The 57,671-nt window shown below is 70.8% G+C and carries 44 protein-coding genes, 2 tRNA genes and 2 pseudogenes (1 of these 48 running past the window's edge); 29 read left to right on the top strand and 19 right to left on the bottom strand.

All coding sequences use genetic code 11. The features are described 5' to 3' along the window. The 3 genes from pepN to AB0912_RS14310 all read left to right on the top strand — a co-directional run. On the top strand, positions 1-1,501 hold the 3' portion of the coding sequence (gene pepN / locus AB0912_RS14320; RefSeq protein WP_366699279.1) for an aminopeptidase N. 992 nt of this gene lie to the left of the window's left edge; only the last 1,501 of its 2,493 coding nucleotides appear in the window; its start codon lies off the left edge, out of view; it ends in the stop codon at positions 1,499-1,501. Positions 1,502-1,706: 205 nt separating this feature from the next. Further along, a complete protein-coding gene (locus tag AB0912_RS14315) occupies positions 1,707-3,071 on the top strand; it encodes an aminotransferase class V-fold PLP-dependent enzyme (RefSeq protein WP_366699277.1) in 1,365 nt (454 codons plus the stop codon). Beyond that, entirely contained in the window at positions 3,068-4,489 is a 1,422-nt protein-coding gene (locus AB0912_RS14310; protein WP_366699275.1) for a SidA/IucD/PvdA family monooxygenase, read from the top strand. Before AB0912_RS14315 ends, AB0912_RS14310 begins: the two co-directional genes overlap by 4 nt. A gap of 607 nt (positions 4,490-5,096) precedes the next feature. On the opposite strand, the gene AB0912_RS14305 is transcribed toward AB0912_RS14310, so the two are convergent. Continuing rightward, positions 5,097-5,504, bottom strand: a complete 408-nt coding sequence (locus AB0912_RS14305; protein WP_366699273.1) for a helix-turn-helix domain-containing protein — start codon at positions 5,502-5,504, stop codon at positions 5,097-5,099. 42 nt (positions 5,505-5,546) lie between these two features. On the opposite strand from AB0912_RS14305, the gene AB0912_RS14300 reads away from it, so the two are divergent. Then, positions 5,547-6,398 (top strand): enoyl-CoA hydratase/isomerase family protein, encoded by an 852-nt coding sequence (locus AB0912_RS14300; protein ID WP_366699270.1) that lies wholly within the window; start codon positions 5,547-5,549, stop codon positions 6,396-6,398. Between the two features lie 343 nt (positions 6,399-6,741). Here the strand turns inward: AB0912_RS14300 and AB0912_RS14295 are convergent, their stop codons facing one another. Continuing rightward, positions 6,742-8,547, bottom strand: a complete 1,806-nt coding sequence (locus AB0912_RS14295) for a 5'-nucleotidase C-terminal domain-containing protein (protein ID WP_366699268.1) — start codon at positions 8,545-8,547, stop codon at positions 6,742-6,744. A 138-nt stretch (positions 8,548-8,685) separates the two neighbouring features. On the opposite strand from AB0912_RS14295, the gene AB0912_RS14290 reads away from it, so the two are divergent. After that, positions 8,686-9,387 (top strand): SIMPL domain-containing protein, encoded by a 702-nt coding sequence (locus AB0912_RS14290; RefSeq protein ID WP_366699266.1) that lies wholly within the window; start codon positions 8,686-8,688, stop codon positions 9,385-9,387. A gap of 242 nt (positions 9,388-9,629) precedes the next feature. Continuing rightward, positions 9,630-11,066 (top strand): pyruvate kinase, encoded by a 1,437-nt coding sequence (gene pyk, locus AB0912_RS14285; RefSeq protein ID WP_366699264.1) that lies wholly within the window; start codon positions 9,630-9,632, stop codon positions 11,064-11,066. Between the two features lie 60 nt (positions 11,067-11,126). Here the strand turns inward: pyk and AB0912_RS14280 are convergent, their stop codons facing one another. Together AB0912_RS14280 and AB0912_RS14275 are read right to left on the bottom strand one after the other, a co-directional pair. Continuing rightward, positions 11,127-11,891, bottom strand: a complete 765-nt coding sequence (locus tag AB0912_RS14280) for a helix-turn-helix domain-containing protein (protein WP_366699262.1) — start codon at positions 11,889-11,891, stop codon at positions 11,127-11,129. Between the two features lie 107 nt (positions 11,892-11,998). Then, positions 11,999-12,071: transfer RNA gene (locus tag AB0912_RS14275), tRNA-Leu, on the bottom strand. A 99-nt stretch (positions 12,072-12,170) separates the two neighbouring features. Here AB0912_RS14275 and AB0912_RS14270 point away from each other — a divergent pair. After that, entirely contained in the window at positions 12,171-12,827 is a 657-nt protein-coding gene (locus AB0912_RS14270) for a response regulator (protein ID WP_366699260.1), read from the top strand. A gap of 89 nt (positions 12,828-12,916) precedes the next feature. On the opposite strand, the gene AB0912_RS14265 is transcribed toward AB0912_RS14270, so the two are convergent. From AB0912_RS14265 to AB0912_RS14235, 7 genes are all read right to left on the bottom strand, one after another. Then, positions 12,917-13,633 (bottom strand): ABC transporter ATP-binding protein, encoded by a 717-nt coding sequence (locus AB0912_RS14265; protein ID WP_366699258.1) that lies wholly within the window; start codon positions 13,631-13,633, stop codon positions 12,917-12,919. Then, a complete protein-coding gene (locus AB0912_RS14260; RefSeq protein ID WP_366699256.1) occupies positions 13,630-14,640 on the bottom strand; it encodes an ABC transporter ATP-binding protein in 1,011 nt (336 codons plus the stop codon). Before AB0912_RS14260 ends, AB0912_RS14265 begins: the two co-directional genes overlap by 4 nt. Positions 14,641-14,645: 5 nt before the next feature. Further along, the gene (locus tag AB0912_RS14255) at positions 14,646-16,415 is read right to left on the bottom strand and encodes a branched-chain amino acid ABC transporter permease (RefSeq protein ID WP_366699349.1); all 1,770 of its coding nucleotides are present in this window, start codon (positions 16,413-16,415) and stop codon (positions 14,646-14,648) included. A 5-nt stretch (positions 16,416-16,420) separates the two neighbouring features. Continuing rightward, complete coding sequence (locus tag AB0912_RS14250) at positions 16,421-17,353, bottom strand: branched-chain amino acid ABC transporter permease (RefSeq protein ID WP_366699254.1); 933 nt, start codon at positions 17,351-17,353, stop codon at positions 16,421-16,423. 195 nt (positions 17,354-17,548) lie between these two features. Next, the gene (locus AB0912_RS14245; protein ID WP_366699347.1) at positions 17,549-18,757 is read right to left on the bottom strand and encodes a branched-chain amino acid ABC transporter substrate-binding protein; all 1,209 of its coding nucleotides are present in this window, start codon (positions 18,755-18,757) and stop codon (positions 17,549-17,551) included. 1,007 nt (positions 18,758-19,764) lie between these two features. Continuing rightward, positions 19,765-20,226, bottom strand: a complete 462-nt coding sequence (locus AB0912_RS14240) for a hotdog fold thioesterase (protein ID WP_366699251.1) — start codon at positions 20,224-20,226, stop codon at positions 19,765-19,767. 60 nt (positions 20,227-20,286) lie between these two features. Further along, on the bottom strand, positions 20,287-22,566 hold the full coding sequence (locus AB0912_RS14235) for an FdhF/YdeP family oxidoreductase (RefSeq protein ID WP_366699249.1): 2,280 nt from the start codon (positions 22,564-22,566) through the stop codon (positions 20,287-20,289). A 204-nt stretch (positions 22,567-22,770) separates the two neighbouring features. Here AB0912_RS14235 and polA point away from each other — a divergent pair, with 204 nt between their 5' ends. Then, positions 22,771-25,497 (top strand): DNA polymerase I, encoded by a 2,727-nt coding sequence (polA, locus tag AB0912_RS14230; RefSeq protein ID WP_366699247.1) that lies wholly within the window; start codon positions 22,771-22,773, stop codon positions 25,495-25,497. A 253-nt stretch (positions 25,498-25,750) separates the two neighbouring features. On the opposite strand, the gene AB0912_RS14225 is transcribed toward polA, so the two are convergent. Further along, positions 25,751-26,758: a DUF4184 family protein gene (locus AB0912_RS14225; RefSeq protein WP_366699245.1), complete on the bottom strand. Its 1,008-nt coding sequence runs from the start codon at positions 26,756-26,758 to the stop codon at positions 25,751-25,753. Between the two features lie 278 nt (positions 26,759-27,036). Here AB0912_RS14225 and AB0912_RS14220 point away from each other — a divergent pair, with 278 nt between their 5' ends. The 3 genes from AB0912_RS14220 (at position 27,037) to AB0912_RS14210 (ending at position 30,168) form a co-directional block, all read left to right on the top strand. Then, complete coding sequence (locus tag AB0912_RS14220; RefSeq protein ID WP_366699243.1) at positions 27,037-28,794, top strand: lytic murein transglycosylase; 1,758 nt, start codon at positions 27,037-27,039, stop codon at positions 28,792-28,794. A gap of 222 nt (positions 28,795-29,016) precedes the next feature. Next, entirely contained in the window at positions 29,017-29,151 is a 135-nt protein-coding gene (locus AB0912_RS14215) for an SPW_0924 family protein (protein WP_366699241.1), read from the top strand. Between the two features lie 24 nt (positions 29,152-29,175). Further along, complete coding sequence (locus tag AB0912_RS14210; protein ID WP_366699239.1) at positions 29,176-30,168, top strand: DUF3068 domain-containing protein; 993 nt, start codon at positions 29,176-29,178, stop codon at positions 30,166-30,168. On the opposite strand, the gene AB0912_RS14205 is transcribed toward AB0912_RS14210, so the two are convergent. Continuing rightward, complete coding sequence (locus AB0912_RS14205; protein WP_366699237.1) at positions 30,158-33,127, bottom strand: ATP-dependent helicase C-terminal domain-containing protein; 2,970 nt, start codon at positions 33,125-33,127, stop codon at positions 30,158-30,160. The genes AB0912_RS14210 and AB0912_RS14205 overlap by 11 nt on opposite strands. 158 nt (positions 33,128-33,285) lie before the next feature. Then, a complete protein-coding gene (locus tag AB0912_RS14200; RefSeq protein ID WP_366699235.1) occupies positions 33,286-34,146 on the bottom strand; it encodes a class I SAM-dependent methyltransferase in 861 nt (286 codons plus the stop codon). Between the two features lie 319 nt (positions 34,147-34,465). On the opposite strand from AB0912_RS14200, the gene rpsA reads away from it, so the two are divergent. Next, complete coding sequence (rpsA, locus tag AB0912_RS14195) at positions 34,466-35,965, top strand: 30S ribosomal protein S1 (protein ID WP_366699234.1); 1,500 nt, start codon at positions 34,466-34,468, stop codon at positions 35,963-35,965. Between the two features lie 484 nt (positions 35,966-36,449). Continuing rightward, on the top strand, positions 36,450-37,976 hold the full coding sequence (locus AB0912_RS14190; protein ID WP_366699345.1) for an FAD-dependent oxidoreductase: 1,527 nt from the start codon (positions 36,450-36,452) through the stop codon (positions 37,974-37,976). Between the two features lie 399 nt (positions 37,977-38,375). Here AB0912_RS14190 and AB0912_RS14185 read toward each other — a convergent pair whose 3' ends face one another. Next, positions 38,376-38,840, bottom strand: coding sequence for a LamG-like jellyroll fold domain-containing protein (locus tag AB0912_RS14185; protein ID WP_366699232.1), 465 nt, complete (start codon positions 38,838-38,840; stop codon positions 38,376-38,378). Positions 38,841-38,973: 133 nt separating this feature from the next. Further along, positions 38,974-39,914 (bottom strand): annotated as a pseudogene (locus tag AB0912_RS14180) (alpha-N-acetylglucosaminidase TIM-barrel domain-containing protein); the annotation flags it as partial. Positions 39,915-40,180: 266 nt separating this feature from the next. Here AB0912_RS14180 and AB0912_RS14175 point away from each other — a divergent pair. The 3 genes from AB0912_RS14175 to AB0912_RS14165 all read left to right on the top strand — a co-directional run bounded on the left by AB0912_RS14175 (position 40,181) and on the right by AB0912_RS14165 (position 42,270). After that, positions 40,181-41,119 (top strand): PAC2 family protein, encoded by a 939-nt coding sequence (locus AB0912_RS14175; protein ID WP_366699230.1) that lies wholly within the window; start codon positions 40,181-40,183, stop codon positions 41,117-41,119. A 111-nt stretch (positions 41,120-41,230) separates the two neighbouring features. Continuing rightward, the gene (gene coaE, locus AB0912_RS14170) at positions 41,231-41,839 is read left to right on the top strand and encodes a dephospho-CoA kinase (protein WP_366699228.1); all 609 of its coding nucleotides are present in this window, start codon (positions 41,231-41,233) and stop codon (positions 41,837-41,839) included. 50 nt (positions 41,840-41,889) lie between these two features. Continuing rightward, complete coding sequence (locus tag AB0912_RS14165; RefSeq protein ID WP_366699226.1) at positions 41,890-42,270, top strand: tetratricopeptide repeat protein; 381 nt, start codon at positions 41,890-41,892, stop codon at positions 42,268-42,270. A gap of 112 nt (positions 42,271-42,382) precedes the next feature. Here AB0912_RS14165 and AB0912_RS14160 read toward each other — a convergent pair whose 3' ends face one another. Next, positions 42,383-42,700: a DUF6343 family protein gene (locus AB0912_RS14160; protein ID WP_366699224.1), complete on the bottom strand. Its 318-nt coding sequence runs from the start codon at positions 42,698-42,700 to the stop codon at positions 42,383-42,385. 264 nt (positions 42,701-42,964) lie between these two features. Here AB0912_RS14160 and AB0912_RS14155 point away from each other — a divergent pair, with 264 nt between their 5' ends. After that, positions 42,965-43,438, top strand: coding sequence for a DoxX family protein (locus AB0912_RS14155; protein WP_366699221.1), 474 nt, complete (start codon positions 42,965-42,967; stop codon positions 43,436-43,438). Positions 43,439-43,607: 169 nt separating this feature from the next. Here AB0912_RS14155 and AB0912_RS14150 read toward each other — a convergent pair whose 3' ends face one another. Beyond that, positions 43,608-44,153 (bottom strand): RNA-binding S4 domain-containing protein, encoded by a 546-nt coding sequence (locus AB0912_RS14150; protein WP_366699343.1) that lies wholly within the window; start codon positions 44,151-44,153, stop codon positions 43,608-43,610. Positions 44,154-44,730: 577 nt separating this feature from the next. Between AB0912_RS14150 and AB0912_RS14145 the strand changes: the two genes are divergently transcribed. From AB0912_RS14145 to pip, 4 genes and pseudogenes are all read left to right on the top strand, one after another. Then, entirely contained in the window at positions 44,731-46,083 is a 1,353-nt protein-coding gene (locus tag AB0912_RS14145) for a M20/M25/M40 family metallo-hydrolase (protein WP_366699219.1), read from the top strand. Positions 46,084-46,162: 79 nt separating this feature from the next. Then, positions 46,163-47,695, top strand: a complete 1,533-nt coding sequence (locus tag AB0912_RS14140) for a YfcC family protein (RefSeq protein WP_366699217.1) — start codon at positions 46,163-46,165, stop codon at positions 47,693-47,695. Positions 47,696-48,035: 340 nt separating this feature from the next. Further along, complete coding sequence (locus AB0912_RS14135) at positions 48,036-48,767, top strand: uracil-DNA glycosylase (RefSeq protein ID WP_366699341.1); 732 nt, start codon at positions 48,036-48,038, stop codon at positions 48,765-48,767. After that, a pseudogene (gene pip, locus AB0912_RS14130) lies at positions 48,767-49,733 on the top strand (prolyl aminopeptidase). Before AB0912_RS14135 ends, pip begins: the two are co-directional and overlap by 1 nt. 18 nt (positions 49,734-49,751) lie before the next feature. On the opposite strand, the gene AB0912_RS14125 reads toward pip, so the two are convergent. Next, entirely contained in the window at positions 49,752-50,483 is a 732-nt protein-coding gene (locus AB0912_RS14125) for a GntR family transcriptional regulator (protein WP_366699215.1), read from the bottom strand. A 171-nt stretch (positions 50,484-50,654) separates the two neighbouring features. Here AB0912_RS14125 and AB0912_RS14120 point away from each other — a divergent pair, with 171 nt between their 5' ends. From AB0912_RS14120 to AB0912_RS14085, 8 genes are all read left to right on the top strand, one after another. Further along, on the top strand, positions 50,655-52,139 hold the full coding sequence (locus tag AB0912_RS14120) for an NCS1 family nucleobase:cation symporter-1 (protein WP_366699213.1): 1,485 nt from the start codon (positions 50,655-50,657) through the stop codon (positions 52,137-52,139). Positions 52,140-52,141: 2 nt separating this feature from the next. After that, on the top strand, positions 52,142-52,879 hold the full coding sequence (locus AB0912_RS14115; RefSeq protein WP_366699211.1) for an aspartate/glutamate racemase family protein: 738 nt from the start codon (positions 52,142-52,144) through the stop codon (positions 52,877-52,879). 63 nt (positions 52,880-52,942) lie between these two features. After that, on the top strand, positions 52,943-53,680 hold the full coding sequence (locus AB0912_RS14110; protein ID WP_366699209.1) for a hypothetical protein: 738 nt from the start codon (positions 52,943-52,945) through the stop codon (positions 53,678-53,680). 146 nt (positions 53,681-53,826) lie between these two features. Beyond that, positions 53,827-53,966, top strand: a tRNA-Leu gene (locus AB0912_RS14105). Positions 53,967-54,368: 402 nt separating this feature from the next. Beyond that, on the top strand, positions 54,369-56,267 hold the full coding sequence (locus AB0912_RS14100; RefSeq protein ID WP_366699207.1) for an FUSC family protein: 1,899 nt from the start codon (positions 54,369-54,371) through the stop codon (positions 56,265-56,267). Between the two features lie 56 nt (positions 56,268-56,323). After that, on the top strand, positions 56,324-57,010 hold the full coding sequence (locus AB0912_RS14095; RefSeq protein WP_366699205.1) for a DUF899 domain-containing protein: 687 nt from the start codon (positions 56,324-56,326) through the stop codon (positions 57,008-57,010). Positions 57,011-57,208: 198 nt separating this feature from the next. Next, positions 57,209-57,385, top strand: coding sequence for a hypothetical protein (locus AB0912_RS14090; RefSeq protein ID WP_366699203.1), 177 nt, complete (start codon positions 57,209-57,211; stop codon positions 57,383-57,385). A gap of 92 nt (positions 57,386-57,477) precedes the next feature. Continuing rightward, positions 57,478-57,671: hypothetical protein (locus tag AB0912_RS14085; protein WP_366699201.1), on the top strand; the 194-nt coding region annotated here is incomplete at its 3' end.

Raw genomic sequence — 57,671 nt, 5'->3', positions numbered from 1 at the left:
CGACACCTGGGTCGACTTCGGCGTCGCCCGCAAGGCCTGGGGCTACGACGCCGACCAGCGCCCCTCCACCCACCCCGTCGCCCCCGACCCCGACGCCGTCCCCGACACCGCGTCCGCCATGCTCAACTTCGACGGCATCTCCTACGCCAAGGGCGCCTCCGCCCTGCGCCAACTCGTCGCCTGGCTCGGCGAGAAGGACTTCCTCGCCGGCATCAACACCCACTTCGCCCGCCACAAGTTCGGCAACGCCACCCTCGCCGACTTCATCGACAACCTCGCCTCCGCCACCGAACGCGACGTCCACGCCTGGGCCGACGCCTGGCTGCGCACCACCGGCGTCGACACCCTCACCCCCACCCTCCGCGAAACCGACGGCACCTGGCAGCTCACCGTCGACCGCGACGGCAGCCGCCCGCACCGCATCGCCGTCGGCGCCTACGACACCGTCCCCGGCGACGACCGCACCCTCACCCTCCGCGACCGCTTCGAACTCGACGTCCCCCAGGGCGACTCCCCCCACACCGCCCCCGGCCGCCGCCCCGCCCTCCTCCTCCTGAACGACTCCGACCTCGGCTACGCCAAGATCCGCTTCGACACCGAGTCCTCCACCACCGTCGAAACCGCCCTCTCCGGCCTCCCCGACCCCCTCAGCCGCGCCGTCGTCTGGAACGCCCTGCGCGACGCCGTCCGCGACGCCGAACTGCCCGCCATGGCCTACATCGACGCCGCCCGCACCCACCTCCCGCACGAGACCGACCTCGCCCTCGTCCAAGGCGTCCTCGGCTTCGCCGTCACCCACGTCGCCGACCGCTTCCTCGGCCCCGAACAGCGACCCACCGCCCTCGCCACCCTCACCGACCTGTGCCGCGACCTCATCCGCCGCACCGAGGACGGCTCCCACCCCGGCCTGCGCCTCATCGCCGTACGCCACTGCATCGACGTCGCCGCCCACCCCGACACCATCAGCGCCTGGTTCTCCGAAGGCACCGTCCCCGGCGGCCCCGAACTCGACCCCGAACTGCGCTGGCGCATCCTCGGCCGGCTCGCCGTCCTCGGCGCCGTCGACGACGCCGTCATCGAAGCCGAACTCGTCCAGGACCCCAGCGCCACCGGCCAGGAAGGCGCCGCCCGCTGCCGCGCCGCCCTGCCCGACCCCGAGGCCAAACGCGCCGCCTGGCACGCCATGTTCACCACCGACGACCTCTCCAACTACCTCTTCACCGCCACCGCCCAGGGCTTCTGGCAGCCCGAACAGGCCGACCTCGTCCGCGAGTACGTCGAGCGCTACTGGCCCGACGCCGTCGCCGTCGCCGAACGCCGCGGCCCCGCCATCGCCGACGCCGCCGGACGCTGGGCCTTCCCCGCCCACGCCGTCACCGCCGACACCTTCGCCCTCGGCGAAGCCTGCCTCCGCGACGCCGACCCCATCCCCGCCCTGCGCCGCAAACTCACCGACCAGCTCGACGACCTCGCCCGCGCCCTGCGCGCCCGCCAGGCCTGACCCCACCACGCGGACGGCGTGCGGGGGCGCGACAACCGCCCCCGCACCACCCCCCGGAACCCTCTAGCACCCCCGGCCGCCGCTCACCTTTCCTCCGCACGGCAGTACCCCCTTTTGGGTCGAATCGTTGTCCTTGGCGGGCGCACCTGCCCGAAACGCGTACACGCTGGGACGTACCCCGCCGCGCGTCCACCGGAGGACAGCCATGAGCACGCCGCCCCTCGCCTCAGGCCCCCAAGGCCCCGACGCACTGCGGCCGTTGCTCCACACCGTCCTCGACGCCCTCACCACCGGCGCCACCGCACGCGGCGGCCCCCTCCCCGCCGGCGGACCCCAGCACGTCGCCCGCGCCCTCCGCGACCAGGCCGGCGACCTCCTGCCCGCCCACGGCGACCCCAACGCCCTCCACGACCTCGTCCACGCCCTCGCCCAAGGCGCCGCCGACCCCGCGGACCCCCTCTGCACCGCCCACCTGCACTGCCCGCCCCTCGCCGTCGCCACCGCCGCCGACCTCGCCGCCTCCGCCCTCAACCCCTCCCTCGACTCCTGGGACCAGGCACCGGCCGCCTCCGAACTCGAAGCACTCCTCACCCGCACCCTCGCCCACGAGATCTACGACACCCCCCACAGCGACGCCCTCATCACCACCGGCGGCACCGAGTCCAACCAACTCGCCCTCCTCCTCGCCCGCGAAGCCCACGGCGGCACCCAACTCGTCTGCGCCGCAAGCGCCCACCACTCCCTGCACCGCGCCGCCTGGCTCCTCGGCCTCCCCGAACCCGTCGTCCTCCCCGCCCCCGCCGGCACCCTCGACCCCGCCGCCCTCGACAACGCCCTCACCACCCTCCACGGCCCCCTCCTCGTCGCCGCCACCGCCGGCACCACCGACGCCGGACTCATCGACCCCCTCCCCGACATCGCCGACCTCTGCGCCACCCACGGCGCCCGCCTCCACATCGACGCCGCCTACGGCGGAGGCCTCCTCCTCAGCGAACAGCACCGCGCCAAACTCCGCGGACTCGACCGCGCCCACACCATCACCCTCGACCTCCACAAACTCGGCTGGCAGCCCGTCGCCGCCGGACTCCTCGCCGTCCGCGACCCCGCCGACCTCACCCCCCTCACCCACCACGCCGACTACCTCAACGCCCACGACGACACCGAAGCAGGCCTCCCCGACCTCCTCGGCCGCTCCCTGCGCACCACCCGACGCCCCGACGCCCTCAAAATCGCCGTCACCCTCAAAACCCTCGGCCGCGACGGCCTCGCCACACTCGTCGACCAGGTCTGCGCCCACGCCCACCACCTCGCCGACCTCATAACCGACCACCCCGGCTTCGAGCTCTACGACCGGCCCGCCATCAGCACCGTCCTCTTCCGGCCCACCGGCGCCACCGACGACACCGTCGCCGCCATCCGCCGCACCCTCCTCGACCAAGGCCACGCCGTCCTCGGCCGCGCCACCCTCGACGGCCGCCGCTGGCTCAAAGCCACCCTCCTCAACCCCCACACCCAACCCGGCGACCTGGCCACGCTCCTGAAACTGGTGGAAGGACACACCCCCCGATGACCCCGACACCCCACCCCCCGCGCCCCGCCGCCGAAGCACCCCGCGACCTGGTCGGCATCGGCATCGGCCCCTTCAACCTCTCCCTCGCCGCCCTCGCCCACCCCCTCACCGAACTCGACACCGTCTTCTACGAACAACGCCCCGCCTTCGACTGGCACCCCGGCATGCTCATCGACGGCGCCACCCTCCAAGTCCCCTTCCTCGCCGACCTCGTCACCCTCGCCGACCCCGCCAACCCCTGGTCCTTCCTCAACTACCTCAAAGCCCGCGAACGCCTCTTCCCCTTCTACTTCGCCGAGCGCTTCCACATCCAGCGCGCCGAATACGACGCCTACTGCCGCTGGGTCGCCGACAACCTCCCCGGCCTCCGCTTCGCCCACCAGGTCGACACCGTCCGCTGGAACCCCGAACGCGACGTCTTCGAAGTCGACTTCACCCAACTCGACAGCGACGGCGAAGCCGAAGCACTCGGCCGCTCCTACACCCGCAACATCGTCCTCGGCGTCGGCACCGCCCCCCACATCCCCGAACCCCTCAAACCCCTCGTCGAAGCCCCCGGCGTGCCCGTCATCCACGCCGCCGACTACCTCGAACACCGCGAACAGTTCCTCACCGCCGACCACATCACCGTCATCGGCGCCGGCCAGTCCGGAGCCGAGGTCTTCCTCGACCTCCTCCGCAACCGCCCCCCAGGACACGAAAAGATCCACTGGCTCGCCCGCACCGAAGCGTTCGCCCCCATGGAGTACTCCAAACTCGGCCTCGAACACTTCACCCCCGACTACACCCGCTACTTCCACGCCCTCACCGAACCCGTCCGCGACCGCCTCGTCGCCGCCCAATGGCAACTCCACAAAGGCATCGACGCCGACACCATCGCCGCCATCCACGACGAGCTGTACCGCCGCACCCTCCACGGCGGCTGGCCCGACGCCGTCCTCACCCCCGCCGTCACCGTCCGCACCGCCGGACGCGTCGCCACCAGCAAAGTCGAACTCCACCTCGAACACACCCAGCAAGGCGCCCGCTCCCGCCTCACCACCGACGCCGTCATCCTCGCCACCGGCTACCGCGAACGCCCCATCAGCCCCCTCCTCGCCGGACTCGACCCCTACCTCCGCCGCGACAGCGCCCAACGCCCCGCCATCGACGGCCAGTTCCGCCTCGACCTCGACCCCGCCGTCACCGGCCACATCTACGTCCAGAACGCCGAACTCCACACCCACGGCGTCGGCACCCCCGACCTCGGCCTCGCCGCCTGGCGCAGCGCCACCATCCTCAACACCCTCACCGGCAAAGACCCCTACCCCCTCCCCACCCGCACCGCCTTCACCACCTTCGGCCTCGAACCCGCCCCCCACCTCCCCGCCACCCGCACCGAAACCCGCACCCTCACCCCCCTCACCGACAGCCGATGACACCCCCACCGCGACCGGACACACAAAAGGGCGGCGCCGCCGCGAAACCCCGCGCCGACACCGCCCACACCCACCGACCTACGGCGTGTCCTGTAAGTCGGCACACAGCCACAACACGATGGCCGCGATGACGATCTCTGATCAGTAGTAGGCGACTCGCTTGGTGTAACGGGTGGACGGCGCCCGGAACTGTTTGAGCCGGTTGAAGGCAGCGTTCGGCGATGCTGCGGCCCGCGTAGAGCACCGGGTCGAAGGCCGGTGGCCGCCCGCCACGAGAACCCTTCGGAGCGCGCCGCGCGATCTGGTCGGTCCTCCGGGGGAAAAAACCCGATCCCGCGCCGGCGCAGCGCCGCCCGGGGCGAGGGATGGGAGCAGGCGTTGTCGGCCGGCACCCGCTCTGGGCGTTCGCGGGGCCGACCAGGCCCGTCACGACCGACTCTGACCTGGTCGAGCAGCGGGAACAGTTGCGGATTGTCCCCGCCCTGGCCCGGGGTCAGTCGCCGTGCTCGGCCGGGAGTCCTGGTGCGCTCATGCTCCCGCGGTACCGCAGGCCGGCCGGGCCCGAGTGTGACCGGTCAGGGCAGGCCGTCGGGTGGAGTCAGCCGGCCTAGGTGCGGGTGGCGCTGGCTGCCTCGTCATATGCCTCCCTGTGCCGTTCGACCTCGGCGAGGTGATCGGCCGTCCAGGCGTGCAGGATCAGGAAAGGCTCCTCAAGCGTGCGACCCAGTGGTGTGATCCGGTACTCCACAGTAAGGGGGCGCTGCGTCAGCACCTGGCGCTCGACGAGGCCGTTGCGTTCCAACCGTCGCAGTGCCTGCGTCAGCGATTTTTGAGTAACCCCGTCGAGCTCTTTCTTGAGTTCGTTGAAGCGTCGCGGCTGCCGGCACAACGCGGCCAGCAGCAGTTGACCCCATTTGTCCAGCAGCTGATCCAGGAGCTCGCGCTGCGGGCCGACGATGGTCTCGCGGCCAGCCCGATCTTCGGGGATACCAGGTTTCCTTGAAGTGCCTTCCATGCGCCAGGTATACCAGAGATACCTTCAACTCAAAGGAATCTCATGACCGAACAGTCCCTGGCCAGCCTCCATGTCGAGCGCCAGGACGGAGTGCTGTGGGTCTCGATCGATGTTCCGCCCGTCAACCTGATGACGGCCCAGCTCATGCTCGACCTGGACGCCGTCGCTGCATCGGCAGAGAACGATCCCGACCTGCACGTCATCGTGGTCCAGAGCGCCAATCCGGAGTTCTTCTTGGCGCACGGCGACCTGTCATTCGTGGAGGACCCCGTGACATACGCCGCTCTCCCGATCGCGGAGGAGACGCTTGTCGGGACGGGCCCGATGATGCGGCTTCACGAACGCTGGCGGCGTCTGCCTCAGACCACCATCGCCAAAGTCGCGGGACTCGCCCGTGGCGGTGGATCGGAGCTGCTCTCCAGCCTGGATCTACGATTCGCGGCCCTCGAGACTGCGGCGTTCGGCCAGTTCGAGACACTGACCGGCATCGTCCCTGGAGCCGGTGCAACTGCCCACCTACCCCGCCTCGTGGGTCGTGCTCGCGCTCTCGAAATCGTGCTGACAGGCGGGCTCGTCGACGCGGCGACTGCCGAGCGCTGGGGATGGGTGAACCGAGCTCTGCCTGCAGCAGACCTGGACGAATATGTTGAGTGGGTCGCACTGACCATCGCGACTCTGCCCGACGGTGTCCGCGCCGCAGCCACCAAAGCAATCGACGCGGCCGACGGCACGCTAGAGGATGCCCTGCGCGCAGAAGACCGCCTGCTTGGCGAAACGTTCACCCCAGCGTCTGGAGAGCTTGCCCGGGCGGCACTCGCGGCCGGGGTTCACACGCGCGAGGTGGAGCTGAACCTCGAAGAGGTACTGCGGGCGAACCTCGTCCAACATTCGTGACGATCCGCGCTGCGGTGGGCGGAGTGCAGAAGTTGTCCGCAGTGCGTTTGTAACTCGGTCGAAATGACCGTACGGTCCGGCTCCAACTCCGTGAAGCGGCCCCACCTGAGGGGGCAGACTCGGTCTCTAGACCAGCGGAGCAGTCCAGCCGAACACGCCGTCACACGGCAACCAGCCCCCCCCCCCCGCGTATCGGGTGACAATGCGCCGGACAGACACGCGTCGTCGCCCGCCCTCTTGACCGGAACCGAAGCGGCGTCCACGAAGTTACCGCGGACGCCGCTTCACCCTGGCCCGTCACAGAAACGCACTGCCTACCAGTACTGCAAGCACCGTTGCAGTACTAGAACACCGGCGTCCCCTCACGCGTCAACTTCCAGTCCACCGACGCGAACTTTTTCGGATCCAGCGCACCCCTCGCCGTCACCCACTCCGCGATCCGCGTCCGGATCTCCGTCGACTCCGACCACACCTCCGGCGCCTGCGCCACGAACGGGAACGCCCCGCCCCCGTTCGCCCGGTAGTTGTTCACCGCGAACACGAACCGCTGGCCATCCTCCACCGGCGCACCCCCGTAGGTCAGGTTCCTGATCCGCGAACCCTCCGCCTGCGCGATGTCGATGTCGTACCGCAGCCCCGACACATAGTCGTAGTTGTAGTCCGGCCGGTCGTTCGCGTTCGTCAGCTTCTCCGGATCCACCACCGCACCCACTGGCGTCCGCACGAAATAGTTCGCCGAATACTCCAGATACGCCCGCACCTGAGCACCCGTCAACACCTTCGCCACCAGCGTGTTGTCGTACACGTACAGACTCGACAGATCCCGGATCGTCACATCCCCCGCCGGAATCTGCGACGTCCGCGAGAACGGCGACGCCTGCGCCAGCACCGGCAACGACGCGTACTCCGTCCCCGCCAACGCCGCCCGCACCACATCCTCCTGCACCTTCGTGATCAGGTCGATGATCGGCGCGTCCTTGTACCGCGCCTCCACCGTCGTCAACGTCTCCGTCGCCGACCCCACCACCTGATTCACATACGCCACAACCACCTCGTGCTCGTCCTTCAACAACCGCACGATCCTCGGGTCGTCCGCCACCGCGTTCGTGTTCCGCACCGACGCCGCCACCGACTCCACCTGCCACCGGCCCCGCTCGAAGACCAGCTCGAAGTCGAACACCGACATCCGCTCCGCGAACGCCAACGGCTCCGACAACACCACCGGCTTCCCCGACACCGAGTTCGTCACCCTCAACTCCGGGATCTCCACATGCGCGTGACCCACCAGAATCGCGTCGATCCCCGGCACCTGCTGCGCCACCAACGCCGCCGAATTCTCCACGTACGGCACCTGATCACCGTACGACGACGTCCCCGACGCACCCGAATGCGCCGACACCACCACCACGTCCGCACCCATCGACCGCAGCTTCGGCACCCACTTCGCCGCCTGCTCCTCAAGCCCCGGGAACGTCAACTTCCCCTGCACATACGCCTTGTCCCAGATCGCGATCCCCGGATTCGTCAACCCCAGCACCGCCACCCTCACCGGCGGCGCACCATGAACGCGGAAGTTCTTGATGAAGTACGGAGGAAACGCCGGCTTCAACGTCTTCGCGTCCAGCGCGTTCGCACCCAACAGCGGGAAGCGGCACTGCGACTCGAACTTCCGCAGCGTCTCGATGCCGTAGTTGAACTCGTGGTTCCCCAGCGCCACCGCGTCATAGCCGATCGCGTTCATCGCCTGGGCCATCGGATGCACCGGACCACCCTTCGCGGTGATCGGGTCCACCTTCGCGTAGTAATACGTCAACGGCGTGCCCTGGATCGTGTCACCCGCGTCCAGCAGCAGCGTGTTCTCCCGGCCCCTCTCCCTACGGACCGCGTTCACCAACGTCGAGATCCGCGCCAGACCCTGCGCGTTCCCCGCCGCGTCCGCGTACTCCGCGTCCTTGAAGTAGTCCCAGTTGAAGACATGCCCGTGCAGGTCCGTCGTCCCCATCACCGTCAACGCGTAACGCCGCACCGGCCGATGCCCCTTCCTCGCCTCCCCAGCCTGCGCCACAGGCGCGCCGACCGCACCCGCCAGCGCCACCCCCGCACCCGTCACAGCGGACTTCTTCAGGAACTTACGACGGTTCAACGGCATGTCCGGAACTCCTCGGGAAGGGCCAACAACGCGCGTAGATTCTGGCCCAACAACCGCCCCCGCAACAGACCCGGAAGGTTTCCATCCGATGACCCGCAGACACCACCCACCCCGCACCCCGGTGACAGAGTGGGACACATGACCCCCACCACCGACACCACCACCCCCCACGCCACCCCCGACAACCCCCGCCTCACCGTCCGCGGCGAAGCCCACCTCGACGTCGAACCCGACATCGCCCGCATCGGCATCACCATCACCGCCCGCGGCACCGACCGCCGCCACACCCTCGCCGACCTCACCCACCGCAACACCCTCGCCCTCGACCTCCTCAAAACCCACGGCACCGCCGTCGAACACATCGAAACCGGCCACTTCTCCATCACCCCCGAACTCGGCCGACACGGCCGCACCGAACGCGTCCGCGCCTACCTCGGCCACGTCCACATCACCGCCGAACTCGCCGACTTCACCACCCTCGGCGAACTCACCACCGCCCTCGCCGACCTCGAACTCACCCGCGTCGACGGCCCCACCTGGGACCTCCGCCCCGACTCACCCGCCCACGCCACAGCCCGCCGGCAAGCCGTCCACGAAGCCCTCCGCCGCGCCCACGAATACGCCGAAGCCCTCGGCACCACCCTCACCGCCCTCCTCGAACTCACCGACACCGGCACCGACGACCAGTACCCCACACCCCAAGGCGCCCGCTTCCGCCGCGCCGCCTTCAGCACCGCCCCCACCGACGACGAACCCGCACCCCTCGACCTCGAACCCCAACGCCAACACCTCCACGCCCAGGTCACCGCCCGCTTCACGATGGCCCCACCCCGCCTCTGACCCACACCCCGCACAACACACACCGTCACCGCCCGCATCCACCCCGCCGCCACCGCAGCCACCCACCACCGCCGAACGACCGTACGGAAACCGCCACCCCACCCCGCCCCCACACCCCGAAACCGCTCATCAGAGCGCCCCCACGCACAATTCAACAGTTGTCAATAGCCCTTCACGCAAAGGTTGTTGAGTAGTCACGCGCGACCAATTCCCTACCCACCGGTAAGGCCTAGGCTCGAACCATGCGCCGAGCAAAAATCGTCTGCACCCTGGGCCCCGCCACCGACTCATACGACCAGATCAAAGCCCTGGTCGACGCCGGAATGGACGTAGCCCGCCTCAACCTCAGCCACGGCACCCACGCCGAACACGAGGAGCGCTACCAGCGCGTCCGAAAGGCCTCCGACGAAACCGGCCGCAGCGTCGGAATCCTCGCCGACCTTCAAGGCCCGAAGATCCGACTCGGCCGCTTCACCGAAGGCCCCGTACTCCTTGAACGCGGAGACACCTTCACCATCACCGTCGAGGAAAACACCCAAGGCGACCGCCAGACCTGCGGCACCACCTACGACGGACTCGCCACCGACGTCACACCCGGTGAACGCATCCTCGTCGACGACGGCAAAGTCACCCTCGAAGTCACCACCGTCGACGGCCCCCGCGTCCACACCACCGTCATCGAAGGCGGCATGGTCTCCGACCACAAAGGCCTCAACCTCCCCGGCGTCGCCGTCTCCGTCCCCGCCCTCTCCGACAAAGACGAAGCAGACCTCCGCTGGGCCCTCCGCGCCGGCTGCGACATCATCGCCCTCTCCTTCGTCCGCACCGGACGCGACATCGAAGACGTTCACCGCATCATGGACGAAGAAGGCCGCCGCCTCCCCGTCATCGCCAAAATCGAAAAACCCCAGGCCGTCGACAACATCGACGACATCGTCGCCGCCTTCGACGGCATCATGGTCGCCCGCGGCGACCTCGGCGTCGAAATGCCCCTCGAACAAGTCCCCATCGTCCAAAAACGCGCCATCAAACTCGCCAAACGCAACGCCAAACCCGTCATCGTCGCCACCCAGATGCTCGACTCGATGATCGACAACTCCCGCCCCACCCGCGCCGAGGCATCCGACGTCGCCAACGCCGTCATCGACGGCACCGACGCCGTCATGCTCTCCGGCGAAACCAGCGTCGGCAAATACCCCATCGAAACCGTCAAGACCATGGGCCGCATCGTCGAAGCCGCCGAAGAAGACATCCTCGCCAAAGGCCTCCCACCCCTCACCGACCGCAACAAACCCCGCACCCAAGGCGGAGCCGTCGCCCGCGCCGCCGCCGAAATGGGCGACTTCCTCGGCGCCAAATTCCTCGTCGCCTTCACCCAGTCCGGCGACACCGTCCGACGCCTCTCCCGCTACCGCTCACCCATCCCCCTCCTCGCCTTCACCCCCACCCCCGCCACCCGCTCCCAGCTCAACCTCACCTGGGGCGTCGAAACCTTCCTCGGCCCCCACGTCGACTCCACCGACGCCATGGTCGACCAGGTCGACGAACTCCTCCTCAAGTACGGCCGCTGCGCCAAGGGCGACATCGTCGTGATCACCGCCGGCTCCCCGCCCGGCGTCTCCGGCTCCACCAACCTCGTCCGCGTCCACCACATCGGCGAGGACGACACCCCCAAGTAGCGCCCCTCCACCCCACCGGGCCCCTCCGAGCCGCCAGAGGGGCCCTTCTCCGTCGCGGGGTCAGTATTTGGGGCCGACGTGGGCGTCCATGAGGGCTACCGAGGCCTTGCGGGCAATGGAGATGTTGCGCGAGTTCGGCTGCTTCCAGTCGACGCCCAGGGCATCGAGGGTGTCAGTGAAGAGGCGCAAGATGTCGGGCGACCTGTTGGTGAAGAAGTACCGCGGATACTCGTAGCGCTTCCGCTCACCGCCGACCAGCCGCGTCGTCCAGTTGGTGATCCGGCAGCCGTCGGAGTGGATCAGCCCTCGGACGAAGTCCCAGGGGTGAGCATCGACGATGCTCCGCTGCCAGGGCTCCAGGGCGATCTTGCGCTCGTGCTTCTTGCCGGGGCCGTGCTGAGGGAACAGGCATGGCCAGTGCTTGCTGAAGCAGGTGACGTACTGGCAGCCCTGGCTCTGGACCCGCAAGACCTTGTTGTCGGGACGCAGCAGTTGCACGGCCTCCGCGCAAGCCTCTATCAGCCCCGGCCAGGCATCGGCACATGCGATGCGCAGGAGATAGACACCCCGCCGGAAGGCGCTGACGTAGCCGTCTCCCAGATAGAGGCCCAGCAGGTAGGCGTACGCCGCCAGATCATCCGGGGGTTCTGGGGTTGCGCGACACCGGGGGCAGGGTCGTGAGCGGTCACCGCTCAGGGGCTCAATACGTGACTGCCACGAACGGATGGCGGCTCGCGAGACGCCGGTCTCCTTGCTGACCGAATTGAGACTGCGCCCCTGCGCGACCAGTGCCAGCGCTCGCTTGCGTGTACCCATGTCGTACATGTGGCCACTCTGCGTATACGGCATGGACGGCACGCGGCAAAAAGCGGATGTTCACCGGAATGGGAACATCCGCTTGTCGTGTAGCAACCTTGACATCCAAGGAAAAGTGCCCCGAGTCGGATTCGAACCGACGCTGTATGGGTTTTGAATCCATGGCCTCTACCGCTGGGCTACCGGGGCTCCCTCTGAAACAGAGGATGGCGATCACCCGCCGTGCCCTTACCTTACCGCAGCTAGGTAGGCTCTTGTCAGCAGTCCCGCCCTGAACGAGGAGCCCCCGTGACCGCCCCCGAGTCGCCCCAGCCCGTAGACGCGCCCGACGACGACAAGTCGCACGTGCCTCCGCTGACGACCCGTGTCGTCATCGCCGAGGACGAGGCGCTGATCCGTCTCGATCTGAAGGAGATGCTCGAAGAGGAGGGCTACACCGTCGTCGGTGAGGCGGGTGACGGTGAGCAGGCCGTCGAGCTGGCCCGTGAGCACAAGCCGGATCTGGTGATCCTCGATGTGAAGATGCCGAAGCTGGACGGTATCTCGGCGGCGGAGAAGATCGCCGAGGAGTCGATCGCGCCGGTGCTGATGCTGACGGCGTTCTCGCAGCGCGACCTGGTGGAGCGGGCGCGGGACGCGGGTGCGATGGCGTATCTGGTGAAGCCGTTCAGCAAGAGTGATGTGGTGCCGGCGATCGAGATGGCGGTGTCGCGGTTCGCGGAGCTGAAGCAGCTGGAGCAGGAGGTCGCGGATCTGAGTCTGCGGCTGGAGACGCGGAAGCTGGTGGATCGTGCGAAGTCGGTGTTGCAGACGGAGTACGGGCTGACGGAGCCGGCGGCGTTCCGGTGGATTCAGAAGACGTCGATGGACCGTCGTATGTCGATGCAGCAGGTCGCGGAGGCGGTTATCCAGGATGCCGCGGAGAAGAAGGCGTCGAAGGGTTAGCCGCGGTTCGGAGTTGTCGTGGAGCTTGCGCAGAGGCCCGCACCCCTGAGGGGTGCGGGCCTCTGTGTGTGCGGCCTGGGCCGGGTGGGTCAGTCTTCGCCGAGGTAGGCCTTGCGGACGGACTCGTCGTGGAGGAGGTCCTGTCCGGTGCCGGAGAGGACGATGTTGCCGACTTCCATGACGTGTCCCTGGTCGGCGAGGGAGAGCGCCGCCTGGGCGTTCTGTTCGACGAGGAGGATGGTGGTGCCGGATGCCTTGAGTTCGGCGATGGTGGCGAGGATCTTCTGCATCATGATCGGCGAGAGGCCCATGGAGGGTTCGTCGAGCATGAGGAGTTTGGGCTGGGACATGAGGGCGCGGCCCATGGCGAGCATTTGCTGTTCACCGCCGGAGAGGGTGCCGGCGGCTTGTTTGCGGCGTTCTCCGAGGATGGGGAAGAGGTCGTAGGCGCGCTGGATGTCTTTTTCGATGCCCGCTTTGTCGGTGCGGAGGAAGGCTCCGAGCTGGAGGTTTTCCGCGATGGTGAGGCGGGGGAAGATGTGGCGTCCCTCGGGGGAGTGGGCGAGTCCGAGGGCGACGATTTTGTGGGCGGGGACGTTGCTGAGGGGTTTGCCGTCGAAGGTGATGCGGCCTCCGCTGGGCTTGAGGAGCCCGGAGAGGGTGCGCAGGGTGGTGGTTTTGCCGGCGCCGTTGGTTCCGATGAGGGTGACGATCTGGCCGGCTTCGACGGTGAAGGAGATGCCCTTGACGGCTTCGATCTTGCCGTAGGCGACCTTGAGGTCTTCGACCTCTAGCAGTGCGGTCACGGGGCGTTTCCTTCCTTGCTGGTGCTGCTGCCGTGCGCGTCGGTGTCGCCGGTGGGCTGGGTGTCCTCCGCGGTGTGGGTGGCGGGGGTGTCCGTGGCCGGGGTTTCCGGGGCCGCGGCGGCCGGGGTTTCCGGGGCCGCGGTGGCCGGGGTGGCGGCCGGGGCGGGGGTGGTGCCGGCGGCTTCGGCTGCTTCGACTTCGGCGAGTTCTTCGGCGCCGGGGGCGCCTTCGAAGGGGGTGCCGAGGTAGGCGGCGATGACGCGTTCGTCGCCCTGGACGACGTCGGAGGTGCCTTCGACGAGTTTTTCGCCTTGGACGAGGCAGGCGACGCGGTCGCTGAGGTTGAAGATGAAGCGCATGTCGTGCTCGATGACGAGGACGGCGATGCCGCGGTCGCGGATGGCGAAGACGAGTTCTTCGGTGGCGCGGGTTTCCTGGGGGTTCATGCCGGCGGTGGGCTCGTCGAGGAGGAGGAGTCCGGGTTCGCTGGCCATGGCGCGGGCGATTTCGAGCTTGCGCTGTTCGCCGTAGGGGAGGTTGCGGGAGAGGTGGTCGGCTTTGTGGGCGAGGCCGATGAACTCCAGCAGTTCCATGGCGCGTTCGCGGGAGGCGGCTTCCGCTTTGCGGAAGCCGGGGCCGCGGAGGATGGCGGACCAGAGTCCTTCTTTGGTGCGGGTGTGGCGGCCGACGAGGACGTTTTCCAGGACGGTCATGTTGGCGAAGAGCCGGATGTTCTGGAAGGTGCGGGCGATGCCGGCGCTGGTGACGAGGTGGGGTTTGGGGGGCAGGACGGTGCCCTTGTAGGCGACTTTGCCCTCGGTGGGGACGTAGAGGCCGGTGAGGCAGTTGAAGAAGGTGGTCTTGCCCGCGCCGTTGGGGCCGATGAGGCCGACGATTTCTCCGGCGTTGACGGTGAGGTCGACGTTCCGGACGGCGGTGAGGCCGCCGAAGCGCATGGTGACGCCGGTGGCTTCGAGGACGGGGCTGGGGGCTGTGGTGGTGGTCATGGTGGTTACGCCCCTGCCTTGGTGACGCCGACGGTGGAGTCGGGCAGGCCTTGTTCGGGGATGTGGATGGTGTCGTCGCCTTCGTGGAATTCGAGTTGGCGGCGGCGGTTGGCGATGATGCCTTCGGGGCGGAAGCGCATGAGGATGACGAGCGCGATGCCGAAGGCGAGGAGCTGGTACTCCTTGAGGAAGGTGAGCTTCTCGGGGAGCAGGTAGAGCAGGGTGGCGCCGAGGATGGGTCCGTTGACGGTGCCCATGCCGCCGAGGACGACGGCGGCGAGGAGGAACGCGGAGTTCGGCGGGACGGAGCCGGCGAACTGGTAGGGGGCGGGGTTGACGCTGTAGCCGACGTGGGCGCTGACGGTGCCGGCGAGGCCGGCGAGGGAGGCGCCGAGGGCGAAGGCGATGAGTTTGACGCGGAAGCCGTTGATGCCCATGGCGGTGGCGGCGGTCTCGTCTTCGCGGATGGCGATCCAGGAGCGGCCGATGCGGGAGTCGGCGGCCCGGTTGAAGACGAGGACGACGACGGCGGTGATGAGCAGCATCAGGAGGAAGTAGTTGGCGAAGCGGCCGAGGGTGATGCCGCCGAGGTCGTGGCTGCTTCCGAAGTTGAACCCGAAGATGTTGAGGTCGGGGATCATGGAGATGCCGTTGGGGCCGTTGGTGATGTTGGGGCCGGAGGTGCCGTCCATGTTGTTGACGGCGATGCGGAAGATTTCTCCGAAGCCCAGGGTGACGATGGCGAGGTAGTCGCCGCGCAGGCGCAGGGTGGGGGCGCCGATGAGGACGCCGAAGACGAGGGAGGCGGCCATGCCGGTGAGCATGGCGGCCCAGAAGGGGAACTGGACGCCGGCGAAGCGGGAGAACTCGGAGCCGGAGACGAGGGCCGCGGCGTAGGCGCCGACGCCGAGGAAGGCGACGTATCCGAGGTCGAGGAGTCCGGTGAGGCCGACGACGATGTTGAGGCCGAGGGCGACGGTGGCGACGACGAGGATGTTGACGCCGAGGTTGGAGTTGTGCTCGTTGTTCTCGACGAAGGGGAAGAGGGCTGCCGCGAGGAAGGCCATGGAGGTGGCGAATCCCTTGTGGCGGGCGTTGAGCTGGGCGAAGCGGTCGAAGAGTCCGGCGGTGAGGAGGGCCCAGGCGCCGAAGACGACGAGGAACAGGTAGCCCAGGAACGTTTCGCTTGCGTCGGGGTCGACGCCGACGCCGTAGGCGAAGACGATCAGTGCGAGGGCGGTGGCGGCGGTGATGACGAGGCGTTCGCCCCAGGCGGGGAGTTTGGCCGCGGCGGGGATGCCCTCGGACTTGGTGAGGTAGTCCTTGAAGGTGTCGCCGGGCTTGGGCAGGGCCAGGGCGCCGAGGAGGGCGACGAGGGAGCCGATGGCGGCGATGTAGGCGCCGGGGTCGAGGGCGACGAGGCCCTTGAGGTCGACGGCGATGGCGATGGCGCTGAACCAGCTGACGGTGAACGCGGCGGTGGCGGCGAGGACGACGGGCTGGGTGGCCCGTGCCGGGTTGAGCCAGCCGAGGCCGCGGAGGTCGAAGAGGGTCAGGGCGAAGAGGAGGGTGAGGGCGCCGGCGACGAGGTCGAGGATCTGGAGTCCGGCCGGGGAGCCGTAGTAGGTGAGGTCCCCGGGGAAGTCGGACGTGTAGGTCCAGGACATGAAGGTGCTGGCGATGGTGGCGAGGGCGCCGGTGGCGATGAGGGCGCGGGCGGCGGTCTGCGGGAGGGCGATGAGGCCGCGGGGGGTGGTGGTGTCGGTGGTTGCCATGGTGCTCACGCCCTGTCCGCGACGCGTTCGCCGACGAGGCCTTGTGGCCTGAACAGCAGTACGAGGATGAGGAGTACGAAGGCCCAGACGGAGGACCAGCCGCCGCCGCCGAGCTGCTGCATGCCGGGGATGCCGTCGATGTAGCTGGTGGCCATGGTTTCGGCGAGGCCGAGGACGAGGCCGCCGAGCATGGCGCCGTAGATGTTGCCGATGCCGCCGAGGACGGCGGCGGTGAAGGCCTTGAGGCCCATCTGGAAGCCCATGTCGTACTTGACGGTGCCGTAGCGCAGGCCGTAGGCGACGGCCGCGACGGCGGCGAAGAAGCCGCCGATGGCGAAGGCGATGACGATGATGCGGTTGGTGTCGATGCCCATGAGCTGTGCGGTGTCGGGGTCCTGCGCGGTGGCCTGCATGGCGCGGCCGGTGCGGGAGAGGCTGACGAACAGCGCGAGGGCGGCCATGCAGAGCGGGGCGGCGATGATGACGAAGACGCTGCCGCTCTGGATGCTGACGGAGCCGATGTGGACGGGTCCGAAGGGGAGCTGGGGGAACTTGAGGTCGTTCTTGGCGTTCGGGTACAGGTTGAAGACGACCTGCTGGAGGGCGAGGGAGAGGCCGATCGCCGTGATGAGCGGGGCGAGGCGTGGTGCTCCGCGCAGGGGTCGGTAGGCGAAGCGTTCGGCCCCGACGGCGATGAGGACGGAGACGATTCCGCCGCCTATCAGCATCGCTGGGAGGGCTATCCACATGGATGTGCCGTTGGGCAGAACGTAGAGGTAGACCGTGAGTGCGCCGAAGCCGCCGGTCATGAAGATCTCGCCGTGGGCGAAGTTGATGAGCTGGACGATGCCGTACACCATCGTGTAGCCGATGGCGATCAGCCCGTACATCGAGCCGAGGAACAGCCCGTTGGCCAGCTGCTGCGGCAGGGTGTTCACCGCATGGCCTCCATGTGGGTGGGGAGAGGGTGGAGCAGGGCGTATGGAGCGGGCCGCGCGGTGACGTGTGGTCATGGCCGCGCGGCCCGGGGGTGGTGCTGGGGGCCTGTTCCCGGTGGTGTCGACCGGGGTGGGCGGTTCGGCCGGGCCGTGGCCCTGGGGGCCGAACCGCCGGGTGGCCGGGGGTGGTTCGGGTCAGCCGTTGAAGGTGCCGCTCTTGACGGCCTTCCACTTGCCGTCGACGACCTGGTAGACGGTGAGCTGCTTGTTGGTGGTGTCGCCGTACTCGTCGAAGGCGACGGGTCCGGCGATGCCGTCGAACTTGGTCTTCTGGACCTCGTCGACGATCTTGGCGCGGGCGCCGTCGGGGATCTTGCCGTCCTTCACGACGTTGCCGATCGCCTTGATGATGGCGGTGGCGGCGTCGTAGGAGTAGCCGCCGTAGGTGCCGTAGTCGCCCTTGAGGCCGGAGGCCTTGTACTTCTTGATGAACTCGGCGGCGGAGGGCAGGGAGTCGACGGGCTGGCCGACCGAGGTGACGAGGTCGCCTTCGGAGGTCTTGCCGGCGGTCTCGATGTAGGTCGGGGTGAACATGCCGTCACCGCCGAAGAGCGGGATCTTGGCTCCGCCGTCCTTGAGCTGCTTGGTGAGCTTCTCGGACTCGTCGTACTGGCCGCCGTAGTAGACGAGGTCGGCCTTGGAGTTCTTGATCTTGGTGACGAGGGCGGAGAAGTCCGTGTCGCCGGTGTTGACGTGGTCCTCGCCCGCGACCTTGCCGCCGGACTTGGTGAAGCCGGCCTTGAAGAGCTTGGCGAGGCCGGCGCCGTAGGTCTGCTTGTCGTCGACCACGAACACCTTGCGCTTCTTCAGGGTGTTGTAGGCGTAGTCGGCGGCGAAGCCGCCCTGGAGGGCGTCGGTGGTGGCGGTGCGGAAGTAGGTCTTGAACGGGCGGGACTTGGAGGTCTGCCAGTTCTTGCCCTGGGTCAGCTCGGGGGCCGTGTTGGACGGCGAGATCTCGACCAGGTTGGCGGTGGCGAAGACCTGCTGCATCTGGGTGGCGACGCCGGAGTTCAGCGGGCCGACGACGCCGAGGACCTTGTCGTTCTGGACGAGCTGGGTGGCGTTGGACTGGCCCTGGGCCGGGATCGCCTTGTCGTCGAGCGCCTGGACCTTGAAGGTCACGCCGGGGACGGTGTTGTTCTTGTTGGCGTCGTTCACGGCGATCTGCACGCCGCCCTGGATGCCGAGGCCGGTGGCCGAGTTCTGGCCGGTCAGCGGCGCGTCGACGCCGATGATGATCTCGGTCTTCTTGCCGCTGTCCTTGCTGTCGCCGTCGTCGTCGCGCGAGCCGCAGGCGGTCAGCGTGAGTGCTCCTGTAGTGAGCACGGCGGTGAGTATGACCATGGAACGCTGTCGCACGTTGAATCCTCTCCCTGGCGCGGCACCCCAGGGTGGGGGCCGTGTGTCTCGCCGGGCCGTACTGGATGTAACAGGGCCGTGCAGTAGACGCGCCCGGCGGCGCGGTGACTGGCCGTGACTATAAGCGCAGGTAGGGGGAGTGGGGAGGAGCGTGGGGAAGGCTGTGACGCTCTTGTTATGCGGGGGCTGTTCTGGCGGGGGCGGGGCGGACGATCGGAGCATTTCGGTGTGCGTGCCCGTGGTGACCGCGTGTTCGCATGGTGAGAACTCCCTGATCCGGGTTCGTGGCGGCGAGCGGCGGGTGTGGGGGAGGTGTCGGGGAGGGGGCCTGCCGGGGGCGCGGGGGAAGGCGGCTCGCGGCGGGGGCATTGATTCGTTACGGCAGAGGTAACCGAGTGTTACCGGTGTGTGAGGTCGTCCGGGGCGCCGCGCCGGGCTGAAGTGGGTGCGCGGGAGGGCGGGTTGGGGTGGCGGCGGCTCGCGTGCGTCGCTCCCCGAACCGATCCGGCCAGGCACCGCCGGGGAGAAGGCTGAGCGGTCCTGTTGCTGCTGAGCAGGGCGATGCGGGTGAGGCGCAGGGGGGCGGGCGGGCCGGCGCACTCGTATACGGAGACACGCACGGTGATCGTCCGGGGCGCCCGGGTCCTCGCTGTCGGTGGCGCCGGGAGTGCGTCAGGGCGGAGTCTGGTGGGCCAACTCGGCTCGCCCGGGGCCGGTTTGGGTGACGGCGGCCGGAGCCGGGCGGGGTTCGGGAGTACCGCTCTACGGGCGAATGCCGGCCATGTCTCACGCCGGACCGGTACCGGCGACGCCTCGCGCCGGGCTGACGCCGACCACGTTTCTCGCCGTACCGGAGCCGGGGTGGGCCTCGCCAACGGGACCTGGAAGTGCGGGGCTTGGGCAAGCGGGCCCCGCACCCCGCGCCCGGGCCCGCGCCAACCCCCGTACCCCGGCCCCCGGTTGAGAGGCGGTCCGGGGTGAGGGGGCGGCGGTCAGCTCTGGGGTGCGTCCTTCAGGAGGCAGGTGAGGCGCGCGCTGCACACCCGCTTGCCGGACTCGTCCGTGATGGCGATCTCGTACGTCGCGGAGGTGCGCCCCCGGTGGACGGGGGTGGCGACGCCGGTGACGAGGCCGGAGCGGACGCCCCGGTGGTGGGTGCAGTTCAGGTCGACGCCGACGGCGATCTTGGTGATGCCGCCGTGCAGCATGGCGCCGACGGAGCCGATGGTCTCGGCGAGGACGGCGGAGGCGCCGCCGTGGAGCAGTCCGTAGGGCTGGGTGTTGCCCTCGACGGGCATGGTGGCGACCACGCGGTCCGCGGAGGCCTCGACGATCTGGACGCCCATGCGGTTGCCGAGGTGGCCCGCGGAGAAGAGCGCGGGCAGGTCGACGCCGAGCGCCGCGTACTCGTCGATGACGTCCTGCGGGAACGTCGGGGTGTGCTGTTCGCCCATCGGGTCCTGCTCCGTTCGTCGTGGACCACCGCGTCGTGGCCGCGCTCACTGAGCGAACGCTCAGTCGGCTGTCGATTGTTCCAGACGGACGACCACGGACTTGCTGGCAGGGGTGTTGCTGGTGTCGGCGGTCGCGTCCAGCGGGACCAGCACGTTGGTCTCCGGGTAGTAGGCGGCCGCGCAGCCCCGGGCGGTGGGGTAGTGCACGACGCGGAAGCCGGGCGCGCGCCGCTCGACGCCGTCCTTCCACTCGCCGACGAGATCGACGTAGGAGCCGTCGGCGATCTTCAGTTCGCGGGCGTCGTCGGGGTTGACCAGGACGACGCGGCGGCCGTTCTTGATGCCGCGGTAGCGGTCGTCGAGGCCGTAGATGGTGGTGTTGTACTGGTCGTGCGAGCGCAGCGTCTGGAGCAGCAGCCGGCCGGTGGGCAGCTCGGGGTACTCGACGGGCGCGGCGGTGAAGTTGGCCTTGCCGGTGGCCGTCGTGAAGCGGCGCTCGTCGCGGGGGGCGTGCGGGAGCGCGAAACCGGCGGGGTCGGCGACGCGCGCGTTGAAGTCCTGGAAGCCGGGGATCACGCGCGCGATGCGGTCGCGGATGCTCGCGTAGTCGCTCTCGAACTCCTCCCAGGGTGTGGGGCTGTCCGGGCCGAGGACCCGGCGGGCGAGGCGGGCCACGATGGCGGGCTCGGACAGCAGGTGGGCACTGGCGGGCTCCAGCCGGCCCCGGGAGGCGTGCACCATGCCCATGGAGTCCTCGACGGTCACGAACTGCTCGCCGCCGCTCTGGAGGTCGCGTTCGGTGCGTCCGAGGGTCGGCAGGATGAGGGCGCGGGCGCCGGTGACGACGTGCGAGCGGTTCAGCTTGGTGGAGACGTGCACGGTCAGCCTGGCGCGCCGCATGGCGGCCTCGGTGACGTCGGTGTCGGGGGAGGCGGAGACGAAGTTGCCGCCCATGGCGAAGAAGACCTTCGCCTCGCCGTCGCGCAGGGCGCGGATGGCCCGTACGACGTCGTAGCCGTGGGCGCGGGGCGGGGTGAAGCCGAACTCCTTCTCCAGGGCGTCGAGGAACGCGGGCGCGGGGCGTTCGAAGATGCCCATGGTGCGGTCGCCCTGCACGTTCGAGTGGCCGCGGACGGGGCAGACGCCGGCGCCGGGGCGGCCGATGTTGCCGCGCAGCAGGAGGAAGTTGACGACTTCGCGGATGGTCGGCACGGAGTGCTTGTGCTGGGTGAGGCCCATCGCCCAGCACACGATGGTGCGCTTCGAGTCGAGGACCATCGCGAGGGCCTGGTCGATGCTGTCGCGGGTGAGGCCGGTGGCGGTGAGCGTCTCGTCCCAGTCGGCGTCCCGGGCGGCCTTGGCGAACTCCTCGAATCCGTGGGTGTGTTCGGCGACGAACGTCTCGTCGACGGCGCCCTCGGTGGCGAGGATCAGCTTGTTGAGCAGGCGGAAGAGGGCCTGGTCGCCGCCGAGGCGGATCTGCAGGAAGAGGTCGGTGAGGGCGGCGCCCTTGAGCATGCCCTGTGGGGTCTGCGGGTTCTTGAAGCGCTCCATGCCCGCTTCGGGCAGCGGGTTGACGGTGATGATCTTCGCGCCGTTGCCCTTGGCCTTCTCCAGGGCGGAGAGCATCCTCGGGTGGTTCGTGCCGGGGTTCTGGCCGGCGACGATGATCAGGTCCGCCTGGTAGAGGTCGTCGAGCAGGACGCTGCCCTTGCCGATGCCGATGGTCTCGGAGAGGGCGGAGCCGGACGACTCGTGGCACATGTTCGAACAATCGGGCAGGTTGTTCGTGCCCAGTTCGCGGGCGAAGAGCTGGTAGAGGAACGCGGCCTCGTTGCTGGTGCGGCCCGAGGTGTAGAAGACGGCCTCGTCCGGGGAGGTGAGGGCGCCCAGCTCCTCGGCGATGATGTCGAAGGCGGTCCGCCAGTCGACCGGCTCGTAGTGGTCGGCGCCCTCGGGCAGGTACATGGGGTGGGTGAGGCGGCCCTGCTGGCCGAGCCAGTAGCCGCTGCGGCCTGCGAGGTCGGAGACGGGGTGCTCGGCGAAGAAGGCGGGGGTCACCCGGCGCAGGGTGGCCTCCTCGGCGACGGCCTTCGCGCCGTTCTCGCAGAACTCCGCCGTGTGCCGGTGGGAGGGCTCGGGCCAGGCGCAGCCCGGGCAGTCGAAGCCGTCCTTCTGGTTGACGCGGAGCAGGGTGAGGGCGGTGCGGCGGACGCCCATCTGCTGCTGGGCGATGCGCAGGGTGTGTCCGATGGCGGGCAGTCCGGCGGCGGCGTGCTTCGGCTCGGCGACCCGCGGCGCGTCCTGGACCGGATCGCCGGCCGGCGGTTTGCTGGCCATCGCTTGACCCCCTTCGCGTACGCACGTCGGTGTGCGTCTCCTGCTGGCCCTTCGATCCTCGCACGCGCCGCCGACAGCGAGGGTGGCGGGCCGGGGGTTTTCCGCCGGGGGCGAGCACGGCGGGCCTGGGCGTTTCCCGCCGGGGGCGAGCGCGGCGGGCCGGGACGGCTCTCGATGTCAGTGGACCGTGGCAGGATCGGGGGTGTGGCAGAGACAGCATCGAAGAAGACCGAGAAAACCGCAGGTACGGGCCGCCCGCGCCTGATGCTCATGGACGGGCACTCGCTGGCCTACCGCGCGTTCTTCGCGCTGCCCGCGGAGAATTTCACGACCGCGACCGGCCAGCCGACGAACGCCATCTACGGGTTCGCGTCGATGCTGGCGAACACGCTGCGCGACGAGGCGCCCACGCACTTCGCGGTGGCGTTCGACGTGTCGCGCAAGACGTGGCGCTCGGAGGAGTTCACCGAGTACAAGGCGAACCGCTCGAAGACCCCGGACGAGTTCAAGGGCCAGGTCGAGCTGATCGGCGAGCTGCTGGACGCGATGCACGCGCAGCGGTTCGCGGTGGACGGCTTCGAGGCCGACGACATCATCGCGACGCTGGCGACCCAGGCCGAGGCCGAGGGCTTCGAGGTGCTGATCGTCACCGGCGACCGCGACTCGTTCCAGTTGGTGTCCGAGCACACGACGGTGCTCTATCCGACGAAGGGCGTCTCGGAGCTGACCCGGTTCACCCCGGAGAAGGTGTTCGAGAAGTACGGGCTGACCCCCGCGCAGTACCCGGACTTCGCGGCGCTGCGCGGCGACCCGTCGGACAATCTGCCGGGCATCCCGGGTGTCGGCGAGAAGACGGCCGCGAAGTGGATCAACCAGTTCGGTTCGTTCGCGCAGCTCGTCGAGCGGGTGGACGAGGTCAAGGGCAAGGCAGGGCAGAACCTGCGCGACCACCTGGAGGCCGTGCAGCTCAACCGCCGGCTCACCGAGATGGTCAAGGACGTCGAGCTGCCCCGGACGGTCGCCGACCTGGAGCGCGCCCCGTACGACCGCAAGGCCGTCGCGATGGTCCTGGACACCCTGGAGATCCGTAACCCGTCGCTGCGTGAGCGGCTCCTCGCGGTCGACCCGGCCGCGGCGGAGGCCGAGGAGAAGCAGCCGGTCGCCGAGGGCGTCGAGGTCGACGGGGCGGTGCTCGGCACCGGCGAGCTGACGCCGTGGCTCGCCGAGCACGGCGCCGAGGTCCTCGGCATGGCCACGGTCGACACCTGGGCGCTGGGCACGGGCTCGGTCGCCGAGGTCGCGCTCGCCACGGGGGCCGGACCGGCCGTCTGGTTCGACCCCGCGCAGCTCGACGCGTCCGACGAGAACGCGTTCGCGGCCTGGCTCGCCGACCCCGAGCGGCACAAGGTCCTGCACAACGCCAAGGGCGCCATGCGGGTCTTCGCCGAGCACGGCTGGACCATCGAGGGCGTCACCATGGACACCGCGCTCGCCGCGTACCTGGTCAAGCCGGGCCGGCGCTCCTTCGCGCTGGACGCGCTGTCCCTGGAGTACCTGGGGCGGGAGCTGGGACCGGCCGCGGCGGCGGACGGGCAGCTCGCGTTCGGCACCGACGAGCGCGCCGAGGCCGACGCGCTGATGGCGCAGGCCCGCACGATCCTCGACCTGGGCGAGGCGTTCGAGGGGAAGCTGGAGGAGGTCGGCGCGGCCGATCTGCTGCGGGACATGGAGCTGCCCACCTCCAGCCTGCTGGCCCGTCTGGAGCGGCACGGCATCGCGGCGGACAAGGCCCATCTGGAGGCCATGGAGCAGATGTTCGCCGGCGCCGTGCAGCAGGCGGTGAAGGAGGCGCACGCGGCGGCGGGGCACGAGTTCAACCTCGGCTCGCCCAAGCAGCTCCAGGAGGTCCTGTTCGGCGAGCTGGCCCTGCCGAAGACGAAGAAGACGAAGACGGGCTACACGACGGACGCGGACGCGTTGGCCTGGCTGGCCGCGCAGACCGAGAACGAACTGCCCGTGATCATGCTCCGGCACCGTGAGCAGGCGAAGCTGCGTGTCACGGTCGAGGGCCTGATCAAGTCGATCGCCGCGGACGGCCGGATCCACACCACCTACAACCAGACGGTCGCGGCGACCGGCCGCCTGTCGTCCACCGACCCGAACCTGCAGAACATCCCGGTGCGCACCGACGAGGGCCGGGCGATCCGCCGCGGCTTCGTCGTCGGCGAGGGCTTCGAGTCCCTGATGACCGCGGACTACAGCCAGATCGAGCTGCGCGTGATGGCCCATCTCTCCGAGGACGAGGGCCTGCTGGAGGCGTTCACCTCCGGCGAGGACCTGCACACCACGGTCGCCTCCCAGGTGTTCTCCGTGGAGCGGTCCGGGGTCGACGCGGAGATGCGCCGCAAGATCAAGGCGATGTCGTACGGGCTGGCGTACGGGCTGTCGGCGTTCGGTCTCTCCCAGCAGCTCAACATCGAGGCGGGCGAGGCCCGTGCGCTGATGGACACCTACTTCGAGCGGTTCGGCGGAGTACGGGACTATCTGCGCCGGGCGGTCGACGAGGCCCGCGCCACCGGCTACACGGCGACCCTCTTCGGGCGCCGCCGCTATCTGCCCGACCTCAACAGCGACAACCGGCAGCGCCGCGAGGCCGCCGAGCGGATGGCGCTGAACGCTCCCATCCAGGGCACGGCCGCCGACATCGTCAAGATCGCGATGCTGAACGTGGACCGGGCGCTGCGCGAGGCGGACCTCAAGTCCCGCATGCTCCTCCAGGTGCACGACGAAATCGTCCTGGAGATCGCGCCCGGCGAGCGGGAGCGGACGGAGGAGCTGCTGCGGCGCGAGATGGCGTCCGCGGTCCAGCTCCGCGCGCCCCTCGACGTGTCGGTCGGCTGGGGCCCGGACTGGGAATCGGCGGCCCACTGACCGACCGCCCGGCACCACACCGACCGCCCGGCACCACACCGGCCAGTCTCGCCACACCGGCCGCTCTCGCCACACCGGCCGCTTTTCTGACCGGCGGCTGCGGGCCCGACACCGTCACGGTGCCGGGCCCGCAGCCTTACCCAGGGGAACCGGTGACTGAAGGCACGCGGCTACGGCCTGCGGCTGCTCACCCCGGCGCGCGGCGGCCCGCGCCGGGGCCCCCAAGGGGCTGCTGCCCCCGGGGTCGTCGTCCTCAGCCGCGATACGTCGGACGGCTCGGCTCCGTACGGGCCGCCGGCGGGGCGGAGCGAGCCGGCGAGGGGCGCCACACCCTGGCCCCGACGGCGTACAGGCCGAGCCCGAGGACGAGTCCCGCGCCGCCGCCGAAGCACATGGTCGGAATCAGCTCCCACGGCTTCGCCTCCGGCCCCCGGTCCACCCACCAGCTCAATGCCCGCTGCGCCGCCCCCGCCGCCGCGCAGCCGCCGATGACTCCGCAGGCCAGCCACCGGTCGGCGACCGACAACACCGGCACACCCGGCGCCGCCCCGCTCGCCTCCGTCACACCCCGAGCCGGAACGCCCGTCCCCGTCACACCCCGAGCCGGAACGCCCGTCCCCGTCACACCCCGAGCCGGAACGCCCGTCCCCGTCACACCCCGAGCGGGGACGCCCGGCGTCGCGGTACCCGGCGTCGCGGCACCCGGCGTCCGGCGCAGCGCCGTCGTCACGAACGCCCCGATGAGCACGGCCGCGACCGCCGAACTGCCGTACTGGAGGTACCAGTAGAGCGGCGCGCCCCCGAGGTCCCGCCCGAGGACGGGGAAGTGCCGCATGCCCCACCGGTCGTGGTGCGTGAACGCGTCCCACACCACATGGCTCAGCGCGCCGAGCGCGGCCGAGACGTACCACCGCAGGGCCACCGAGGGACTCGGCCGCTCGCGCGGCGCCCCGCAGCGCACCAGCTGGGCCCACCGACCCTGCGCCGCCGCCGGGAGCAGCGCCACCAGCGGCTCCCGCAGGACCAGCCACGCGCCGGCCAGCGCCCACGCGATGAGCACGTCGACGGTGAACACCCCGGCGAGCGCGTGGGTGACGCTGCCGAACTCCATCGCGCCGGGCACCACACTCGCCGCGTAATAGGTCATGTCGGGCGCGAAGGAGCCGGCCACCAGCACGGCGGGAACCAGTCGGCCGCGCCCGGTGCCGTCCCCGCGTACCCCGGGCAGGACCGCCGCCGCGTGACTGAGCGTGAAAGGCAAGTCGTCCCCCTGTGGCGGTCGTTGGCCGGATATGTCCGGCCGCTTGATCACTGACGGCCATTATGGGGGGCGACGGGACATGGCCAAGTGGTGAATATCGGGCGCGAACGGGTCCCCGCGCGACGGAAGTTGTCGTAGGGTCGCCTGGGTCAGCGTGCCGGGGAGCACGGTCGAACGAGGGAAGAACACGCGAGCGGCGGACGCGCCCCGGGACCCGGAGCGCACCGGTCCAGGAGAGACGGCGGGCTCGCCCGGCGTCGGTGGGAGGGGTTCACTCAATGGCGGCGCAATTCGGCAGGAGGCTGCGCACGGGCGCGGCAACCACCGCTGTGGCCGCGGTCGCGGTCGCTGCTCTGTCCGCGTCGCAGGCGCCCGGAGTGATCACCGACGACCGCGGAAGACAGACCACCGGAGCGGACGCCCCCCAGGACACGAGTGCCGCCGCCGACGACGGCACCGCGACCGGCAACTCGCGCTACTACACCGACCTGCCGCCGCTCGACAGCCCCAACCCCTCGCCGAGCGCCGGGAACGAGAAGCCGGCCGTCACCGGCTCCGCCGAGGCGGGCATCCCCGCGAGCGTCCTCGACGCCTACAAGAAGGCCGAGGCGTCCCTGCGCGCCTCCAAGCCCGGCTGCAACCTGCCCTGGCAGCTCCTCGCCGCCATCGGCAAGGTCGAGTCCGGCCAGGCCCGCGGCGGCCGCGTCGACGCGAGCGGCACGACCCTCTCGCCGATCCTCGGCCCCGTCCTGAACGGCAACGGCTTCGCCAGCATCAGCGACACCGACCACGGCGCCTACGACGGGGACAGCACGTACGACCGCGCGGTGGGCCCCATGCAGTTCATCCCCTCCACCTGGGAGTGGGCGGGCCGCGACGGCAACGGCGACGGCAAGAAGGACCCCAACAACATCTACGACGCGGCCCTCGCCGCCGGGCACTACCTGTGCCGCTTCGACCACGACATGTCGGTCCAGGCGCAGATGAACCAGTCGATCCTCAGCTACAACAACTCGACGGAGTACCTCAACACCGTCCTGTCGTGGCTGGAGTTCTACCGCAAGGGCACGCACGAGGTGCCGGACGGCACCGGCACCCTGCCCTCGCACCACAGCGACGAGGCGACCACGCCGAACCCCGGACCCACCCGGCCCGCGTCCCCGCACCCCACGCCCGCGAAGCCGGCCGAGCCCACGCCCCCCGCGAAGCCCGGCACGCCGCGCCCGACGCCCCCGCCCGCCACGCCGCCGACCACCCCGCCCACGACACCCCCGACCACTCCGCCCACCACCACCCCGCCGAGGCCCACCGAGACGGTGGACCACCTCGCGGACGCGGGCGGCGGAAAGCTCACCGCGACGGCGGGGGACACCTTCAAGCAGAAGATCGTCGTGCGCGCCGAGGACAAGTCCGGCAAGGCCGTGGCATCGGTCCGGGTCCGCTTCACCATCGTCGGCGACACGGACGCCACCTTCACCGGCGGCGAAAGCGTCGCCGCGGTCAGGACGAACGCGCTCGGCACGGCCACCGCCCCCGCGCTCGTCGCGGGCGAGAAGACCGGCGACTTCACCGTCCGCGCCACCGTCATCGGCCGCTCCGTCGAAGCCCTCGACCACACGGCGACCGTCACCGCCCGCCGGGCCGACACCCTCGTCCGCACCGACGACACCGCGCTGACCTGCGTACCCGGCGGAGAGTTCGCCGACCAGGTCGAGGTCAAGGCCACCTACAAGGGAGCCGTCGCCGGCAAGGTCGCCGCCACGGCCACCCTCGTGAAGGCCGCCGACGACACGGACGAGAACGACAAGGGCCCCTACTTCAAGGACGCCGACGGCAAGACCGTCCGCACCCTGGACGGCCTCACCACCGACGCCGACGGCCTGCTCAAGCTGCCGAAGCTGTACGCCGACGACACCACCGGCACCTTCCTGCTCCGCGTCACCACCACCGGCGGCGCCACCCTCACCGTCGAACTGACCGTCGCCGCCGCACCCGAGCCGTCCGAGTCGGCCGAACCGACGCCTTCCGCCACCTGACCGCACGGCCCGTCCGCACCTCCAGGGCGCCCCTTCGCCGACCCGGCGCGGGGGCGCCCTGCCGTGTCACGCGCGCGTGCCGTGCGCGTGCCGTGCGCGCCGTCGTGTGCGCGTGGTGCTGTGCGACGTGTTCTCATCTCGCGCCCCCGTTGCTACGGTGCCGGACCTGACGCCGCATCAGCTCCTGATCCTGTAAAGGCACTTGGCTCACGGGAGGCCCGTATGCGTGCCCTCATCGCCGCCGCGACCGGTCTCGCGCTGGCGCTCGCGCTGGTCCTGACCGTCACCGCCATGGGCTCACCGGCCGGCCGGACCTCACCGAAACCGCTGCTCACCACCGTCCCCCAGCACCCCTGACCACGCACCGGGAGGGCCGTCGAGATGCGCCGCAAGGCAAGCCTGATCCTGCTCGCGCTCGCCGTGTTCTGCACGGCACTGTCCCCGCTGCTGCGCTGGTACGCCTTCCCGCGGCTGGCCAAGGTCCCGGCGAACCAGTACCAGGACATGGTCCTGGAGGCGAAGGACGCCACCCTCCTCGACTACGGCACCATGCGGGCGAAGAAGGTCCCCAAGGTCACCGTCGTCCAGACCCTCAGAGGCGATGTCGGCGCCTCCGAGCGGATCGAACGCAGCGCCGGCCGCGACGTCGTCGTCTGGGACTCCCTCTCCTACGTCCAGGGCCCCGACGGGAAGATGGTCTCCAAGCTCCCCGAGCGCTACATCTTCGACGCCCACACCCAGGACCCCGTCCACGCCACCGGCGAGTCCGTCGACGGCGACCGGGTCACCCGCGAGGGCATCGAGTTCAAATGGCCCTTCCGGACCGAGAAACGGGACTACGAGTACTTCGACGCCCAGACCCGCACCTCGGCGCCCATCCACTACCAGGGCACCCGCACCTTCCGCGGCGTCACCGTCTACTACTTCGAGCAGACCATCCCCTGGACGCAGGTCAGGTTCCCCAAGATCATGCCCGTCAAGGGCATCACCCCGGAGTACGTCGCCAAGACCGGTACCACCCGCTGGTACACCACCGTCCGCAAGTTCTGGGTCGAACCGCTCACCGGCGCCCCCGTCTACGGCGAGGAGATCCACAAGGAGGAACTGCGCGGCGGCAGCCTCCTCGGCGGCCGGGACAAGGTGACCGCCTTCTCCGGGCACGTGAAGATGCGCGAGGACTACATCGAGCACACCGTCGACCTGGTCAAGTCCAACCGCACCGTGCTCCTGCTGCTCACCTCGTACCTCCCCTGGGGCTTCCTCGTCCTCGGCGTGGCGCTGCTCGTCCTCTCCCTCTGCCTGGAGGCGCGCGGACGCCGGCCCGGCGACGCGGCGCCGGCCCCGGCAGCCGACGCCGAACCGGTCACCGCCTGAGCCGCGCGTTCGTGAACCGCGTCGGCTCCGCGCTCGCCGGGTCCTCCGGCCACGGATGCTTGGGATACCGGCCGCGCAGCTCGGCCCGTACGCCCTTGTAGCCGTCCTTCCAGAACGAGGCCAGATCGGCCGTCACCGCGGCGGGCCGGCCGGCGGGGGAGAGGAGGTGCACCAGCACGGGGACCCCGGCGATCTCGGGCGACGCCTGCAAGCCGAACATCTCCTGCAACTTCACGGCGAGCACCGGCTGTCCGGGGTCGCCGTAGTCCACCCGGATCCGGGAACCGCTCGGCACGCCGATCCGCTCGGGCGCCAGTTCGTCGAGCCGGGCCGCCTCACCCGTGGACCACGGCAGCAGCCGGTTCAGCGCCTGCCCGGCGTCGATCCGCGCGAGGTCCGCCCGCCGTCGCGCCCGGCTCAGCGCCGGCTCCAGCCACTCCGCCACGCGCGCGTGCAGCGCCTCGTCCGAGACGTCCGGCCACGGCGCGCCGAGCCGCCCGTGCAGGAACGCGAGCCGCTGCCGCAGTACGCCGGCGTCCGCCGACCACCGCAGCAGCCCGAACCCCTCCTCCCGCAGCCCCTCCAGCAACGCTTCCCGTACGAGCCCGGGATCGGCGTTCCGCAACGGCCGCACCGCCAGCTCCACCGCCCCCAGCCGCTCCACCCGCCGGGCGACGACATCGCCGTCGTCCCAGTGGACCTCGTCGGCCTCGGAACGCAGCCCGGCTGGGGCCCGCAGGGCCGTGTCCTGGTCGGTGACGGCGGCGAGCCGCACGCGCGCGTGCCCGCTCCCGACGGGACGGTCGGCGACCGCCACCGCGAGCCAGGGGGCGCCGCGCAGCGGGGAACCCTCCCCGACGTCGGCCCGGGTGCCGTTGACCATCAGGTGCGAGGCGCCCTGCACGCGCGCGAGGCGCTCGGGGAACGCCAGCGCGGCAACGAGCCCGACCACCCGGTCGTCCCCGGGCCCGCCCCTCTGACCGGCCCTGCCACCCCGCCCGCCGTCACGCCGCTCACTGTCACCCCGGTCGGCGTTGCCCCGCCTTTCGCCGCCGGGTGTGGCTCCTGTCAGGGGAAGTGCGGGCTCGGTTCCCGCCGGGGAAGGCGTGGGCTCGCTTCCTGTCCGGGAGGGGACGGGCTCGGTTCCTGGCCGGGGAGGAGCGGGCGTGGCTCCCGTATGGCCGGCCGCGGGCTCGGCTTCCGTTCGTGGGGACGCGGGCCCGGTTCCCGGCCGGGCGGGCGCTGGTTCGGCTCCCGCCCGGGAAGGCGGGCCGCCGACCGCCGGCCCGCGGCCCGCGCCGGAACCCGTGCCGGAACCCGTGCCGGAACCCGTGCCAGGCTGCGCCCCGGAACCCGTGGCAGGCTGTGCCCCGGCACCCGTCCCGGGCTTCGCCCCGGAACCCGTCCCGGGCTTCGCCCCGGAACCCGTCCCGGGCTTCGCCCCGGATTCCGCCTCGGCCACTGCCGAGCGCAGCCGGCGGGACTCCGTACGCCAGCGCGCCGCGTAGGCGTCGCCCCCGTGCCGGGCCGCCCGCCAGACGGCGGCCAGATCGTCGCCGTAGTCGCGCGGCGGCTCCTCGCTCAGCAGCGCGACCACCTCGGCCGCCCGCGCGGCGCCCACCTCCGGTGCCGCGTCCAGCAGGGCGCGGGCGAGCCGGGGGTGCAGGCCCAGCCGGGACATACGGACACCGCGTTCGGTGGCCCGGCCGGCGGCGTCGACCGCGCCGACGGCGGACAGTACGGAACGGGCCGCCGCCATCGCCCCGCCCGGCGGCGGATCCAGCAGCGCCAGCCCGGTCGCCCGCGGATCGCCCCAGCAGGCCGCCTGGAGCGCGAACGCCGTCAGATCGGCCACCTTGATCTCCGGTGCCGGGAAACGCGCCAGCCGGCCGTCCTCGGCCTCCGTCCAGCACCGGTACACCGCGCCCGGCGCCTCACGCCCGGCCCGCCCCGCCCGCTGCCGGCCGGCCGCCTGCGAGGCCCGTACCGTCGCCAGCGCGCTCAGCCCCCGCGCGTGATCCACCCGGGGCTCGCGCGCCAGCCCGGAGTCCACCACCACCCGCACCCCGGGAACCGTCAGCGACGACTCGGCCACCGACGTCGCGAGGACCACCCGGCGCCGCGCCCCCGCCGTGAGCACCGCGTCCTGCACGGCCGCCGGAGCCCGCCCGTGCACCTGAAGGACGTCGACGTCACCGAGGCCGCCGAGCTGTCCGGCGACCCGGGCGATCTCACCGACCCCGGGAAGGAAGCACAGGACGTCACCGGTCCGTTCGGCCAGCGCCCGCCGCACCGTCGACGCCACGTGCGTCAGCAGCGCCGGGTCGACCCGCATCCCGTGCGGCGGCCGTACGGGACGCGCCGGCGGCGCCCACACCACCTCGACCGGATACGAGACCCCCTCCGCCGCCACGACCGGGGCGTCCCCCAGCAGCCGGGCCCAGCCGCCCGCGTCGGTCGTCGCGGACGCGGCCACCAGCCGCAGTTCGGGCCGGAGCGCGGCCCGCACGTCGAGCAGGAACGCGGCCACCGTGTCGGCGTCCAGATGCCGCTCGTGACACTCGTCCAGTACGACGACGTCCACGCCCGCGAGTTCCTGGTCCCGCTGCAACCGCTGGAGCAGCACACCCGTCGTGACGACCTCCACGCGCGTGTGGCGTCCCACCAGCCGCTCCCCGCGCACGGTGAAGCCGACGCTCTCGCCGACCTGTTCGCCCAGCAGCCACGCCATCCGCCGGGCCGCCGCGCGGGCCGCGATCCGGCGCGGCTCGGCGACCACGACCCGGCGCGGTGGGCGCCCGTCGTCCAGCAGCCCGGCCAGCGCGAGCGGCACCAGCGTCGTCTTGCCGGTGCCGGGCGGCGCCACCAGCACGGCCCCGCCGTGCCCTTCCAGGGCGGCGTCGAGACCGGGCAGGGCAGCACGTACGGGCAGCGCGTCCAGGGCGTCGTAACGAATCACGCCCCCAGTCTCGTACGGACGTCAAACCACGAGGGCACGCGCGCGTGGTGCGCGACTTCGCCTCACGCGCGCGTGCCCGCCCGGCCCGGTCCCTGTCTACGCGCGCGTGAAGGTCACCGGGCCACCGGGCTCACCTGGCTCAGTCCCGTTCGCCCGGCTCAGTCCCGTTCGCAGACGAAGATCGCCGTGCCCGGGATGAGGTTGCCGCGCAGCGGGGACCAGCCGCCCCACTCCTGGGTGTTCCAGGCGGGCCACTCCGGCTCGACCAGGTCGACCAGCCGGAAACCGCCGGCCACCACGTCCCGCACCCGGTCGCCGACCGTCCTGTGGTGCTCGACGTAGACCGCGCGGCCCTCCTCGTCCTGCTCCACATAAGGAGTGCGGTCGAAATAGGACGCGGACACCGACAGACCCTCCGGACCGGGCTCGTCCGGGAACGCCCAGCGGATCGGATGGGTCACGGAGAAGACGAAACGGCCGCCCGGGCGCAGCACCCGGTGCACCTCGCGCAGCACCACCACCTGGTCGGCGATGAACGGCAGCGCCCCGTACGCGGAGCACGCGAGGTCGAAGGAGGCGTCCGCGAAGGGCAGCGCGCACGCGTCCGCCTGGACGAGGGGGACCGCGCCGCCGATGCGCAGCGCGTGCTGGAGCTGGCGGTGGGAGAGGTCCAGGGCGACCGGGCGCGCGCCCTGCCCGGCCAGCCAGCGGGAGCACTGCGCCGCACCGGCGCCGATCTCCAGGACGTCCTTGCCCTTGAGGTCCTCCGGCGGGCCGAGGAGTTCGGCCTCCACCTCGTCCAGGCCCTCGGGGCTCCACACGAACCGGTCGTCACCGAGGAACGTGCCGTGTTCGATCTGGTACTCGTCCGCGTTCCGGTCCCACCAGCCCCGGTTGGCGCGCGAACTCTCGGTGAGGTCCGCGGCACGCCGGGTGGCTTCCGGTTCGAACGGTTCGGGCTCTTGGATGATCGGCTCCCTCGTCGTACTCTTCCGTCCAACCCGTCTCGGGCGCGTCACAGCAGAGGTGTTCGACCTCCCGCGTGGCCTCGTGAGACAGGTCGTGTGCCGGGATTGCGGCGATCCGCCCCGGGTGTGCGCCTTCGCGCATTGACCCTGCCCGGCTGCCCCCGTATGCTACAAGTTGCGCTGCGGGCCTGCGCTCCTCAGACGTAGCAGGTAACGCTCGCATCTGTATGTATGTCCCCTCGGTTCTCGAGGCGCCACCGGGTTTTCCCGGTCCGGCGTTTCTTTGGCTGTCCGGCTTCTACAGGGCGAAACGGGCTCCCGGCGTAAGCAGTACCTACGACTCACTGTCCGTACCGGAGCCCTTTCCCACATGACGAGCAGCACCGAGACCACCGCCACCACCCCGCAGGTTGCGGTCAACGACATCGGTAACGAGGAAGCTTTCCTCGCCGCGATCGACGAGACGATCAAGTACTTCAACGACGGCGACATCGTCGACGGCGTCATCGTGAAGGTCGACCGGGACGAGGTCCTGCTCGACATCGGTTACAAGACCGAAGGTGTCATCCCGAGCCGCGAGCTCTCGATCAAGCACGACGTCGACCCGAACGAGGTCGTCAAGGTCGGCGACGAGATCGAGGCCCTTGTTCTCCAGAAGGAGGACAAGGAAGGCCGCCTGATCCTCTCGAAGAAGCGCGCCCAGTACGAGCGTGCCTGGGGCACCATCGAGAAGATCAAGGAAGAGGACGGCATCGTCACCGGTACCGTCATCGAGGTCGTCAAGGGTGGTCTCATCCTCGACATCGGCCTCCGTGGCTTCCTGCCGGCTTCTCTCGTCGAGATGCGCCGTGTCCGCGACCTCCAGCCCTACGTGGGCAAGGAGCTCGAGGCCAAGATCATCGAGCTGGACAAGAACCGCAACAACGTGGTCCTGTCCCGCCGCGCCTGGCTGGAGCAGACCCAGTCCGAGGTTCGCCAGACGTTCCTCACCACCCTCCAGAAGGGTCAGGTCCGCTCCGGCGTCGTCTCCTCGATCGTCAACTTCGGTGCCTTCGTGGACCTGGGTGGCGTCGACGGTCTGGTGCACGTCTCCGAGCTTTCCTGGAAGCACATCGACCACCCCTCCGAGGTTGTCGAGGTCGGCCAGGAAGTCACCGTCGAGGTCCTCGACGTCGACATGGACCGCGAGCGCGTCTCCCTGTCGCTCAAGGCGACGCAGGAAGACCCGTGGCAGCAGTTCGCCCGCACGCACCAGATCGGTCAGGTCGTCCCGGGTAAGGTCACGAAGCTCGTCCCGTTCGGTGCGTTCGTCCGCGTGGACGAGGGCATCGAGGGTCTGGTCCACATCTCCGAGCTGGCCGAGCGCCACGTGGAGATCCCGGAGCAGGTCGTCCAGGTCAACGACGAGATCTTCGTCAAGGTCATCGACATCGACCTCGAGCGCCGTCGCATCAGCCTCTCGCTGAAGCAGGCCAACGAGTCCTTCGGTGCCGACCCGGCCTCGGTGGAGTTCGACCCGACGCTGTACGGCATGGCCGCGTCGTACGACGACCAGGGCAACTACATCTACCCCGAGGGCTTCGACCCCGAGACCAACGACTGGCTCGAGGGCTACGAGACCCAGCGCGAGGCGTGGGAGGGCCAGTACGCCGAGGCGCAGCAGCGCTTCGAGCAGCACCAGGCCCAGGTCATCAAGTCCCGCGAGGCCGACGCTCAGGCCGAGGCCGAGGGTGCCAGCACCTCCACCGCGGCTCCGGCCGCGTCCGGTGGCGGTTCGTACTCCTCGGAGTCGGACGACAACTCCGGCGCCCTGGCGTCGGACGAGGCCCTGGCTGCCCTGCGCGAGAAGCTCGCCGGCGGCCAGAGCTGACAAGCTCCCCGCTAGGCAGTAGCTGAAAGAAGCGGGCCCGCACCGAATCGGTGCGGGCCCGCTTCTTTGCGTGATCCGCCGCCCGGGATGGGCCTGGTGGTCTCCAGGAGGGGGCAGGATGTCGCCGTGATGTTGGTGAGCCGGTACTGCTGGTTGTCGGCCCATGTCCAGCTCGTGGCCGGTGACCGAGTCGACGACGAGGGCCTTCGCCGCATGGATCATGATCTTCTTCTGACCGTTGGTGACATGCCGTCCGCGAAGTGAATGTGTCGCCGGGGCAGCGGTACGGACCAAGTCTGCGTGCGGGGAGGGAAACGTGGCCGATACGCCAGTAGTCGTAAACCTGTAACCGGCCGTTGCCAGGATCCCCGGGTCATTCAAGATCGAGAGGGGAGCCGAAGTCATGGCAGCACAGGAGCGATCGGGCGCGTCGAGCCGGCGCGCGTTCTTGCGCACCGTCGGTCTGACCGGCGGTGCGGGCGCGATGTTCGCCACTATGGGGGCCCTCGGCCTCGCGCCCACCGCGCAGGCCGCCCAGCGTGAACGCCCCTACCGAGCACCGAAGCCGGGCGATTTCACGCTTACCGGGCGGGGTGCCGCGAAGGTCGTGATCGTAGGCGGCGGCATCGCCGGACTCGCCTCCGCGTACGAACTCGGCAAGGCGGGCTACGACTGTACGGTCCTTGAGGCCAGGGAGCGCACGGGCGGCCGCAACTTCACCGTGCGCGGCGGGGACAGGACCACCGATCTCTACGGCATTACCCAGATAGCACGGTTCAGTGACGGCCAGTATATGAACGCCGGACCGGCCCGCATTCCCCAGTGGATGGTCACCCTCGACTACTGCCGCGAACTCGGCGTACCTGTCGAGGTGTTCACGAACACGAACGCGGACGCGTACATGTACAACGAGTCGTCCGGCATGACAAAGCCTGTGCGCCACCGCACCGCCAAGGCCGACGTGTACGGCTACGTCTCCGAACTGCTGGCCAAGGCAACCGACAAGGGTGCCCTCGACAAGGAACTGACCGCTACCGACCAGGACCGGCTCGTCGAGTTCCTCAAGGACTTCGGCGAACTCGGCGACAAACTCGCCTACGAAGGCGGACCGCGCCGCGGCTACACCACCGTCCCCGCCGCCGCCGGAACCCCCGGTGTCATGCTCGGCGACGTTCCTACCGCTTCCGAGGTCTTCGCGAGCGGTGTCGGCCGCTACTTTTCCTTCGAGTTCGAGTACGACCAGGCCATGCTGATGTTCCAGCCGGTGGGAGGCATGGACCAGATTCCGAAGGCACTCACCCGGGCCATCGGCTCCCACCGCATACGTACTGGAGCGGCGGTCACCCGGATCACCGACAAGGGAGACGGCGTCACCGTCGCCTACACCCAGGGGGGGCGTACCAAGTCCCTCGACGCCGACTTCTGTATTGGCGCCCTGCCGCCCAACATCCTCGCCCGGATCCCGCACAACCTCGGCTCCGGCGTCCAGGGCGCTCTGGAGGCCATCACCCCGCAGTCCGCGGGCAAGATCGGCCTCGAATACCGCTCCCGCTGGTGGGAGCTCGACCACCGCATCTACGGTGGCATCACTGAGACCGACCAGGACGTCACCCACATCTGGCACCCCTCTTACGGCTTCAACGGTCGGCGCGGCGTCATGATCGGCTACTACAACTATGGCTCCGACGCCGACTCCTACGCCAAGCTCAGCCCCGGGGACCGCGAAAAGCGCGCGGTGGCCGTGGGCGTGAAGATCTACGGCGAGAAGTACCGCACCGAACTCGACTCGTCCTTCTCTCATCACTGGCGTCAGACCCCGCACCTCGAAGCCGCCTGGCACGACACCCCCGGCGGCCCCGACGACCCGCGCTACACGCCCCTGAACCGGCCCACCGGACGCGTCTACTTCGCCGGCGACTGGCTCAGCTACACGGACGCCTGGCAGCACGGCGCCTTCACCTCAGCCCGCAACGCCGTCACCGCGCTCCACGCGCGCGTGCTGTCGTCGTAACGCTCCTTTGCGCGCGTGCCGCTCTCGGTAACGCTCCACGTGCGCGTGGAGCCCGGGTGTCCCCTGACCGTGTCGACGGTTGAGGCGGGGGAGGCCAAGGACCCGGGAGCTCGCAGGTGTCGCCGGTGGGTCGTGATCGCACTGGGCTTTGTCACACCGGCACCGCCCACCGTGGCCCTGGTTCCTGCGGGAAGCCTCGGGGGCGTACTGGGGCAACAGGGCGAGGCCGAGCAGTATCGCCGCACGGCGACGGCCGCTGCGCCAGGCCGGTCTGGCCGACCCGAACCAGGGGGGGCGAGGACATGACATATCCCTCGGAATCGTGGGCTCTGGAAAGTGATGTGCCGAGGCATGCGTGAGCGGGCGGCGTACAGGCCGCCCGCTCACGCGTCGGGAGGGTTATGTCGAGATCTCGTCGATGCTGTCGCCGCCCGGCAGCACCGCAACGGTCGCCACCACGGAGGCGTTCAGCGGACCCTGGTACATACGCACCTCATCGATGGCGCCGGAGAAGTACTCACTCGCCGCCGTTCCGGTCAGCGCACGGCCGACCTGGAGGCTCGTCGCGCTGAAGTCCCAGGTGTTGTCCCACGCGGCCCTGGCCACGTCCGTGCCGTTGACGTAGAGGAGCGCGTCGCCGAAGACCGCGTTGTAGACCAGCGCGAGGTGATTGCCATCGCCCTGCGAGCTCGGCGCGTCGACGTTGTCGAGGAGCGCCGTGGCCAACGGGGACGCCGAGTCCGGGGAGGTCACCACGAGCTGCCAGCGGGCGCTGGCGGCGACGTACTTGACCTTGATCGCGCTGTTCTTGGCACCGGCCAGCGGACGGCGAATCCATGGTGAAGTCGCCGTAGTCGCCGACACCCGCGTGCCAGGCGTCGTCGGCCGGGTAGGCCGTCGATGTGATCGTTGCGGACTTGGGCATTGTCTTGTCGTAGATGAACTCGCAGCGGGTCTGGCCGCCGTCGGTGGACCAAGGCCCCTTCGCCTGCTGGTCGTACCCGTGCATCTTGCACATGCTGGAATCGCTGAAGAGCTCGGCCTGGACGCGGTAGAAGTCCGCGGCGACGCGCGTGAAGTGGGCAGTTCTCGGGTCGAGCCAGGCGGGGCGGGTGAAGCCGGCCCACTTTCCTTGTGGGACAACGGCGCGCCAGGGTTACGCTCGGCGAAGCCAGGGGGAACGGTGCCGAAGTAGCCGGGGGAGACCGGCGTCACCCCCAGCTCACGGAGCCGTGCGGCGATTCTTTGGCCGAGTGCCAGACGCCGGTCGAGTAGTTGTTGAGAGACCGGACCGCCGAAAGCGGACATGTTCTGCAGGAGCCACCACGGCTGGTGGGCGGGGCCCGTGATCCAGGAGTGCATCTCCGTGTCGGTGTAGCCGTGGCTCTGGAACAGGCGGTGGTAGACGGACTCCGCGCCGGTATAGACCAGCACTTCGTTGAAGCCGTGGAGCGCGAGGACGTCGAGTTCGTGTTCCCAGTAGTCCCAGCCGCGGTAGGGGCCCGTGTAGCCGTCGCTGGTGTCGTTGAGGGCGAACCGATGTGTCACGTTCGCCTTGCGGGCGAGGGGACGGCGGAGCCCGGGCAGCCGGCTGGGCAGATCAGCCTGCTCACCGTTCCAGGAGAAGTGCGCACAGGCGTTCCGGCGCAAGTAGTTGTGGAATCCGGCGAGCTGGACGGCCGATGTGCTGCCTTCCACGAGAATCCGTCCCGCCGCCCCGGAGACCCGGAACACGTCGGCGCCATTCTCGGGCGGCACCGTGCGGGAATTGACCTGGTCGCGGTGGTGTGGCAAGAGGCGGCCCAGTGCACAGGTCGAGGCGCCCCCGCCGGAGGCGGCACTGTCACCAGACTCGGCCAGAGGCGCGTTACTGCTGGTAACGCCCAGTGTCGCAGCCGCGCCAAGCGCGCCAAGAACCGCGCGACGACCCACGTCCATCAGGCACTCCAGCGACGAGAGCAGCAAAGCAAGTGATCCAACCCCGGTCCCGGGATCCTAGGCGCAACGGATATCGCGATGCCATCAGACCTGACGCCTCAGCGGAATCGTGGACCACCGGCCTGGCCGGTGAGACGCGAGAAATCCACTGCGGCGGGCCGGAAGCGCGACAGATGGCGGCGCGGGGCGCGGAACGGGGTGCGGAACGGGAATGTCCGTGCTCCGCGCCACGTTGTGGAGTACGAACACGAGGAGGAGCGGTCACAGTGCTTGATCCGCAGGGTTTGTACGCATGGGAGCCGAAGGGGCTGGCCGTGGTCGACATGGCACTCGCCCAAGAGTCGGCCGGTCTTGTCATGCTCTACCACTTCGACGGATACATCGACGCGGGGGAGACGGGCGACCAGATCGTCGACCGGGCCCTCGACTCGCTGCCCCACCAGGTCGTCGCGCGCTTCGACCACGACCGGCTCGTGGACTACCGGGCCCGCCGCCCGCTGCTGACGTTCAAGCGCGACCGATGGACCGACTACGAGGAGCCGACGCTCGACGTCCGCCTCGTCCAGGACGCCACCGGCGCCCCCTTCCTGCTGCTCTCCGGCCCCGAACCGGACGTGGAGTGGGAGCGCTTCGCCGCCGCCGTCCAGCAGATCGTGGAGCGCCTCGGCGTCCGCCTCGCCGTGAACTTCCACGGCATCCCCATGGGCGTCCCGCACACCCGCCCCGTGGGCCTCACCCCGCACGGCAACCGCACCGACCTGGTGCCCGGACACCGCAGCCCCTTCGACGAGGCGCAGGTCCCCGGAAGCGCCGAGTCCCTGGTCGAGTACCGCCTCATGGAGGCCGGACACGACGTCCTCGGTGTCGCCGCGCACGTGCCCCACTACATCGCGCGCTCCCCGTACCCGGACGCGGCGCTGACCGTCCTGGAGTCCATCACCGCCGCGACCGGCCTGGTGCTCCCCGGGATCGCGCACGCCCTGCGGACCGAGGCGCACCGCACCCAGACCGAGATCGACCGGCAGATCCAGGAGGGCGACGAGGAACTGGTCGCGCTCGTCCAGGGACTTGAGCACCAGTACGACGCCTCGGCGGGTGCCGAGACCCGGGGCAACATGCTCGCGGAACCGGTCGACATCCCCTCCGCCGACGAGATCGGCCAGGAATTCGAGCGCTTCCTCGCGGAACGCGAAGGCGATTCCTGACTCCGCCGCCGGGCCGCCGCAGTCGCCCGGGGCCCGGCATCGGGGCCGTCCGGTCTGATCGGGGACGCCCGGGCCGGTGGGCTGTCGGTGCCAGGGCCTAAGCTGCCAGGCATGCTGAAGGTGGGCCTGACCGGCGGTATCGGCGCCGGCAAGAGCGAGGTGTCCCGGCTCCTGGTCGAGCACGGGGCGGTGCTGATCGACGCGGACCGCATCGCCCGCGAGGTCGTCGAGCCCGGAACTCCCGGGTTGGCGGCGGTCGTCGAGGCGTTCGGCGAGGAGGTGCTCGCCGCCGACGGCACCCTGGACCGGCCGGAGCTCGGCTCGATCGTCTTCGCCGACCCCGGGAAGCTCGCCGCGCTGAACGCCATCGTGCATCCCCTCGTCGGCGCCCGCTCGCGCGCCCTGGAGGACGCCGCCCCGGCGGACGCCGTCGTGGTGCACGACGTGCCACTCCTCGCGGAGAACGGGCTCGCCCCGCTCTACGACCTCGTGATCGTGGTCGACGCCCGCCCCGAGACCCAGCTCGACCGGCTCGTCCGGCTGCGCGGCATGACCGAGGAGGACGCCCGCGCCCGCATGGCCGCCCAGGCGCCGCGCGACAAGCGCCTGGCCGTCGCCGACGTCGTCATCGACAACGACGTACCCCTCGCGGACCTCAAGCGCCGCGTGGCGGACGTATGGGGCGATCTCGCGCACAGAGCCCGGCAGCCCCAGGAATAGCGCCCCGCGTGAGGGGCGTTGAACGGTCGCAGCGAGGGAAGGACTCTGCCGTGCCCGAGACCAGCGGACCGACCGGACGTACTCCGGAGACGCATGTCATCGACTTCCGTGCCGCCGAGCAGCTTCTCGACGCACGTGACCCGCAGGGCGCGGTGAAGCTCCTCGACCGTGTCATCGCCGCGCACCCCGAGAACACGGCGGCCCGGCTGCTGCGCGCGCGTGCCTTCTTCGCCGCCGCGCAACTGCGCCCCGCCGAGCTGGAGTTCACGATCGTCCTGGAGCGCGAGCCGGACAACGCGTTCGCCCACTTCGCCCTCGCCCGGACCTACGAGCGCCAGCGGCGCCCCGAGCAGGCCAAGCGCCACTTCAGACTGGCCGCCGCGCTCGACCCCAAGCCGCAGTACCTCGAAGCGGCACGGTTCGACTCCTAGCGGTCCGACTGCCGGCAGTTCGACTCCTGGTGGCCCGACTCCTGGCCGTCCCCTCGGTCAGGGGTCCCTTCGGGCAGCTGTTCCTTCGGGCGGCGGTCCCCTCGGGCTCCGCTCAGGGGCGCCGCGTCGGCGGACGGGGAGGGCGGCCGGGAGGTCGGGGCGAGGAGCGCTCGTCGACTGGCTCGTACGGCGGGACGTCACGGCCCGGCTGGTAGTGCGGCCCCTGCCGGATGTGCCGGACGATCATCACCATGTCCACGGTGACCAGCAGCCACAGCGCCGCGCAGGCCGCCGCCCAGCCCGGCCGGCCCGCCAGCACGAACGCGACGGTTCCGCCGGCGGCCCAGATCAGACCCCACGCGCTCAGCCAGAACCGCAGCCGCAGCGCACTGCGTGCTGTCACCGGTTCACTGCCTGTACGCGTGGCCATCACCGTTCCCACCAAAAAACGTACTCTTCGCGACGCGCGTTCACCAAGGGCGCCGGCGGGACGGTGAACCGGGGTGGTGGAGGCCATCTGCCGGACGGGTTCGCGGGCGGCGCACGCTCCCCGGCGCCGCCCGGAACCAGACCCTTCCGCCGAGTCCGGGAGGCGGACCGGAGTCAGACCCTCGTCCCGCGCCGATGAATTCCGCGCGGCCCCGCGGTCTATCCCCTCGAAAGCAGCAGGCACCGCTTCCCTCAGGAGATCACCGTGTCCGAGAGCACCCTTCCCGCCGCCACCTCCACCCCGGCCGCCGCCACCTCGGCCTCGGCCGCCGTCACCCCGCGTTCGCGCCGCGCCCGGATCGGCCTGACCGTCCTTCAGGTCGTGCTGGGTCTCTTCTACGCGATCGCCAGCGCGCTTCCCAAGCTGATCGCCCACCCCTCGGCGACCGAGGGCTTCGATAAGCTCGGGTGGGGCCACACGGGCATGTACATCATCGGCGCGCTCGAACTCGCCGGCGGTATCGCCCTGATGATCCCGCTGCTGGACTCGGTGGCAGCGGTGGCCCTCATGGCGCTGATGGTCGGCGCCTTCATCGTCAACGTCACCGTCATCCACGGCCCGGGCACGGTGACCCCGCTCATCCTGATGGTGCCGCTCGCGCTGATCGCCTGGGCCAGGCGCGGCCACACGACCGACCTGCTGCACCTGGTCCGACGACGGGTGGGACAGCGGGCGTGAGACGGTCCGGGCCCGGCGGGCTTCCCCTGAGCGGTGGCTTCCTTCGACCGGGGGCGCTCCCCCTGGACCGAGGGCTCCCCGTGAGAGGGGGAGCCCTCGCCGGCGTGTGAGCTGAAGCGGGCCGAGCCGGGCTCTCCGGCCCTGTGTCCCCCGAGGGGAGGGCCCGGGCCTACGAGCCCGAGTGCCGGCGGCCCGACGAGCGGCGGGGCGAGTCCTCGGAACCGGGCCGGCCCCCCTTGCCGCCCTTGCCGCCCTTGCCGTCCGGGGCTGCGGGGCCTGAGGCGGGGCCCGCGGTTCTGATCGGGCCGGACGAGCCGGCCTGCATACCGCGCAGGCGTTCCATGTCACGCCGGTCCCGCTTGGTCGGGCGCCCCGCACCCCGGTCCCTGATGCCGGCCGGTGCCACGGCCTCGCGCGGCGGAGGCGGCGGGCTGTTGTCCACGTAGCACTCGACGGCGACGGGCGGCCCCACGCGCTTGCGGATCACCCGCTTCACGACGACGATCCGCTCGCGCCCCTCGTGGCGCAGCCGGACCTCGTCTCCCACGCGGACGCCGTACGCGGGCTTGACGCGCTCACCGTTGACCCGCACATGTCCGCCTCGGCAGGCGGTAGCGGCCACCGCGCGGGTCTTGACGAGACGGACGGACCAGATCCAGGCGTCGATCCGTACGCTCCCGCCCGAGGCGGGACCCGCACCGGCGGCGGCGATCACGGCTGCGGCCTTGGCGGCGGCAGCCGAATCGGCCGAGGAATCGGCTGAGGATGCGGTCGGGGAGTCGGCCCGGGTGCCGGCCGGGGAGTCGGCCGAGTCGCCGGGCGGGGTGTTGGCGCCGGTGCCGGCGTCCTTCCCGTCACCGTCCCCGTCCCCGCGACGACCGCCGACTGCGCCACGGCCACCGTCACCGCCACGGTGACCGCCGTCCCCATCACCACGGCCACCGTCACCGCCACGGTCAGGGCGGCCACCGCCTTCGCCATGGACACCGCCGCCGGCCCCGCCCGAGCCGCCGCCCCGCCCACCGCGCGCGGAGCGGTCACCGGGGCCGCGAACGCCGGCGCCGTGCCCTGCGCGCTCGCGCGCGTCGAAGCCGGTGGCGGCGTGCCCCGTACGGGTGGCGGCCGTGCCGTCCCTCTCCCCGTCAGCGTCCTGAGAAGCCATGACCCGACTCTAACGCCCACCCTGTACAGCACCGCACGGCTTTTCCGTCGCACGGACCACCCCGGATGCGGGGACCCCGGAGTACGCGGAGGCTGGCGGCTGAGGCCGGCCGACGACAGAGGGGACCGCGGTGGACACAGCAGCGAAGGTCGACGCGTTGATGGACGGCCTCCGCGCCGACCTGGAACGGCTCGCGGCCATCCCCTCCGTCGCGTTCCCCGGCTTCCCGGCCGAACCGGTCCAGGAGGCCCACGACCTCCTCGTAGGCATGCTGCGGGACATCGGGGTGGAGCGGATCGAGCGGATCGACCTGCCCGGCACCGCCCCCGTGATCTTCGCGGAGATCCCGCCGCCGAGCCCGGACGCCCCGACCGTCCTCCTCTACTCGCACTACGACGTGCAGCCGCCCGGCGACGAGAAACTGTGGCTGTCGCCGCCCTTCGAGCCGACGCCCGTCGAGGGCGGCCTGCGGGCGCGCGGGATCGCCGACGACAAGTCCAACGTGATCGCGCACCTCGGCATGCTGCGGGCCTACGAAGGACGGCCACCCGTCGGAGTGAAGATCGTCTTCGAGGGCCAGGAGGAGTACGGCAGCCCCTTCGACGACTATCCGCCGAGCGACCCCGAGCGGTTCGCGTGCGACGCCATGGTCATCGCCGACCTGGGCAACCTCCGCCCCGGCACCCCCACCCTCACCACCGGACTGCGCGGCGCCTCCGAGGTCGTGGTCGAGGTGCGGACCCTCCAGGAGCCCCGGCACAGCGGGGAGTTCGGGGGAGCGGCCCCCGACGCGCTGCTCGTACTGCTGACCGCCCTGTCCACGCTGCACGACGTGCACGGCGACGTGGCCGTGGCGGGGCTGCGGCGCGAGGAGTGGAGCGGGACGACGTACACGGAGGAGGAGTTCCGTGACCTCGCGGGGGTGAGCGACGGTGTGCCGTTGATCGGCAGCGGCAGCCTCGGGGAGCGGCTGTGGAGCGGGCCCGCGATCACGGTGATCGGCCTGGACGCGCCGAGCGTCGAACACGCCGCCTCGGCCGTCGTGCCCTACGCCCGCGCCAAGCTCAACCTCCGCTTCCACCCGCGCCAGGACGCCAAGGAGGCGCAACGCCTGCTGGTCGAACACCTGCGCGCGCTGCGGCCGTTCGGTGTCCCGCTCACCGTCACGCCGGGCGACACCGGCCCGGGCTACGAGGCGTCGACGGGCGGTCCGGCCTACCGGGCCGCCCGTACCGCGCTGCGCGAGGCCTGGGGCGAGGACGCCTCGTACGTCGCGACCGGCGGGTCGATTCCGCTGGTCAACGGGCTCGCGCGGGCCGCCCCCGGCGCCGAGGTGCTGCTGTTCGGCGCCCAGGACAGCATGTGCAATCTGCACGCCCCCAACGAACGGGTCCTCTTCTCCGAGCTGCGCAACACGGTGGTCGCGATGTGCGCGTTCGTACGGGAGTACGCGGCCGACTTCCGGCCGGGGGCCGCCTCGTGACCGCCGGCACCCGCCGCTCCGCCCCGGGCGGCCCGGCCGCGATCAGCGCCTCCCGCGGGTCCCGGGAGGTGGGCGCGCGATGAGCACCCCCACCGAGACCAGGCCGTCGGGCACCGAAGAGCCGCCGCGCAAAAGCCGGTTCGCGTTCCCGAGCGCGCTGACCGTCCTCGCCATCGTCACGATCGCCGTGTGGGCGCTGGCGTTCCTGATCCCGGCCGGCCAGTACGACCGCACGCCCGAAGGCCGGCCTATCCAGGGCACGTACCACCGCGTCGACTCCGGACAGAGCTTCGTCGACCGGCTCAACGACCTCTTCCTGTCACCCGTCAACGGCCTCTACGGCATCCAGGACGAGAAGTCCTCGCGGGTCGGGCCGGACTTCGCCGGTGAACTGTACGGCAGCGCGGGCGTGTTCCTCTTCGTGCTCGCCATCGGGGCCTTCATCACCGTGGTGTTCGCGACCGGCGCGCTCGACCGGGGCATCGGGCTGCTCGCCCACCGGCTGCGCACCCGGGGCGCGTTGCTCATCGCGGGCATCATGGTGGTGTTCTCGGTCCTCGGCACGGTCGAGGGCTTCGCCGAGGAGACCCTGGGGTTCTACGGTCTGATCGTGCCGTTGATGCTGGCCCTCGGCTACGACCGGATGGTGGCCGTCGGCACGATCATCCTCGGCGCCGGCATCGGTGTGCTCTGCTCGACGGTGAACCCGTTCGCGACGGGCGTGGCCTCGTCCGCCGCCGACATCTCCCTCGGCGACGGCATCGTGCTCCGGTTCGTGATGTGGGTCGTGCTGACGGCGGTCACCGTCGCGTATGTGATCCGGTACGCCCGGCGGGTGCAGAAGCGGCCGGAGCGTTCGATCACCGGCTTCCTGCCGGGGGACCGCGAGCACGCGCGGGACGCGTCCGGCGAGGTGCCCGAGCTGACCGGCCTGCACAAGGCGGTGCTCGTCACCACGGCCCTGGTCTTCGCGTTCATGATCTTCTCGGTCGTCCCGTGGTCCAGCGCGCTCACCGGCAAGGCCGACGCGCGGCCCTACGGGTTCGAACTCGGCTGGTCCTTCCCGGAGCTGGCCGCGCTGTTCCTGTGCGCGGCCGTGCTCGTCGGGGTGGTGGCCCGGATGGGCGAGCAGAAGCTCAGCGCCACGATCATCCAGGGTGCCGCGGACTTCATCTCACCCGCGCTGGTGATCGTGCTCGCCCGCGGCGTCACCGTGATCATGAACAACTCGAAGATCACCGACACGGTGCTTCACTCGATCGAGGGGGTCGTACGGGGCACTTCCTCCAGTCTGTTCGCGATCATCGTGTTCGTGGTGAACCTGCCGCTCGCCTTCCTCATCCCCTCGACGTCCGGCCACGCCACCCTCGCCATGCCGATCCTCGCCCCGCTCGCCGACTTCGCGGGCGTCTCCCGGGCCGTCGTCGTGACCGCTTGGCAGGCGGCCAGCGGCTGGATGAACCTCTGGGTCCCCACCACCGCCGTGACCATCGGCGGCGTCGCCCTCGCCAAGGTCGGCTACGACAAGTACCTCCGCTTCGTCTGGCCCCTGCTCGCCATCCTCTTCCTGCTGATCTGCGGGTTCCTGGCCGTGGGGGCGGCGATCACCTAGGTGGCCGGGAAGCGGGGGAGGAGCGGGCCCGTCCGGCGTACCGGCGCACCGGTCGTACGGTGGAGGCATGGTGATCGGTGATCCCGGGCCGGCCGGGCGTGACGGGGGCGGCGGGCTCAACGGAGGTGACGGGCTCGACGGAGGCGACGGACTGAGCGCGCTTCACGGAGTTGACGGGCCGGGCGGGCCGGGCGGGCTTCACGGAGGTGACGGGCCGGGCGGACTGGGCGGGCTTCACGGAGTTGACGGGCCGGGCGGACTGGGCGGGCTTCACGGAGGTGACGGGCCGGGCGGACTGGGCGGGCTTCACGGAGTTGACGGGCCGGGCGGGCGGCACCGGCTGGAGCGGCTGGACGCGCGGATCGCCGGCTGCCGGGCCTGCCCGCGGCTCGTCGCCTGGCGCGAGGAGGTGGCCGCGACCAAGCGGGCCGCCTTCGCCGACGAGACCTACTGGGGGCGCCCGGTGCCCGGCTTCGGACCGGCCGACGCCTCCGTCCTCATCGTCGGGCTCGCCCCCGCCGCGCACGGCGGCAACCGGACCGGCCGGATGTTCACCGGGGACCGTTCCGGAGACGTGCTCTACGCGGCGCTGCACGACGTCGGCCTCGCGTCGCAGGGGACCGCGGTCCGCGCGGACGACGGCCTGGAGCTGTACGGCGTCCGCGTCACCTCGCCCGTGCACTGCGCGCCGCCCGCCAACAAGCCGACCCCCGAGGAGCGGGACACCTGCCGGCCCTGGCTGGTCCGGGAGCTGGAGCTGCTGCGGCCCACACTGCGCGCCGTGGTCGTCCTCGGCGCCTTCGGCTGGCAGGCCGCGCTGCCCGCGTTCGCCGCGTCCGGCTGGGAAGTCCCGCGTCCCCGGCCGGTGTTCGGCCACGGCGCGCGCGTGACGCTGGACCGGCCACCGGAGCCGGACGGTACCGCTCCGCTCGAACTCTTCGGCTGCTTCCACGTGAGTCAGCGCAACACCTTCACCGGACGCCTCACCCCCGGCATGCTCCGGGAGGTGCTCCGCGCGGCTGCCCACGCGGCGGGGCTGCCCACCCGGCCGCCCGGCGCCGGCCTCGCGTGATGGGCCTGTATCCGGAGACCGAACCGTACGACCACGGCATGCTCGACGTCGGTGACGGCAACCGCGTGTACTGGGAGGTGTGCGGCAACCCCGACGGCAAGCCCGCCGTCATGCTGCACGGCGGGCCGGGGTCGGGCTGCACCCCGCACCACCGGCGCTTCTGCGACCCGGCGAGGTACCGAGTGGTCCTGCTCGACCAGCGCGGCAGCGGGCGCTCGACCCCGCACGCGAGCGACCCGGCCACCGACATGTCCGTGAACACGACCGCGCACCTGATCGCCGACCTGGAGGCGCTGCGCGTCCACCTCGGCGTCGACCGCTGGCTGGTGTGGGGTGTGTCGTGGGGGGTCGGCGCTGGGGCTGCGGTACGCGCAGACGCGTCCGGCCGCCGTGTCCGAGCTGGTGCTGACCGGGGTGGCGACCGCCTCCAACCCCGAAGTCGCGTTGCTGACCAGGGGACTTGGCCGGATCTTTCCCGAGGACTTCGACCGGTTCCTCGCCGGACTGCCCGAGGCGGACCGCTCCGGGAACCTCGCCGCCGCCTACAGCCGGCTCATCGAGTCGCCCGACCCCGGGGTGCGGGAGCGGGCCGCCCGGGCCTGGACCGACTGGGAGACGGCGATCGTCCCGGCGCCGCCCCGCTCGGTGGAGCGCTACGAGAACCCGGTCTTCCGCAGGGGGTTCGCCCGGACCGTCACGCACTACTGGGGCAACGGCCACTTCCTCGGGGAGGGCAACGAGGAGGGTGTGATCCTGCGGGACGCGCCGCTGCTCACCGGCATCCCCGGCACACTGGTCCAGGGCGGCCTCGACTTCGGGAACCTGCTCGGCATCGTCTGGCGCCTCCATCACGCCTGGCCCGGCAGCGAGTTGGTGATCGTGGACGACACGGGGCACAACGCGGGGGCCGCCGGGATGGTGGAGGCGCTGGTGGCGGCCACGGACGGGTACGCGACGCGGACGTGAGCCAGGGCGCCGGCTGTCTCAGGCCTTGCCGAACAGATGGCGCACCGTGGAGCGGTAGTTGGCCTGGACGTGGGCGAGGGCCTGGGCGCGGGCCCGCGCCGGGTCGCCGGACGCGACCGCCTCGTACAACTCGCGGTGTTCGGTGAGGAGTTGGGGCCACTCCTCGTTCTGCCGGGTGAGCCAGCGCAGTCGGCCGTCGACCGGTTCCATGACGGAGATCAGCAGGCTGTTGCCGGCCATCGCGAGGATCCGGTCGTGGAAGGCGGTGTTGATGTCGGTGATGGCCTCCGCGTCCCCGGTGTGGGTCGCGACGGCCGCGCGGTCGAGCAGCCCGGCCAGCTCGGCCAGCGCCTCCGGGGTGGCCCGTGACGCCGCGAGGCCGGCCGCGTAGACCTCCAACGCCTCGCGCAGCTCGAAGAGTTCGGCGACGTCGGTCGGGGTGAGGCGGCGTACGACGGTCCGGCGCGGGGTCTCGAAGAAGACGAAGCCCTCGGCGACCAGGGCGCGGATCGCCTCGCGGACCGGCACCCGGGAGACGCCGAACCGGTCGGCCAGCTCGCGTTCGACCAGCCGGTCGCCGGGACGCAGCCGGCCCGCGATGATCTCCTGGCGCAGGGTGGCGAGGACCCGCTCGCGCACGGCCCCGAGCGGCTCGCGCCCCTCGCCCGCCGGCTCCCGCTCCGCGCCGGATGGCGAGGGCGCCTCGGCGGCGCGTTCCGGGTCCGCGCCCAGGGGGTCGATCTTCGTCATGGGCCCATCTTCGCCGACTCCGGGGGTGTTTTACGGAGCCGTAACGGCGAGGACATCGGCCGGAACGGTTGACGGCGGGACCATGACGGCAGTTTGGTATACCAAACGCGCCTCGCTCGGATGCCCGCAGCCCGCACCGCCGCCTTCCGTCCCCTCGTCCATGGAGGCCCCGTGTCCCTCGCCGACCGCGCCGAAGTCACCGGCGCACCAGCGTTCGTCCCCGACCCCCGGCTCACCAACGAAGACCTCGCGCCCGCCGGGAAGCGGAACTGGAAGGTCTTCGACCTCTTCGCCATGTGGATGTCCGACGTCCACAACCTCGGCAACTACACCTTCGCGGCAGGCCTGTTGGTCCTCGGCATGAACGTCTGGCAGATCTTCACCTCGCTGCTCGTCGGCTTCGTGATCATCTACGCCGGCATGAACCTGATGGGCCGCGTCGGACAGCGCACCGGCGTGCCCTTCCCGGTGGTCAGCCGCATCAGCTTCGGCGTCTGGGGCGCCAACATCCCCGCGCTGATCAGGGCCGTCATCGCCATCATGTGGTACGGCATCCAGACCTATCTGGCGTCCGTCGCCGTCAACGTCATGCTGCTCGCGGCCTGGCCCGGACTGGAGTCCTGGACCCACCACTCCTTCGTCGGCCTGGACGCGCTCGGCTGGACGTCCTTCGTCTCCCTCTGGCTGATCCAGGCGCTGATCATCAGTCAGGGCATGGAATCCGTACGGAAGTTCCAGGACTTCTGCGGCCCCGCGATCTGGCTCGTGATGATCGCGCTGGCCGTCTGGGTGCTGGCGAAGGCGGGCTGGAGCATCTCGCTCACCTCCACCCCGCACCCGGTGGCGGTCGGCGAACAGTGGCGGCAGTGGTTCGGCGCGGTCGGGCTGATCCTCGCCACCTACGGCACGCTGATGCTCAACTTCTGCGACTTCTCCCGCTTCGCGCCCAGCTACAAGACCGTGCGACGCGGCAACTTCTGGGGCCTGCCCATCAACTCCACGGCCTTCGTGATCGTGTCCGTCATCGTCACGGCCGGCTCCATCGAGGCGTTCGGCGAGGCCATCACCGACCCGGCGCTGCTCGTCGCCAAGGTCGGCAACACCTGGGTCCTCGTCCTCGGCGCCCTGACCTTCGCCATCGCCACCATGGGCGTCAACATCGTCGCCAACTTCGTCTCACCGGCGTACGACCTCGCCAACGTCTGGCCGCAGAAGATCACGTTCAAGGTCGGCGGCATGATCAGCACCGTCGCCGCGCTCGTCGTCACCCCCTGGAACCTCTTCTCCAACCCCACCGTCGTCAACTACTTCCTCGGCGGCCTCGGCGCCTTCCTGGGACCGCTGTTCGGCGTGATCATGCTCGACTACTACTGGGTCAAGCGCGGCAACGTCGACGTCGAACAGCTCTTCAACGCCCGGCCCGGCAGCCGCTATTACTACCGCCGGGGCGTCAACCCCAAGGCCCTGTGGGCGTTCCTGCCCTCGGCGGCGGTGGCCGCGGTCCTCGCCCTGGTCAAGGACTTCAGCGACGTGGCCCCGTACTCCTGGTTCATCGGCACGGCCATGGCCGCCGGGCTGTACGCGCTGCTGTGCCGCGCCGAGCGGGCCGCCACCGAACCGGCTCCCGCCTCCGACACCGTTCCCGTGGAGGGCTGAGCGTGCGGATCGTCGTCACCAACTGCAACACGACGCAGGAGATGACCGAGGAGATCGTACGAGGTGCCCGGGCCGCCGCAGGCCCGGGCACCACCGTGCTCGGTCTCACCCCCGCCTGGGGGCCCGAGTCCGCGGAGGGCTGGCTCGACAGCTACCTCTCCGCGGCGGCCGTCCTCGACACCCTGCGCACCTACGAGGCCCCCTACGACGCCGTCGTCCTGGCCGGTTTCGGCGAACACGGCCGGGAGGGCGCGCGCGAACTCCTCGACGTACCGGTCGTCGACATCACGGAGGCCGCCGCGCACCTCGCGTGTCTCCTCGGCCGCCGCTACGGCGTCGTCACCACCCTGGAACGCTCCCGCGGCCAGATCGAGGACAGCCTGCACACGGCCGGAGTCGCCCAGAACTGCGCCGCCGTCGTCGGCACCGGCCTCGGCGTCCTCGACCTGGGCGACACCCAGCGCACCCAGGCCGCCTTCGTGACCGCCGCCGAACGGGCCCGCGAGGCCGGCGCCGAGGTCCTCGTCCTCGGCTGCGCGGGCATGACCGGCCTGCAACGAGCCGTCGGCGAAAAACTCGGCCTCCCCGTGGTCGACGGCGTGGCGGCGGCGGTCAAACTGGCCGAGTCCCTGGTCTCCCTGGGCCTGACGACAAGCCGAACCGGCACCTACGCCCGCCCCCTGCCCAAACGCCGCACCTGGGGCCGGCCGGCACCCGACGATCGCAGGGCGTCGGAGTGACCGGGTTCACCTGTGGAAATAATGCTTCGAACAACATGAGTTGGCCCTGCTACCGTCGCCGGCGTGGCGAAACTCAATCAGATCATCGCAGTCGAGAAGGGCATCAAGTCCAAGTCCCACCAGGACCTGACGGCTGCTCATCACGGGCTCCAGAAACCGGCGTTGCTCGCCGGGATCTCGCGGACCTATCAGCCGAAGGACGAGGAGGGCGAGCAGTTGCCGCCCGAGTCCACCCGGGTGCAGGTCCAGGCCGAGGACGTGCTGCGGGACACCGCGGCGACCCTGACCCGGCTGTTCGACGTGACCGCCACCAAGGACTGGGCCAACTGCACCGCCCGCGCCGACGTCAAGGTCGACGGGCGCGTGCTCGTCCCCGGCGTACCGGTGTCGTATCTGCTCTTTCTGGAGAAGCAGCTCACCGACCTCAACACCTTCGTGCGCAAGCTGCCCGTCCTCGACGCCTCGGAGTCCTGGGTGCGGGACCCCTCCACCGACGCCTGGAAGACCGAGCCGGTGCGCACCCTGCGGACGAAGAAGGTGCCCCGCAACCACGTCAAGGCCGAGGCCACCGACAAGCACCCGGCCCAGGTCGAGGTGTACTACGAGGACATCCCCGTCGGCTACTGGACGACCGTCAAGTTCTCCGGCGCCCTGCCCGCCCGCCGGGTGAACGAACTCCTCGACCGCGTCGAGAAGTTGCAGCAGGCCGTCAAGTTCGCCCGCGAGGAGGCCAACGGCGAGGACGTCGTCGACCAGCGGGTGGGCGACGCGGTGTTCGGCTACCTGTTCGCACAGGGGTAGCCTCTGAAACTCCCCGGCCACCACGTACCACGGCCGGGGTGCGCGAGGAGCGCAAGCTGAACCTGAAGCTTGTCGTGAAGACACGGTTCCAGTGGAGGTTCGAGTCCTCCCCGCGGCACCAGCGGCACTCCACCGAGTGCCCACGAGCCGCGGTAGCCCAACCGGCAGAGGCAGACCGTGATCAATCTCAGACTCTTGCTCCAGACTCAGCATTCGCCGCCGATCGCCGGATCGACCGGGCCCAGGCCCCAGACGTCGAAATGCTGGTTCAAGTCCAGCCCGCGCAGCTCGATGCGTGGTGGTCCAAAGGCAGGACGCGGCGACATAACGACTGACCTGGGTCCTCAAGCGTGCCGGCGTGCGACATGGCGGCACTTCAAGGGTCCGGGGGCCGGCTACGCCCTCGGACCCGCTCCTCTCTCCTCATCGCCCTCAGAACCCGGTCCGCTCTTCTCCGGGTCGCGGGGCTCGTCCCCTCTCTCGGGAACCGGCCCGCCCTCCCTCAGAACTCGGCCCCGCTCTCCTTCAGAAACCGGCCCGCCCTCCCTCAGGCCCGGCCCGCCCGTGAAGTGTCACAGCGCTGAAATACCCGCGTTCACTTTCCGCCGGCAACGCCCATTACCGTAGGAACCGCACCCGCCCGGCCGATGTCGCCCGAAGGCAGCCGCCCTCGTCCGACAGGAGCCCCGTGCGTTCCACCCGCGTCGCCGTACCGCCCTGGCTCGCCCACGCCCTGCGCGCACAGCGCGGCCCCGTGCCCTGGAACGCGGTTCTGCGCGGCGCGCTCACCGCCGGGCCCCTGCTCCTCGCGGCCGTACTGAGCGGCCGTACCTCCCTCGGCGTCGTCGCCGCCCTCGGCGCCATGTTCGCCGGGATCAACGACCGGCCCGGCAGCCGCCGCGTCGCCGTCGAACGGCTCGGCGTACCCGCCCTCGCCGGAGCCACGGGCCTGCTCGTCGGCTCGTACGCCGGACAGCACACCGGCGCCCTCACGCTCACCCTCCTCCTCACCACGCTCGGCCTGATCGCCGGCGCCGTCAGCGCGATCGGACCCGTCGCCTCGGGAGCCGGCACCCAGCTCCTCGTCGCCTCGGCGATCGGCGCCGGCATGCCGCTGCCCGAACCCGGCTGGCAGCGCGCCCTCCTCTTCCTCGGCGGCGCCGCCTGGCTCCTCGGCCTGCGCCTCGCCCTGCCGACCACCGCCACCGGCACGGGTGACTACCGCTTCGACGGCGAGCGGCACGCCGTCGCCGGCGTGTACGACGCCATCGCCCGCCTGCTGCTCGCCACCGGCGGCCCGGACGCGCCCCGGGCCCGCGCCGCCCTCACCGCCGCCCTCGACCAGGCACAGGACGCCCTCACCGGACCCCGGCTCCGGCGCTACGCCAGCTCCGCCGCCGAACGGCGCCTGCACGCGCAGTACGCCGCCGCGCTTCCCCTCGCCGAAGCCGCCACCGCCCTCGCCTGGACCGGCGAACCCCTGCCCGAACGGGCCGCCGAGGGACCCCGGCGACTCGCCACCGCCGTCCGCACCGGCGCCCCCACCGGTCCGCTGCCCGCCCCCGCCGTCCCCGGCAGCCGCACCCGCCCACACCCCGGGACCTCCGTCGCACCCGCGCTCCGCGCCCTGCACGACGCCCTCCTGCACGCCGCCGACACCTTCGACACCGGCTCCGGAGACCCCCTGCACACCCGGCGCCGCACCGCCCTCGCCCATCTGCGCACCGCCCTCGGACCCGGCGGACGCGAGTACGGGCTGCGCGTCGCCCTCTGCTTCGGAACCGCCGTCGCCGCCGCCCAGGCCCTGCACCACGCCCGCTGGTACGGCGCCCACCCGCACTGGTACTGGCTCCCCGCGACCGCCGTCTTCCTCGTCAAGCCCGACCTCGGACCGCTCGCCTCCCGCGTGCTGTGCCGGGCGGCGGGCACCGTGCTCGGCGCGCTCACCTTCGCCGGGCTCGCCGCCCTGCTGCCCCGGCCGGAGGGACTCGTCGCCCTCGTCGCGCTCAGCGGCGCCCTCATCCCCGTCGCCACCCGGCACTTCGCCGCCCAGACCGCCGTCGTCACCGTCCTGGTCCTCGCCCTCGTGATGGTCGGCGGGGAACCGCAGGCCTCCTGGAACCGGCTCGGCGAAACCCTGCTGGCCTGCGCGATCGTGCTGGTCGTCGGCCACCTGCCCGCCCCCGGCCAGCGCGGCGGCACCGTACGGGCCCGCCTCACCCGCGCCACCCGGGCCACCGACGACTACCTCGCCCACGTCCTGGCCGACCGCACGGCCGACGACCGCACCGGCCGCTGGATGCTGCGCCGGGAGGCCTACCGCGCCCTCGCCGAGGCCCGGGCCGCCATCGACCTGGCCGCCGCCGAACTCCCCGCCCTGGCACGGCACTCCGCGGGCACCGACGAGATCGCCGCCACCCTCGAACACCTCGTCGACACGGCCACCGCGTGCGCCGTGCAGCTCGACGACACCGGCCGGCTCACCCCCCACCACACCGGCCGTGTCACCCAGCTCCTCGGCGAACTGGCCGAGCACCGCGAGCGGGTGGGCCTCAACCCGGAAAAGCTGTTCGCGGCAGACCGATGAGTTCCGCCCCTCCCGCCGGTCACCACAACGCAGGTACCGTTCCGTTGGAGGGGCAGATGACGCTTCCGGAGATCGTCTCGCGCGACGAGTGGCACGCCGCGCGCGAGGAACTGCTGGTCAGGGAGAAGGCGGCCACGCGCGCGCGGGACGCGCTCAACGCGGCGCGGCGCGGACTGCCGATGGTCGAGATCGACAAGGAGTACGTCTTCGAGAGCGGCGACGGCAAGGCGACCCTGCTCGACCTGTTCCGGGGGCGGCAGCAACTCGTCGTCCAGCACTTCATGTTCGCCCCCGAGTGGGACGCGGGCTGCCGGAGCTGCTCGGGGTTCCTCGACCAGATCGGCCACCTCGCCCATCTGCGGGCGCGCAGAACCGAGTTCGCCGTCGTCTCCCGGGCGCCGTACACGAAGATCCTGCCGTTCAAGGCGCGCATGGGCTGGACCGTGCCCTGGTACTCGTCGTACGACAGCGACTTCAACTACGACTTCCAGGTGTCGTTCGCAGGCGACGAGCCCTACGAGCGGCCCGGCGTGAGCTGCTTCCTGCGGGACCGGGACCGCGTCTTCCACACGTACTCCACCTACGAACGCGGACTCGACGGGCTCGGCTCCACGAACTCCCTGCTCGACCTGACCGCCCTGGGCCGCCAGGAGGAGTGGGAGGAGCCCAGGGGGCGCGCGTCCGCACTGGGGGCGCCCGCGGGGAGTGAGCGCGTCCGCTACCACGACGAGTACGAGGACTGAAGCCCCCCGTCACCCTCCTGGGGGCGGGTCGGCTCCACCCCGCTGACCTGCTGCTTTCGCCCCTCCGGCATTGTGTCGTGCGCCACATCGGGCGCCGTGACCCGGTGTCGGCTTCGTCTCAGTACTGTCACTTCCCGAGTCGTTCACCCCCTGCCAGGCGTTTAACTCTTCAAGAACAGCGCGACATGGAGGTACAGGGTGAACGGGCGAATGGTGCTGGAGCGCTTTCCGGCCGGCGGACCGCGCGGGTCATGGCCCGCGGAGGAGTTCGCGCAGGCGCGCCGCCAGGAGGGCCAGACCGTCGAGGTCGTCATGGACATCAGCTCCGACACGTTTCTCGTGGTCGCGGGCGGCGGGGGCGACCTCGGCGAGTGAGCGGGTGGCGTGGGTCAGGAGAGCAGGAGAGCAGGCGGGCGAGGTGGGTGGGTGAGCGGGAGCGGCCTGGAACGTGCCGTCAGCCCCCTGCCGTGCTGGTCAGCCCCCTCCCGTACCGGGACAGCCGCCTTGCCGTACCGGTCACCGCACCTGCCGTACCGGTCACCGCACCTGCCGTACCGGTCACCGCACCTGCCGTACCGGTCACCGCACCTGCCGTACCGGTCACCGCACCTGCCGTGCCGGTCAGCCGCCTTGCCGCGCCGGTCACCGTCCTGCCGTACCG

The sequence above is a fragment of the Streptomyces sp. NPDC007084 genome, assembly GCF_040703595.1.
GTDB lineage: Bacteria > Actinomycetota > Actinomycetes > Streptomycetales > Streptomycetaceae > Streptomyces.
The sequence above is the reverse complement of the archived record's forward strand: the minus strand, read 5'-3'. Positions and strand labels throughout refer to the sequence as shown.

Coding starts and splice junctions, on each gene's coding strand:
- AB0912_RS14315 (WP_366699277.1), top strand. CDS start 1,707: ATGAGCACGCCGCCCCTCGCCTCAGGCCCCCAAGGCCCCGACGCACTG.
- AB0912_RS14310 (WP_366699275.1), top strand. CDS start 3,068: ATGACCCCGACACCCCACCCCCCGCGCCCCGCCGCCGAAGCACCCCGC.
- AB0912_RS14305 (WP_366699273.1), bottom strand. CDS start 5,504: ATGGAAGGCACTTCAAGGAAACCTGGTATCCCCGAAGATCGGGCTGGC.
- AB0912_RS14300 (WP_366699270.1), top strand. CDS start 5,547: ATGACCGAACAGTCCCTGGCCAGCCTCCATGTCGAGCGCCAGGACGGA.
- AB0912_RS14295 (WP_366699268.1), bottom strand. CDS start 8,547: ATGCCGTTGAACCGTCGTAAGTTCCTGAAGAAGTCCGCTGTGACGGGT.
- AB0912_RS14290 (WP_366699266.1), top strand. CDS start 8,686: ATGACCCCCACCACCGACACCACCACCCCCCACGCCACCCCCGACAAC.
- pyk (WP_366699264.1), top strand. CDS start 9,630: ATGCGCCGAGCAAAAATCGTCTGCACCCTGGGCCCCGCCACCGACTCA.
- AB0912_RS14280 (WP_366699262.1), bottom strand. CDS start 11,891: ATGTACGACATGGGTACACGCAAGCGAGCGCTGGCACTGGTCGCGCAG.
- AB0912_RS14260 (WP_366699256.1), bottom strand. CDS start 14,640: ATGACCACCACCACAGCCCCCAGCCCCGTCCTCGAAGCCACCGGCGTC.
- AB0912_RS14255 (WP_366699349.1), bottom strand. CDS start 16,415: ATGGCAACCACCGACACCACCACCCCCCGCGGCCTCATCGCCCTCCCG.
- AB0912_RS14245 (WP_366699347.1), bottom strand. CDS start 18,757: ATGGTCATACTCACCGCCGTGCTCACTACAGGAGCACTCACGCTGACC.
- AB0912_RS14240 (WP_366699251.1), bottom strand. CDS start 20,226: ATGGGCGAACAGCACACCCCGACGTTCCCGCAGGACGTCATCGACGAG.
- AB0912_RS14235 (WP_366699249.1), bottom strand. CDS start 22,566: ATGGCCAGCAAACCGCCGGCCGGCGATCCGGTCCAGGACGCGCCGCGG.
- AB0912_RS14220 (WP_366699243.1), top strand. CDS start 27,037: ATGGCGGCGCAATTCGGCAGGAGGCTGCGCACGGGCGCGGCAACCACC.
- AB0912_RS14215 (WP_366699241.1), top strand. CDS start 29,017: ATGCGTGCCCTCATCGCCGCCGCGACCGGTCTCGCGCTGGCGCTCGCG.
- AB0912_RS14210 (WP_366699239.1), top strand. CDS start 29,176: ATGCGCCGCAAGGCAAGCCTGATCCTGCTCGCGCTCGCCGTGTTCTGC.
- rpsA (WP_366699234.1), top strand. CDS start 34,466: ATGACGAGCAGCACCGAGACCACCGCCACCACCCCGCAGGTTGCGGTC.
- AB0912_RS14190 (WP_366699345.1), top strand. CDS start 36,450: ATGTTCGCCACTATGGGGGCCCTCGGCCTCGCGCCCACCGCGCAGGCC.
- coaE (WP_366699228.1), top strand. CDS start 41,231: ATGCTGAAGGTGGGCCTGACCGGCGGTATCGGCGCCGGCAAGAGCGAG.
- AB0912_RS14160 (WP_366699224.1), bottom strand. CDS start 42,700: ATGGCCACGCGTACAGGCAGTGAACCGGTGACAGCACGCAGTGCGCTG.
- AB0912_RS14140 (WP_366699217.1), top strand. CDS start 46,163: ATGAGCACCCCCACCGAGACCAGGCCGTCGGGCACCGAAGAGCCGCCG.
- AB0912_RS14125 (WP_366699215.1), bottom strand. CDS start 50,483: ATGACGAAGATCGACCCCCTGGGCGCGGACCCGGAACGCGCCGCCGAG.
- AB0912_RS14095 (WP_366699205.1), top strand. CDS start 56,324: ATGACGCTTCCGGAGATCGTCTCGCGCGACGAGTGGCACGCCGCGCGC.